This is a genomic window from Variovorax sp. Varisp46 (assembly GCF_059491885.1).
Genome location: NZ_CP168515.1, coordinates 2,455,189 through 2,509,002 on the forward strand (window position 1 = coordinate 2,455,189; position 53,814 = coordinate 2,509,002).

General features: G+C 64.8%; 56 protein-coding genes, 2 tRNA genes and 4 pseudogenes (2 of these 62 cut by a window edge). 31 read left to right on the top strand and 31 right to left on the bottom strand.

The genetic code is table 11. From position 1 onward, the window contains the following. The 4 genes in view from pstB to pstS are tightly spaced (at most 32 nt apart) and all read right to left on the bottom strand, a layout consistent with a single transcriptional unit that may run on beyond the window. Positions 1-116, bottom strand: the 5' portion of a protein-coding gene (gene pstB, locus ACEN9N_RS11615; protein WP_007836650.1) for a phosphate ABC transporter ATP-binding protein PstB. Its footprint begins 667 nt before the window's first position; only the first 116 of its 783 coding nucleotides appear in the window; it begins with the start codon at positions 114-116; its stop codon lies beyond the left edge, outside the window. A 17-nt stretch (positions 117-133) separates the two neighbouring features. Then, positions 134-1,018, bottom strand: a complete 885-nt coding sequence (pstA, locus tag ACEN9N_RS11620) for a phosphate ABC transporter permease PstA (protein ID WP_007836649.1) — start codon at positions 1,016-1,018, stop codon at positions 134-136. Then, positions 1,015-2,097 carry a phosphate ABC transporter permease subunit PstC gene (gene pstC, locus ACEN9N_RS11625; protein ID WP_007836648.1) on the bottom strand — a complete coding sequence of 361 codons (1,083 nt, stop codon included), beginning with the start codon at positions 2,095-2,097 and terminating at the stop codon, positions 1,015-1,017. Before pstC ends, pstA begins: the two co-directional genes overlap by 4 nt. Positions 2,098-2,129: 32 nt before the next feature. Then, positions 2,130-3,164 carry a phosphate ABC transporter substrate-binding protein PstS gene (gene pstS, locus ACEN9N_RS11630; protein ID WP_007836647.1) on the bottom strand — a complete coding sequence of 345 codons (1,035 nt, stop codon included), beginning with the start codon at positions 3,162-3,164 and terminating at the stop codon, positions 2,130-2,132. Positions 3,165-3,426: 262 nt separating this feature from the next. Between pstS and ACEN9N_RS11635 the strand changes: the two genes are divergently transcribed. After that, entirely contained in the window at positions 3,427-4,947 is a 1,521-nt protein-coding gene (locus tag ACEN9N_RS11635; RefSeq protein WP_007836646.1) for a Ppx/GppA phosphatase family protein, read from the top strand. A 6-nt stretch (positions 4,948-4,953) separates the two neighbouring features. Here the strand turns inward: ACEN9N_RS11635 and ACEN9N_RS11640 are convergent, their stop codons facing one another. From ACEN9N_RS11640 to ACEN9N_RS11655, 4 genes are all read right to left on the bottom strand, one after another. Next, positions 4,954-5,802 carry a hypothetical protein gene (locus ACEN9N_RS11640; protein ID WP_495656107.1) on the bottom strand — a complete coding sequence of 283 codons (849 nt, stop codon included), beginning with the start codon at positions 5,800-5,802 and terminating at the stop codon, positions 4,954-4,956. A 199-nt stretch (positions 5,803-6,001) separates the two neighbouring features. After that, on the bottom strand, positions 6,002-6,463 hold the full coding sequence (locus tag ACEN9N_RS11645) for a SixA phosphatase family protein (protein ID WP_413313111.1): 462 nt from the start codon (positions 6,461-6,463) through the stop codon (positions 6,002-6,004). A gap of 19 nt (positions 6,464-6,482) precedes the next feature. Beyond that, entirely contained in the window at positions 6,483-8,621 is a 2,139-nt protein-coding gene (gene ppk1 / locus ACEN9N_RS11650; protein WP_495656108.1) for a polyphosphate kinase 1, read from the bottom strand. Between the two features lie 146 nt (positions 8,622-8,767). Further along, entirely contained in the window at positions 8,768-9,646 is an 879-nt protein-coding gene (locus ACEN9N_RS11655; RefSeq protein WP_007836639.1) for a GNAT family N-acetyltransferase, read from the bottom strand. Positions 9,647-9,784: 138 nt separating this feature from the next. Here ACEN9N_RS11655 and ACEN9N_RS11660 point away from each other — a divergent pair, with 138 nt between their 5' ends. The 3 genes from ACEN9N_RS11660 (at position 9,785) to ACEN9N_RS11670 (ending at position 12,399) form a co-directional block, all read left to right on the top strand. Continuing rightward, positions 9,785-11,464, top strand: a complete 1,680-nt coding sequence (locus tag ACEN9N_RS11660) for an FAD-dependent oxidoreductase (RefSeq protein ID WP_413313109.1) — start codon at positions 9,785-9,787, stop codon at positions 11,462-11,464. A 108-nt stretch (positions 11,465-11,572) separates the two neighbouring features. Beyond that, positions 11,573-12,277 (top strand): glutathione binding-like protein, encoded by a 705-nt coding sequence (locus ACEN9N_RS11665; protein WP_007836635.1) that lies wholly within the window; start codon positions 11,573-11,575, stop codon positions 12,275-12,277. Between the two features lie 45 nt (positions 12,278-12,322). Beyond that, positions 12,323-12,399: transfer RNA gene (locus tag ACEN9N_RS11670), tRNA-Pro, on the top strand. Between the two features lie 111 nt (positions 12,400-12,510). Here ACEN9N_RS11670 and ACEN9N_RS11675 read toward each other — a convergent pair. After that, positions 12,511-13,464: a porin family protein gene (locus ACEN9N_RS11675; RefSeq protein ID WP_413313195.1), complete on the bottom strand. Its 954-nt coding sequence runs from the start codon at positions 13,462-13,464 to the stop codon at positions 12,511-12,513. Continuing rightward, the gene (locus ACEN9N_RS11680; protein ID WP_495656109.1) at positions 13,464-14,798 is read right to left on the bottom strand and encodes a glycosyltransferase family 2 protein; all 1,335 of its coding nucleotides are present in this window, start codon (positions 14,796-14,798) and stop codon (positions 13,464-13,466) included. Before ACEN9N_RS11680 ends, ACEN9N_RS11675 begins: the two co-directional genes overlap by 1 nt. Before the next feature lie 281 nt (positions 14,799-15,079). On the opposite strand from ACEN9N_RS11680, the gene ACEN9N_RS11685 reads away from it, so the two are divergent. The 3 genes and pseudogenes from ACEN9N_RS11685 to ACEN9N_RS11695 form a co-directional block, all read left to right on the top strand. After that, positions 15,080-15,156: transfer RNA gene (locus tag ACEN9N_RS11685), tRNA-Arg, on the top strand. A gap of 232 nt (positions 15,157-15,388) precedes the next feature. Then, a pseudogene (locus ACEN9N_RS11690) lies at positions 15,389-15,652 on the top strand (transposase); the annotation flags it as partial. A 73-nt stretch (positions 15,653-15,725) separates the two neighbouring features. Continuing rightward, positions 15,726-15,881: pseudogene (locus ACEN9N_RS11695) on the top strand (IS30 family transposase); the annotation flags it as partial. A gap of 85 nt (positions 15,882-15,966) precedes the next feature. On the opposite strand, the gene ACEN9N_RS11700 reads toward ACEN9N_RS11695, so the two are convergent. The 4 genes and pseudogenes from ACEN9N_RS11700 to ACEN9N_RS11715 all read right to left on the bottom strand — a co-directional run bounded on the left by ACEN9N_RS11700 (position 15,967) and on the right by ACEN9N_RS11715 (position 19,563). Then, complete coding sequence (locus ACEN9N_RS11700; protein WP_495656110.1) at positions 15,967-16,419, bottom strand: hypothetical protein; 453 nt, start codon at positions 16,417-16,419, stop codon at positions 15,967-15,969. A gap of 212 nt (positions 16,420-16,631) precedes the next feature. After that, positions 16,632-17,288: pseudogene (locus ACEN9N_RS11705) on the bottom strand (type II restriction endonuclease); the annotation flags it as partial. A gap of 188 nt (positions 17,289-17,476) precedes the next feature. Beyond that, on the bottom strand, positions 17,477-18,883 hold the full coding sequence (locus ACEN9N_RS11710; RefSeq protein WP_495656111.1) for a heavy metal sensor histidine kinase: 1,407 nt from the start codon (positions 18,881-18,883) through the stop codon (positions 17,477-17,479). Beyond that, entirely contained in the window at positions 18,880-19,563 is a 684-nt protein-coding gene (locus ACEN9N_RS11715; RefSeq protein WP_495656374.1) for a heavy metal response regulator transcription factor, read from the bottom strand. The genes ACEN9N_RS11710 and ACEN9N_RS11715 overlap by 4 nt, the downstream gene beginning before the upstream one ends. Positions 19,564-19,753: 190 nt before the next feature. Here ACEN9N_RS11715 and ACEN9N_RS11720 point away from each other — a divergent pair, with 190 nt between their 5' ends. The 10 genes from ACEN9N_RS11720 to ACEN9N_RS11765 all read left to right on the top strand — a co-directional run bounded on the left by ACEN9N_RS11720 (position 19,754) and on the right by ACEN9N_RS11765 (position 26,773). Beyond that, a complete protein-coding gene (locus ACEN9N_RS11720) occupies positions 19,754-20,041 on the top strand; it encodes a hypothetical protein (protein WP_007828410.1) in 288 nt (95 codons plus the stop codon). Between the two features lie 58 nt (positions 20,042-20,099). After that, on the top strand, positions 20,100-20,534 hold the full coding sequence (locus tag ACEN9N_RS11725) for a hypothetical protein (RefSeq protein WP_007828408.1): 435 nt from the start codon (positions 20,100-20,102) through the stop codon (positions 20,532-20,534). A gap of 116 nt (positions 20,535-20,650) precedes the next feature. After that, positions 20,651-21,022 carry a hypothetical protein gene (locus tag ACEN9N_RS11730; RefSeq protein WP_157632097.1) on the top strand — a complete coding sequence of 124 codons (372 nt, stop codon included), beginning with the start codon at positions 20,651-20,653 and terminating at the stop codon, positions 21,020-21,022. Next, positions 21,019-22,443: a TolC family protein gene (locus tag ACEN9N_RS11735; protein WP_413331441.1), complete on the top strand. Its 1,425-nt coding sequence runs from the start codon at positions 21,019-21,021 to the stop codon at positions 22,441-22,443. Before ACEN9N_RS11730 ends, ACEN9N_RS11735 begins: the two co-directional genes overlap by 4 nt. Before the next feature lie 31 nt (positions 22,444-22,474). Next, complete coding sequence (locus ACEN9N_RS11740; RefSeq protein ID WP_007828403.1) at positions 22,475-23,890, top strand: multicopper oxidase family protein; 1,416 nt, start codon at positions 22,475-22,477, stop codon at positions 23,888-23,890. A gap of 47 nt (positions 23,891-23,937) precedes the next feature. Beyond that, positions 23,938-24,429: a cupredoxin domain-containing protein gene (locus ACEN9N_RS11745; RefSeq protein WP_495656112.1), complete on the top strand. Its 492-nt coding sequence runs from the start codon at positions 23,938-23,940 to the stop codon at positions 24,427-24,429. A 74-nt stretch (positions 24,430-24,503) separates the two neighbouring features. Continuing rightward, positions 24,504-24,872, top strand: a complete 369-nt coding sequence (locus ACEN9N_RS11750) for a copper-binding protein (RefSeq protein ID WP_495656113.1) — start codon at positions 24,504-24,506, stop codon at positions 24,870-24,872. Positions 24,873-24,998: 126 nt separating this feature from the next. Then, positions 24,999-25,319 carry a hypothetical protein gene (locus ACEN9N_RS11755; RefSeq protein ID WP_478180264.1) on the top strand — a complete coding sequence of 107 codons (321 nt, stop codon included), beginning with the start codon at positions 24,999-25,001 and terminating at the stop codon, positions 25,317-25,319. Between the two features lie 63 nt (positions 25,320-25,382). Next, positions 25,383-26,042, top strand: coding sequence for a c-type cytochrome (locus ACEN9N_RS11760; RefSeq protein ID WP_495656114.1), 660 nt, complete (start codon positions 25,383-25,385; stop codon positions 26,040-26,042). A gap of 539 nt (positions 26,043-26,581) precedes the next feature. Further along, entirely contained in the window at positions 26,582-26,773 is a 192-nt protein-coding gene (locus tag ACEN9N_RS11765; RefSeq protein WP_007828393.1) for a heavy-metal-associated domain-containing protein, read from the top strand. 43 nt (positions 26,774-26,816) lie between these two features. Here ACEN9N_RS11765 and ACEN9N_RS11770 read toward each other — a convergent pair whose 3' ends face one another. Continuing rightward, the gene (locus ACEN9N_RS11770) at positions 26,817-27,752 is read right to left on the bottom strand and encodes a LysR substrate-binding domain-containing protein (protein WP_495656115.1); all 936 of its coding nucleotides are present in this window, start codon (positions 27,750-27,752) and stop codon (positions 26,817-26,819) included. A gap of 96 nt (positions 27,753-27,848) precedes the next feature. On the opposite strand from ACEN9N_RS11770, the gene ACEN9N_RS11775 reads away from it, so the two are divergent. From ACEN9N_RS11775 to ACEN9N_RS11805, 7 genes and pseudogenes are all read left to right on the top strand, one after another. Further along, positions 27,849-28,301 (top strand): hypothetical protein, encoded by a 453-nt coding sequence (locus tag ACEN9N_RS11775; RefSeq protein WP_495656116.1) that lies wholly within the window; start codon positions 27,849-27,851, stop codon positions 28,299-28,301. Between the two features lie 33 nt (positions 28,302-28,334). Then, the gene (locus ACEN9N_RS11780; RefSeq protein ID WP_495656117.1) at positions 28,335-29,504 is read left to right on the top strand and encodes a trans-sulfuration enzyme family protein; all 1,170 of its coding nucleotides are present in this window, start codon (positions 28,335-28,337) and stop codon (positions 29,502-29,504) included. A gap of 22 nt (positions 29,505-29,526) precedes the next feature. Further along, positions 29,527-30,453, top strand: coding sequence for a transporter substrate-binding domain-containing protein (locus ACEN9N_RS11785; protein ID WP_495656118.1), 927 nt, complete (start codon positions 29,527-29,529; stop codon positions 30,451-30,453). 59 nt (positions 30,454-30,512) lie between these two features. Further along, positions 30,513-31,250, top strand: coding sequence for an amino acid ABC transporter permease (locus tag ACEN9N_RS11790; protein WP_007828383.1), 738 nt, complete (start codon positions 30,513-30,515; stop codon positions 31,248-31,250). Next, on the top strand, positions 31,250-31,939 hold the full coding sequence (locus ACEN9N_RS11795) for an amino acid ABC transporter permease (RefSeq protein ID WP_495656119.1): 690 nt from the start codon (positions 31,250-31,252) through the stop codon (positions 31,937-31,939). Before ACEN9N_RS11790 ends, ACEN9N_RS11795 begins: the two co-directional genes overlap by 1 nt. Before the next feature lie 9 nt (positions 31,940-31,948). After that, positions 31,949-32,166, top strand: a pseudogene (locus tag ACEN9N_RS11800) (amino acid ABC transporter ATP-binding protein); the annotation flags it as partial. 50 nt (positions 32,167-32,216) lie between these two features. Next, entirely contained in the window at positions 32,217-32,717 is a 501-nt protein-coding gene (locus ACEN9N_RS11805) for a cupredoxin domain-containing protein (protein WP_495656120.1), read from the top strand. A gap of 34 nt (positions 32,718-32,751) precedes the next feature. Here the strand turns inward: ACEN9N_RS11805 and ACEN9N_RS11810 are convergent, their stop codons facing one another. The 5 genes from ACEN9N_RS11810 to ACEN9N_RS11830 form a co-directional block, all read right to left on the bottom strand. After that, on the bottom strand, positions 32,752-34,965 hold the full coding sequence (locus ACEN9N_RS11810; protein ID WP_495656121.1) for a copper-transporting P-type ATPase: 2,214 nt from the start codon (positions 34,963-34,965) through the stop codon (positions 32,752-32,754). Between the two features lie 153 nt (positions 34,966-35,118). After that, positions 35,119-35,250, bottom strand: coding sequence for a hypothetical protein (locus ACEN9N_RS11815; RefSeq protein WP_413313072.1), 132 nt, complete (start codon positions 35,248-35,250; stop codon positions 35,119-35,121). 121 nt (positions 35,251-35,371) lie between these two features. Beyond that, positions 35,372-36,046, bottom strand: a complete 675-nt coding sequence (locus ACEN9N_RS11820) for a methyltransferase family protein (protein ID WP_495656122.1) — start codon at positions 36,044-36,046, stop codon at positions 35,372-35,374. Continuing rightward, a complete protein-coding gene (locus tag ACEN9N_RS11825; RefSeq protein ID WP_495656123.1) occupies positions 36,027-36,263 on the bottom strand; it encodes a DUF2933 domain-containing protein in 237 nt (78 codons plus the stop codon). Before ACEN9N_RS11825 ends, ACEN9N_RS11820 begins: the two co-directional genes overlap by 20 nt. A 24-nt stretch (positions 36,264-36,287) precedes the next feature. Further along, entirely contained in the window at positions 36,288-36,701 is a 414-nt protein-coding gene (locus ACEN9N_RS11830) for a hypothetical protein (protein WP_495656124.1), read from the bottom strand. Between the two features lie 129 nt (positions 36,702-36,830). Between ACEN9N_RS11830 and ACEN9N_RS11835 the strand changes: the two genes are divergently transcribed. Beyond that, positions 36,831-37,133: a DUF5676 family membrane protein gene (locus tag ACEN9N_RS11835; protein ID WP_495656125.1), complete on the top strand. Its 303-nt coding sequence runs from the start codon at positions 36,831-36,833 to the stop codon at positions 37,131-37,133. Between the two features lie 6 nt (positions 37,134-37,139). Here ACEN9N_RS11835 and ACEN9N_RS11840 read toward each other — a convergent pair whose 3' ends face one another. The 3 genes from ACEN9N_RS11840 to ACEN9N_RS11850 form a co-directional block, all read right to left on the bottom strand. Further along, positions 37,140-37,355: a hypothetical protein gene (locus ACEN9N_RS11840; protein ID WP_495656126.1), complete on the bottom strand. Its 216-nt coding sequence runs from the start codon at positions 37,353-37,355 to the stop codon at positions 37,140-37,142. Positions 37,356-37,756: 401 nt separating this feature from the next. Beyond that, on the bottom strand, positions 37,757-39,292 hold the full coding sequence (locus ACEN9N_RS11845; RefSeq protein ID WP_495656375.1) for a diguanylate cyclase: 1,536 nt from the start codon (positions 39,290-39,292) through the stop codon (positions 37,757-37,759). Positions 39,293-39,483: 191 nt separating this feature from the next. Then, positions 39,484-39,741 (bottom strand): hypothetical protein, encoded by a 258-nt coding sequence (locus ACEN9N_RS11850; protein WP_495656127.1) that lies wholly within the window; start codon positions 39,739-39,741, stop codon positions 39,484-39,486. 270 nt (positions 39,742-40,011) lie between these two features. On the opposite strand from ACEN9N_RS11850, the gene ACEN9N_RS11855 reads away from it, so the two are divergent. Both ACEN9N_RS11855 and ACEN9N_RS11860 read left to right on the top strand, forming a co-directional pair. Further along, positions 40,012-40,317, top strand: a complete 306-nt coding sequence (locus tag ACEN9N_RS11855; RefSeq protein WP_495656128.1) for a hypothetical protein — start codon at positions 40,012-40,014, stop codon at positions 40,315-40,317. A 110-nt stretch (positions 40,318-40,427) separates the two neighbouring features. Continuing rightward, positions 40,428-41,585: a DSD1 family PLP-dependent enzyme gene (locus tag ACEN9N_RS11860; RefSeq protein ID WP_495656129.1), complete on the top strand. Its 1,158-nt coding sequence runs from the start codon at positions 40,428-40,430 to the stop codon at positions 41,583-41,585. Between the two features lie 27 nt (positions 41,586-41,612). Here the strand turns inward: ACEN9N_RS11860 and ACEN9N_RS11865 are convergent, their stop codons facing one another. Continuing rightward, a complete protein-coding gene (locus tag ACEN9N_RS11865; protein WP_007828349.1) occupies positions 41,613-41,927 on the bottom strand; it encodes a hypothetical protein in 315 nt (104 codons plus the stop codon). 368 nt (positions 41,928-42,295) lie between these two features. Continuing rightward, positions 42,296-43,123, bottom strand: a complete 828-nt coding sequence (locus ACEN9N_RS11870; RefSeq protein WP_478180272.1) for a crotonase/enoyl-CoA hydratase family protein — start codon at positions 43,121-43,123, stop codon at positions 42,296-42,298. Positions 43,124-43,213: 90 nt separating this feature from the next. Between ACEN9N_RS11870 and ACEN9N_RS11875 the strand changes: the two genes are divergently transcribed. Continuing rightward, positions 43,214-45,082 carry a PhoX family protein gene (locus ACEN9N_RS11875; RefSeq protein WP_413313057.1) on the top strand — a complete coding sequence of 623 codons (1,869 nt, stop codon included), beginning with the start codon at positions 43,214-43,216 and terminating at the stop codon, positions 45,080-45,082. A 26-nt stretch (positions 45,083-45,108) separates the two neighbouring features. Next, positions 45,109-45,507: a DUF488 domain-containing protein gene (locus ACEN9N_RS11880; protein ID WP_007828345.1), complete on the top strand. Its 399-nt coding sequence runs from the start codon at positions 45,109-45,111 to the stop codon at positions 45,505-45,507. Between the two features lie 30 nt (positions 45,508-45,537). On the opposite strand, the gene ACEN9N_RS11885 is transcribed toward ACEN9N_RS11880, so the two are convergent. Then, positions 45,538-46,440: an SDR family oxidoreductase gene (locus tag ACEN9N_RS11885; RefSeq protein WP_007828343.1), complete on the bottom strand. Its 903-nt coding sequence runs from the start codon at positions 46,438-46,440 to the stop codon at positions 45,538-45,540. A 149-nt stretch (positions 46,441-46,589) separates the two neighbouring features. On the opposite strand from ACEN9N_RS11885, the gene ACEN9N_RS11890 reads away from it, so the two are divergent. Continuing rightward, positions 46,590-47,471 (top strand): CoA transferase, encoded by an 882-nt coding sequence (locus tag ACEN9N_RS11890; protein WP_495656130.1) that lies wholly within the window; start codon positions 46,590-46,592, stop codon positions 47,469-47,471. A 1-nt stretch (position 47,472) separates the two neighbouring features. Here the strand turns inward: ACEN9N_RS11890 and ACEN9N_RS11895 are convergent, their stop codons facing one another. Beyond that, positions 47,473-48,375 (bottom strand): hypothetical protein, encoded by a 903-nt coding sequence (locus ACEN9N_RS11895; RefSeq protein WP_413313055.1) that lies wholly within the window; start codon positions 48,373-48,375, stop codon positions 47,473-47,475. A 64-nt stretch (positions 48,376-48,439) separates the two neighbouring features. Continuing rightward, on the bottom strand, positions 48,440-50,821 hold the full coding sequence (locus tag ACEN9N_RS11900) for a YgiQ family radical SAM protein (RefSeq protein WP_495656131.1): 2,382 nt from the start codon (positions 50,819-50,821) through the stop codon (positions 48,440-48,442). A gap of 147 nt (positions 50,822-50,968) precedes the next feature. Here ACEN9N_RS11900 and ACEN9N_RS11905 point away from each other — a divergent pair, with 147 nt between their 5' ends. Further along, a complete protein-coding gene (locus ACEN9N_RS11905) occupies positions 50,969-51,919 on the top strand; it encodes a bifunctional helix-turn-helix transcriptional regulator/GNAT family N-acetyltransferase (RefSeq protein WP_495656132.1) in 951 nt (316 codons plus the stop codon). Positions 51,920-52,024: 105 nt separating this feature from the next. On the opposite strand, the gene ACEN9N_RS11910 is transcribed toward ACEN9N_RS11905, so the two are convergent. The 3 genes from ACEN9N_RS11910 to ACEN9N_RS11920 all read right to left on the bottom strand — a co-directional run. Next, a complete protein-coding gene (locus ACEN9N_RS11910; protein ID WP_413313050.1) occupies positions 52,025-52,807 on the bottom strand; it encodes a 3-hydroxybutyrate dehydrogenase in 783 nt (260 codons plus the stop codon). Between the two features lie 46 nt (positions 52,808-52,853). Continuing rightward, complete coding sequence (locus ACEN9N_RS11915) at positions 52,854-53,603, bottom strand: acetoacetate decarboxylase (protein WP_413313049.1); 750 nt, start codon at positions 53,601-53,603, stop codon at positions 52,854-52,856. Between the two features lie 77 nt (positions 53,604-53,680). After that, a protein-coding gene (locus ACEN9N_RS11920; RefSeq protein WP_495656133.1) for a patatin-like phospholipase family protein crosses the window boundary here: on the bottom strand, positions 53,681-53,814 show its 3' end. 997 nt of this gene lie beyond the right edge of the window; 134 of the gene's 1,131 nt are visible here — the last part of the coding sequence; the start codon falls outside the window, past its right edge; it ends in the stop codon at positions 53,681-53,683.

Genomic DNA, 53,814 nt, shown 5'->3' on the forward strand with positions numbered 1-53,814 from the left:
TTCTCGGGAATCTCGAGGTTGATGCCCTTGAGCGCGTGGAACTTGCCGTAGTAGAAGTTCAGGTCCTTGACCGAGATCTTCGAGCGCGACGGTTGTTGTGCGACGGTGTTTGGCATGTTGTCTTCTTCTGGATTCAGTGTTTGGTGCGCGTCAGGACCCGCGCCAGGATGTTGAGGGCGAGCACGGCAATCGTGATCAGGAACACGCCGGCCCATGCCAGCTGTTGCCAGTTCTCGTACGGGCTCATCGCGAACTTGAAGATCGTGACCGGCAGGCTGGCCATCGGCTGGCTCACGTCGGCGGTCCAGAACTGGTTGTTCAGAGCGGTGAAGAGCAGCGGCGCGGTTTCGCCCGCGATGCGCGCCACAGCAAGCAGCACGCCCGTGACCACACCGGCGCGTGCAGCGCGCAGCGTGATGCTCAGGATGACCTTCCACTTCGGCGTTCCCAGCGCGTAGGCCGCTTCGCGCAGGCCCGGCGGCACCAGCTGCAGCATGTTCTCGGTGGTGCGGATGACCACCGGGATCACGATCAGTGCAAGCGCCAGCGCACCGGCCAGGCCCGAGAAGGTCTTGAAATAGGCCACCACCACGGCATAGACGAACAGGCCGATCACGATCGACGGCGCCGACAGCAGGATGTCGTTGACGAAACGCGTGACGGATGCGAGCCAGCCCTTGGGGTTGTACTCGGCCAGGTAGATGCCGGCCATGATGCCGATGGGCGTGCCCACGAAGGTGGCCAGCGCCACCATCACGAACGAACCGAAGATCGCGTTCGCGATGCCGCCCACCTCGTTCGGCGGCGGCGTCATCTCGGTGAAGGTGGCGATGGCCAGGCCGCCCACGCCCTGGCGCAGCGTTTCCCAGAGGATCCACACCAGCCAGAACACACCGAAAGCCATCGCAGCGAGCGACAGCGTGAGCGCGATCTTGTTGACGCGGTTGCGCGAAGCGAACCGGGCCTGGCGCGTTTCGGCAAGCGCCTTGGCGTTCAAGAGGTTTTGAGCGGTACTCACGATTTGGTTCCTTCGCTCTTCTTCATCTTGGCCAGCAGCATCTTGGAGAGCGACAGCACGACGAAGGTGATGAAGAACAGCACGAGGCCGAGGTACATCAGAGCAGCCTGGTGCAGGCCCGCGCCGGCTTCGGCGAATTCGTTGGCCAGTGCCGAGGTGATGCTGTTCGCAGCCTCGAACACCGACAGCGAGTTGAGTTGGTTCATGTTGCCGATCACGAACGTGACCGCCATCGTTTCACCCAGCGCCCGGCCCAGGCCGAGCATGATGCCGCCGATGACGCCGGCCTTGGTGTAGGGCAGCACCACCTTGGAGACGACTTCCCAAGTGGTCGAGCCGAGACCGTAGGCCGACTCCTTCAGCAGCGGCGGCGTGACCTCGAACACGTCGCGCATCACCGAGGCGATGAACGGAATGATCATGATCGCCAGGATGATGCCGGCCGACAGAATGCCGATGCCCACCGGCGGGCCGGAGACCAGTGTGCCGAGGTAAGGCACGCCGCCCAGCAGCTTCTGCAGCGGCTGCTGCACCCAGGTGGAAAGGATCGGCCCGAACACCAGCAGGCCCCACATGCCGTACACGATGGAGGGCACCGCCGCCAGCAGTTCGATGGCCGTGCCCAGCGGGCGCTTGAGCCAGCTGGGCGAAAGTTCGGTGAGGAAGAGCGCAATGCCGAAGCTCACGGGCACCGCGATCACCAGCGCGATGATCGAGGTGGCCAGCGTGCCGTAGATCATGACCAGGCCGCCGTACTCGTCCTTGACCGGGTCCCACACGCTGCTCGTGAGGAAGCCGAGGCCGTACTTCGAAATGGCGGGCCAGGCGCCGGCGATCAGCGACAGCAGGATGCCGATGAGCATCGCGAGCGTCAGCAGCGCGGCGCCCTTGGCGGCCCAGCCGAACAGCCGGTCGGCCATCGGGCCGGAGCGCGCTGCCTTCACGGGCGGCGGAGGGGCGGTGGCACGACCGCGCTCGGCCGCGAGGTCGAGGGAGGTGGCAGCGGCGGGAAAGGTGGATGACACAGGTCGCTCCGGCAAAGACGAAAGCGGCGCGTCCTGGAGCGAGGGTTTGCTCATGGACACGCCGTTCTTCTGGACTGATGGGTGGATTACTTGAACGCGACGGCCTTGCCCGACGCATCCTTCACTTCACCCCATGCCTTGGCGATGCTCGCCTTCACGGCGTCGGGCATCGGCACGTAGTCGAGGTCGTCGGCCGTCTTGTCGCCGCTCTTGTAGGCCCAGTCGAAGAACTTGAGCACGGTAGTGGCGTTGGCGGGCTTGTCCTGCACCTTGTGCATCAGGATGAAGGTGGCACCGGTGATGGGCCATGCATCCTTGCCGGCCTGGTTGGTCAGCACCTGGTAGAAGCTCTTGTTCCAGTCGGCGCCGGCGGCGGCGGCCTTGAAGGCCGAGTCGTCGGGCGACACGAAGGTGCCGGCGGCGTTCTGCAGTTGGGCGTACGTCATCTTGTTCTGCTTGACGTAGGCGTACTCGACGTAGCCGATCGAGTTGGGCAGGCGGTTCACGAAGGCTGCGACGCCTTCATTGCCCTTGCCGCCCGCGCCGGTGGGCCAGTTCACGGCCGTGCCTTCGCCGACCTTGCTCTTCCACTCGGCGTTGACCTTGCTCAGGTAGTTGGTGAACAGGAAGCTGGTGCCCGAGCCGTCGGCGCGGCGAACCGGGGCGATGGCGGCGTCGGGCAGGTTCAGCGAACCGTTCAGCGCCTTGATGGCGGGGTCGTTCCACTTGGTGACCTTGCCGAGGTAGATGTCGCCCAAGACCTGGCCGTTGAGCTTCAGCTCACCGGGCTTGATGCCGGGAATGTTGACCACGGGGATCACGCCGCCGATGACGGTGGGGAACTGCATCAGGCCCTTGGCCTGCAGTTCGTCGTCCTTCAGGGGAGCGTCCGAAGCGCCGAAATCGACGGTCTTGGCTTCGATCTGCTTGATGCCGGCGCCCGAGCCGACCGACTGGTAGTTGATCTTGACGCCGGTGGCCTTGTTGAAGTCGGACGCCCACTTGGCGTACAGCGGTGCCGGGAAGCTGGCGCCGGCGCCGGTCACGTCCTGGGCGAAGGCGGAAATGGAGAACACCGCGGCCACCAGGCCGGCTGTTGCAAATTTGAACGTCGTTTTCATGAAGCTTCCTTTAGAAGTAAGAAGTAGTCCCTTTTTTGGGCTTGAACGGACTCTAGAAAGCTTGTGTGACATCGGTGTGACACCCCTCTGTCGAGGGAAAATGCCTTCGTTTCCCCCGCGATCCATGTGACGCTGTCACGCAACCGTCATGGTCCGCGCCTAGCCTTGCGAACCTCGCTGTCGCGCGAATCTGGAGGCTGCGCGCTCTGTCACGGCGCTACGATCAAACACAACAAGACACCCGCCTTCTTCTCGGAACCACATGCAAAACGGCACCCGCCTCGCAGCAGTCGACCTGGGCTCGAACAGCTTCAGGCTCGAAATCGGACAGGTCGATCACGGCCAGATCCACCGCACCGAATACCTCAAGGAGACCGTGCGCCAGGGCAACGGACTGGACAGCGCGCGCAACCTCACCACCGAAGCCATGCAGCGCGGCTGGGACGCCCTCGCTCGCTTCGGCGAGCGGCTGGCCGGCTTCAAGCGCTCGCAGGTGCGAGCCGTAGCCACGCAAACGCTGCGCGAAGCACGCAACCGCGAAGAGTTCCTGCTGCGTGCACGCACCATCCTGGGCTTCGGCATCGACGTGATCCCGGGCCGGGAAGAGGCCCGCCTCATCTATCAGGGCGTGGCGCACATGCTCCCGCACACCGACGCATCCGAGCGCGAGCGCCGGCTGGTGGTCGACATCGGCGGGCGCTCCACCGAAATGATCATCGGCCACGCGCTCGAGGCCGAACTGGTCGAGTCGTACCGCGTCGGCAGCGTCGCCTGGTCGATGAAGCACTTCGCCGAGGGCCAGTTCACGCCCGCAGCCTTCCGCGCCGCCGAAGTGGCCGCCAAGGCCGTGCTCGACGACGCGCTCGGCAGCTACACCCGCGACCAGTGGGACGTGGCCTACGGCGCCTCGGGCACCATCGGCGCGGTCGGCGACGTGCTCGCTGCCGCGGGCGCCGAATCGGGCCTGGTCACCCGCGAAGGCCTCGACTGGCTGCTCGACCGCTTGCTCAAGGCCGGCAGCGCCGACAAGCTGCGCATCGACGGCATGCGGGAAGACCGCAAGGCCGTCATCGGCGGCGGCGTGAGCGTGCTGCGCGCGGTGTTCGACCTGCTCGGCATCGAGGAGATGAAGGTGGCGCAGGGTGCATTGCGCCACGGCGTGCTCTACGAGTTGCTGGAACGCGACGAGAGCGTGGCCGACATGCGCACGGCCACCGTGGCCCGTCTGGCCAGCCGGTTTTCGGTCGATGCGGCCCAGGCCAAGCGCGTGGGCGAAACGGCCGCGTCGCTGTTCGTGCAGCTCTCCCCCGCCGCGCGCGGCGGCAGCACGTCGAGCCGCGCCGGCCGCGCATTGCGCAAACTGGGCTGGGCGGCGCAGCTGCACGAGATCGGCACGCTGGTCTCGCACAGCGACTATCACAAGCACGGCGCCTACATCCTCGACAACACCGACGCGCCCGGCTTCGCGGTGAACGAGATGCACGCGCTCGGCCAGCTGGTGCTTGGCCAGCGCGGCAAGCTGCGCAAGCTCGAAATCGCGCTGGACGACGAGACCTTCGTCATGCAGCTGCTGTCGCTTCGGCTCGCGATCATCCTGTGCCATGCACGCCGCGATCCCGATCCGCTCGCGCTGCATCTCGCGGCATTGGGCGCCAGGGCTTTCACGATTGCCTGCGCGCCCGACTGGGCCGAGGCCTATCCGCAGTCCGCACACCTCCTGCGCGAGGAAGTGCAGGCCTGGCAGAAGACCAGCACCTGGCGCGTGGAACTCAGCGGGGCCTGAGCCGCTTTACTTGGGGTCGGGGCCAATCGTCCGACCGGCTGCCACATGGGCCATGCGAGGCTCGTCGTCCCCGAACATGCCGGCATAGGCAGGCTGAACGACCTGGGCAAGCCCTTGCCTCAGCCCTTCCCGGGCAACCGCGGGGTCATTGAGCAGGCCGTCATACCGGAAGTAGGTCGGCTGACTCAAATCGGAGGTATGGCTTGCCTGGTAGAGGACAGCCTGATGCTCGTCTCTCAGCAACTGCTCGACCGCCACGATGGGCTTGAAGCTCGAAGTCGCATCGGATGCCCCATAGGCAGTCGTGATCCGCAGGATCAACGTGCTGTAGCCGGGGGTCGGCTGGAGTTCCGGCACCTGCATCTCGGGGAGCTTTCCAGTCGCGCGCATGAAAGGCGTCAGCTTCACCTCGCGGCCGCCGTCCCGCAGGCGCGCCGCCAGCCGCTCTGCGAAATAGCTGTTGAGCCCCATGGGCACACCGCTGTTCCTCACCGCGGCCGTGAACTCCTTGCTGCGCCGGTCCGTGCGGTCGGCCGTCGTCATCCGGCTGTTGGTATCGATGCCAAGTGCCAGCAGCGCGCCGATGGGCCCCAGGAACCCGGCAAAGCTCGTCAGCCCCGAACCACCGCCATCCACGACGATCAGTTCGTCCTCCTGGTTGTAGATGATTTCGACCTTCGCCACCGACCGGGCGGCATCGCGGCTGACCTGCAGCGCAGGCAGGGGTTTGTCCGTCGCGCACCCTGACACAAGGGCTGCGGCAACAAGCAAGGGAGTCAGCATTTTCAACGACATGCCTGCGCTTTCCCGCAGCAGGTTCGTGAAGCTTCTTGGCGAGAGGTTGAGCAGTTTCATGCGTGTTCCCCAGTGAGGTGGCCGACTGGCAATGGCCTTTCCCCTCATCGGGGTCAAGCGAACTGCCGTGGAGTCACTGTAGAAATTGCGCCGCTTGCGCACATGAGCGGTGCGCCCCTTTTCCAGGGAGACAAGCGCCCCGCCCCACCCGGTCTGCAACCATGACAAAGCGCCTGCCCGGAAGCGGCAGGCCGGGGGGCTAGATGAGCTCGGGCGACTGCACCGTGACGACGACGGTCTGCACGTCGCCGTCGCGCTCGCGCGTGCGGATCCACCACAGCGCGCCCTTGCGCACCGGACAGCTGTCCTGCTTGAGGCCGAGCAGGAGCGAGATGGCCTGCCCCACCGAGGGCTGGTGGCCGATCATCAGCACCACCGATTTGCCGTTGGGCCAGCCGGCCGCACCGAGCAGCGCCTCGGGCGTGGTGTCGGGCGCGAGTTCCGAACGCAGCTTGTACTTGCGGCCCAGGGCCAGCGCGGTCTGCTCGCAGCGCCGCGCGGGGCTGCAGATGATGCGCGTGCCGTCGGGCAACTGGCGGTCCAGCCAGCCGGCCATCCGCTTGGCCTGCTTCTCACCGCGCGGGGTGAGCGAGCGCTGCATGTCGTCGCAACCCTCGGTCCAGTCCTCGGCTTCGGCGTGGCGCCAGAAGATCAAGTCCATGGTCATGGTCTTTCGTGCGTCAGTTGGTGGATGCATCGCGCAGATGCCCTCGTGAAGCATAGCGGTTCATGAGCGCAGCCTGCGCACCATGAGCCTCGATGGCGCGCGCCGCGCCGTCCTCGCCCGGATGCGTGTCGTGGTCGACGCGCGCGTAAATGCCGTCTGCGCCCAGGTCCCAGGCATCGCGCCCGTCGTGCAGATAGGCCACCAGGCATTCGTCGATCAGCCGCTGGCGCAGCGCGGGGTCCGTCACGGGCCAAGCGAGTTCGATACGCCGCATCATGTTGCGGTTCATCCAGTCGGCACTCGACAGGTACAGCGACTCGTCCTCGCCGTTGCGGAAATAGAAGACCCGCGAATGCTCCAGGAAGCGCCCGATCACCGAGCGCACGCGGATGTTGTCGGTCAGCCCCGGCACCTGCGCGGGCAGCGTGCACGCACCGCGCACGATCAGGTCGATCTTCACGCCCTTCTGTCCCGCGCGGATCAGCGAGGCGATGATCTCCTCGTCGGTCAGCGCGTTCATCTTGGCGACGATGCGCGTGGGGTGGCCCGCCGCAGCGGCCATGCCCAGCGCATCGATCTGCGCCGTGATGTTCTTGTGCAGGTCGAACGGCGCCAGCCACATGCGGTTGAGTCTGGGCAGCCGGCTCTGGCTGGCCATGTGCACGAAGACCGCTTCCATGTCGGCCGTCAGCAGCGCGTCGGCCGTGAGGTGGCTGATGTCGGTGTAGAGCCTGGCCGTGCGCGGGTTGTAGTTGCCCGTGGACAGATGGCCGTAGCGGCGCATCTGCTTGCCCTCGCGCCGCGTCACCAGCAGCATCTTGGCGTGGGTCTTCAGGCCGACCACGCCGTACACCACCTGCGCGCCGATCGACTCGAGCATCTCGGCCCAGTTGATGTTGGCCTCTTCGTCGAAGCGTGCCTTCAGCTCCACCACCACCGTGACTTCCTTGCCGCGGCGCACCGCTTCGCGCAACAGGTCCATCAGTTCGGAATCGGTACCCGTGCGATAGATGGTCTGCTTGATCGCCAGTACATGCGGATCGAGCACCGCTTCGCGAAGGAACGCAAGCACACCCTCGAAGCTCTCGAAGGGCTGGTGGATCAGGACGTCGCCGCGCTGCAGTCGCTCGAAGAACGACTGCGCCGGCGACAGCGTGACCGGGTACGACGCCGGGTATGGCGGAAACCGCAACTGCGGCTCCTCGAGCAAGTCAGCCAATTGCGTGAGCCGTGCCAGGTTGACCGGCCCGTGCACGCGGTACAGGGACTGCAGCGGCAGGTTGAACTGCGCCAGCAGAAAGCTCGCGAGCGACTCGGCGCAGCTCGCCGACACCTCCAGTCGCACGGCCTGCCCGTAGTGGCGATGCTGCAGCCCCTGGCGCAAGGCGGTGCGCAGGTTCTTCACGTCTTCCTCGTCCACTGCCAGGTCGGAATGCCGAGTGACGCGGAACTGCGAAAAATCGCCCACCTCCCGCCCCGGGAACATGCTGGCAAGGTGCGCACGCACCACGCTCGACAGCGCCACGAAGAGCGTCTTGCCGTCCGACACCTTGGCCGGCATCTTGATCAGGCGCGGCAGCACGCGAGGCACCTTCACGATCTGGATCGGGTTCTCGCGCCCGAACGCGTCCTTGCCACCCAGCCGCACGATGAAGTTGAGCGACTTGTTGGCCACCTGCGGAAACGGATGCGCCGGGTCGAGCCCGACCGGGATCAGCAGCGGGCGCACCTCGCGTTCGAAGTATTCGCCGACCCACTTGCGCTGAGCCGGATTGCGCTCGCCGTGCGAAATGATGTGGATGCCGTGCGTGGCAAAGGTCGGCATCAACTCGTCGTTGTACAGCGCGTACTGGCGCGCCACGAGCTTGTGTGCCGCTTCGGCCAGCCGCTCGAACGACTCGACGGTGTAGACGCCCTTGCGGTCGCCGGCGCTGCCCGCGATCAGGTGCGGCGCGGCGCGAACCTCGAAGAACTCATCGAGGTTGGAAGACACGATGCAAAGGTAGCGCAGCCGCTCGATCAGCGGCACCTCGGGCCGATGGGCCCAGTCGAGCACCCGTTCATTGAATGACAGGATGCTGTGGTCGCGGTCGAGCAGCGTGAACGTGGGCGCCGCGACGGCTGGCGACCGGTCTGCGGGGGCGAGTGACATGGGCACTGATTCTGGAGCAAGCGGCACGGGAGCACACGTAGGCGGAAATATGACAGTGTCGATGTCATTTGTGACGCTCTCATGACATTCTCGTGACGCCACCGCCGCCGTCTTGTGCCCATTGTGGGACGGGGCAGCCGCCGGCTTCATGCGCCCAGGAAATGCTTGCGGTAGCGCGCCGGCAAATCGTCGATGCGCATCAGCATCGGCAGGTCGGCCGCGTTGAAGTCCGGGTCCCAGGCCGGCGCGCCGAGCACCTTGGCGCCCAGCCGCAGGTAGCCCTTGATGAGCGCCGGCGGCTCCACGTCGAGCGTGCTGTCGAGACGCTCGACCGGCAGCGGCAGGCGGGGCTGCACCTGGTACTGGATCGGCGCCATGTGCTTGGCCGACACCTGGCGCCAGATGCTGGCCGCCGCGTCGCCGTTCGTGACACCGTTGTGTGACATCGGAATGCTCGCGCAGCCGATCATCGTGTCGAGCTTGTTGCGATGCATGAAGCCAGCCAGTGCACCCCACAGCGCGAGGATCACGCCGCCCTGGCGGTGGTCCGGATGCACGCAGCTGCGGCCCAGCTCGACCATGCGCTCGCGCAGGTCGCGCAGCCGGGTGAGGTCGAACTCGGTGTCGCTGTAGGTGCTGCCGACGCGGCGGGCCTGGGCCGGCGTGAGCACGCGGTAAGTACCGATGACCTGCTGCGTCAGCTCGTCGCGCACCAGCAGGTGTTCGCAGAAATCGTCGAACAGGTCGATGTCGTGGCCGGCCAGCGGCGAGGAGACCCGGGCGCCCATTTCGCCGACGAACACGTCGTAGCGCAGTCGCTGGGCGGCTCGCACGTCGTCCAGGTGACGGGCCCAGCCCACGGTGATGCCTTGCTTGGTATCGGCAACCGGCGGCAGGATGACAGCCGGCGCCTGGGGCACCGACGTGCGGGCAACGGCAGGCACACCGGTCGCGGGAGCGGGCCACAAGGCCGCGCGCAGCCCGATCTGTGAAAGCGGAAACGTCGGGTTGGGCAGTTCTTTCATGGGGAACCCTTTCTGCCGAGGGAGTCTCCGCACCTGCCATGAAGCGCGCGTGTCAGGAAGATTGCAGCCGCATGACGATGTTGCGCCGCGCCGCTTCGTCGTTTAATGCAGTGGATTCGCGACATGGAGTTTCCCCACATGGCCCTCGACGCAAACGGCACCGACAGCAACCGCCTTCACCAGACTTTTCCTGTCCTCAGTGACACCGAGATTGCGCGCATTGCGCGCTTCGGCACCGTGCAGCAGTTTGCGCGCGGCAGCCGGCTCTTCACCGCCGGGGAAACCGGTCCCGGCATGTTCGTGCTGCTCAAGGGCGTGGTGGCCGTCACGCAGCGCGACGGCCTTGGCCACGTCGTGCCCATCGTGCGGCAGGGGCCGGGCGAATTCCTGGCCGAAGTCGGCCAGTTGAGCGGCCGCCCCGCCCTGGTCGATGGCCATGCCGACGAAGACGTCGAGGCGCTGCTCGTCTCCCCCGCGCAGTTGCGCGCGTTGCTCGTGGCCGAAGCCGACCTGGGCGAGCGCATCACACGCGCGCTGATCCTGCGGCGCGTGGCGCTGATCGAGTCCGGCGCCAGCGGCCCGGTGCTGATAGGCCAGCCGCAGTCGCCCGACATGGCACGGCTGGAGAACTTTCTTCGCCGCAACGGCTATCCATATCACCTGGTCGACGCCGCCGAAGACCCCGACGCCGCCGCGCTGCTTGCGCAATACGGCGCCAGCAAGCTGCTGGCCGTGTGCCCCGACGGCTCGGTGCTGGTCAACCCGGCTGACGACGCGCTCGCGCGCTGCCTGGGCATGGTCGACACCGCCGAGCGCAACGAGCTGTTCGACGTGGCCGTCGTCGGTGCCGGGCCGGCAGGGCTCGCCACCGCCGTCTATGCGGCCTCCGAAGGCCTGCGCGTCATCGTGCTCGACTGCCGCGCCTTCGGCGGCCAGGCGGGCGCGAGCGCGCGCATCGAGAACTACCTGGGCTTCCCGACCGGCATCTCGGGGCAAGCGCTGGCGGGCCGGGCTTTCGTGCAGGCGCAGAAGTTCGGCGTCGAGATGCTGATTCCAGCCAAGGTGGTGTCGCTCGACTGTTCGCGCGACAACGCCCTCGACAGCCTGGCCGTTGCCCTGGCCGATGGCCGCACGATCCATGCGCGCACCGTCGTCATTGCCAGCGGCGCGCGCTACCGGCGTCCCGAAGTACCGCGTCTCGCCGAATTCGAAGGCCGCGGCATCTGGTACTGGGCCTCGGCCATCGAGGCGAAGATCTGCGCGCAGCAAGAGGTGGCGCTGGTGGGCGGCGGCAACTCGGCGGGACAGGCGGCGGTGTTCCTGTCGCGCCACGCGGCCAAGGTCAACGTGCTCGTGCGCGGCCCGTCGCTGGCCGCCAGCATGTCGCGCTACCTGATCGATCGCATCGAGGCCACACCCAACATCTCGCTGCAGCCCCACACCGAGCTCGTACGCCTGCACGGCGACTCCGACGAAGGCCTCACCGGAGCGACCTGGCGCTGTCACACCAGCGGTGCCGAACATGACTGCCCGGCGCGTAACATCTTCCTGTTCGTTGGCGCCGAGCCCGAAGCCTCGTGGCTCGAAGGCTGCGGGGTGGCCGTCGACAAACACGGCTTCGTGCTCACCGGCGCCGCCGCGAGCAGCGGCTTTCCGGCGCGGCCGGCCGCGGCGCTCGAATCGAGCGTGCCGGGCGTATTCGCCGTGGGCGACGTGCGATCGGGTTCGGTCAAGCGCGTGGGCGGCGCCATCGGCGAAGGCGCGGCCGCGGTCGCGCTGATCCATCAGCACCTGTCGCAGGCCTCGGCCGTGGCTTGAGGCGCGCATCCATCCGCCAAGCCAGGCCAAACACTTGCGCCCCGCACGCGTTCGAAAGGCCGCGTATATGCTGCCGGGCTCGCATCACATCACGGAGTGCAAGTAGATATGCCCGCATCACCCATCGAGGTCTATTCCTGGCCCACGCCGAACGGCCACAAGGTTCACGTCATGCTCGAGGAATGCGGCCTGCCGTACCACGCGCACCCCGTGAACATCGGCAAGGGAGATCAGTTCGCGCCCGAGTTCCTGCAGATCAGCCCGAACAACAAGATCCCCGCCATCACCGACCCCGACGGTCCCGATGGCAAGCCCATCTCGCTCTTCGAATCGGGCGCCATCCTCGTCTACCTTGCGGGCAAGACCGGCAAGTTTCTGCCCACCGGCGATCGCGAACGCTACGACGTGCTGCAGTGGCTCATGTTCCAGATGGGCGGCGTCGGCCCCATGCTCGGTCAGGCGCACCACTTCCGTCTGTACGCGCCCGAGAAGATCGCCTATGCCATCGACCGGTACAGCAACGAAGCCAAGCGCCTGTACGGCGTGATCGACAAGCAGTTGTCGAAAAACAGGTTCATTGCCGGCAAGAGCTATTCGATTGCCGACATTGCAATCTTTCCATGGCTTCGCAGTTGGGAGAACCAGGGCATCACCCTCACCGACTTTCCGCACCTGAAGGCCTGGTTCGACGGCATCGCCGCGCGCCCCGCCGTGCAGCGCGGCGTGAAAGTGCTGGCCGACCTGCGCCAGCCGATCACCGGCGACAAGGAGCGCGAGATTCTTTTTGGCAAGACGCAGTACGAGAAACGCTGAGAAGTCCGAGAAGAGTCAATATCCGGGCTAGAATCAAAGGCTTGTCGGGGTGTAGCGCAGCCTGGTAGCGCATCTGGTTTGGGACCAGAGGGTCGAAGGTTCGAATCCTTTCGCCCCGACCATAGAAAACGCAATGCGGACAGTCACTCAAGTGGCTGTCCGCATTTTCGTTTCTGCGTGATGGTGTCCCTGTATGCCGTCGGCAGTGTTCACTTCGGGTGCGGGCCTTGCGCTCAAAAAAGGACCACCCATTCGCCGCGCAGGTATCGGTAGTGGTAGCTGGGCCCCGAAAAGGTAGTGCTGCGGCTGTAGCCCGCGCCAAAACGAAATACCTGCGAGCCCCTGACCGGACTTTGAAGGCTCAGGTCGAACAATCTCGTTGGTTGATTCAAATCGTGATTGATCGTCTCATTGCCAAGCCCCGCCGTCAGGGAAGCCGTCCATCCCTGGAAGCGGTGCCGCCAGCCGATCGCCAGCATCGACTCGCTGTAGCTCTTCGGATTGAAATAGGCTCTGTCCACGTCCTCATGGGTGCTTCGGTACGTTCGATAGCGCGCCTGCAAGGTCAGCCCCAGATCGAGTGACGGCTGATAGATCAGCCGCAGGCGGGCATGGTCCCGTCGGTTGCCGTCCGAAAAATATTGCTGCCCCAGCAGTCCGACCAGAGTCAAATGGCTTCCCAGCCCCTGGTCCACGGCAACCCCGACAAACGAAAAATCGATCCCGCGGTCCAGGGACTTCGGAGTTTCCACCCAGTCGCGGGTTACGAGAAACTCCACCGCGGTACTCTTCGTGGGTGACATGCGGTAACTGCCGTCCAGTGTCAGCAGCGTGTGTCCTCCCTGCTGAAACAGGCCGGCCTCCAGGGCCCCTCCATCGCCAGTCCTGGATTCGATCGAACGGGCTAGAAATGAAATCTTCTTTCCGGCCCTTTGCCAGCTATTTTGCTTGTATTGGTAGTCGGAGAGACGAAAACCCAGGTAGCGATCGGCATTCTCGAAAGCGGGGAAGAATTCGGCCGACACCCTCCTCGATTGAAAATTGTCGCTGTCGCTGGTCAGGAAAAATTCCGTGCCAAAAGCCATGTCGCTTGGTTTTTCCTTGCCTTTTTCTTCGTCGGCTTTACAGGGTCCAGCCAGCACCACGGCCCCAGAGAGGACGGCAATGGAATATCTCAATGCCCCCATCATTTCGTCCCCCAGGCCTTGGGCTTTCTGAACAGCTCATCCAGATATCCGAGAATACTGGCGGGCTGCAGCAGCAGGCTGTACAAGAGCACATAAACGAAGAAGCCCTGGATATTTTTTCGCACGACCAAGCCCGTTTTTTTGAACATTCTGCGTTCGATTGAAAACATCAGAAGACTCAACGCGAATGCCGCCGGTATCAGCGCGAGCGTCATTACGCCCACAATCCAGTAATAACCGAAAAGCGCGAATATGATTCCTGGAATGAATCCGATGGTGTATGCCAGATCCAGCCATGGAAACACCAGGTTCCAATAAATGAAAAATGTCGACAACCTGGGTTTGAAGAGGATTCCCGGGTGCTTGACAAAGGCCTCGGTCATGCCGCGCGCCCATCGCTGGCGCTGCTTGACCAACTGCCTGATGGTGCTGGGCACATTGGTAAACAGGCACGCATCCTCACAGTGACCCACCCGGTACCCGGCTTTCAGCAGGGCCCACGTCAGCACGATGTCCTCTCCCACGCACTCAGGCCACCCTCCAACCTCGATCAGCGCGGCCCGGTCGTAAATGGAAAACGCACCCTGCGCAACCAATGTGCCTTGGAACAGCGATTGCACCCGCTTGATTGCTGCGATACCGTGAAAATAGTCCCATTCCTGGCAGCGGGTAATCCAATTTTGCCTCGAGTTCCGGACCAGGATCTTTCCTGCGACGGCCCGGGTATTGGGTGGATCGGCCCGGTAACGCTCGACAATACTGGCGAGGGCTCCTCGGTACAGAAAAGAGTCGGCATCCACGGTAACAACCAGGTCGTGCAAGACTTTCTTGAATCCGATATTCAGGGCCCGGGCTTTGCCTCCGTTTTTTTTCAGATCGACGAAGGTGAGCCAGGGGTATTGATCCTTGATTCGCTGAACAACAAGAGAAGTGTTGTCCGTGGATCCGTCATTGATCACGAGAACCTGCAGTTCGCCGGGATAATTTTGGCGCCCGATGCTGGCAAGCGTCTCCTCAATGGAGGCTTCCTCGTTGTAAGCGGCCACCAGAATTGAAATCGGGGGGTAGACAGACAGCGGGGAATGCGTCGGCCTCTTGTCGAGCAACAAGCTTATGGCCATGAAGGCATTCATGAAGCCCGGAATAATGGCGATTCCATATACCAGGAAAATGGCCAGCACGGTACCGAGGTAATTCTTCAAATCGGCCAGCCACGCCTCCGCAGCCCATATTGAAAATCCCATCCACGCGGTGGCACCAATTAACGCGATAAGGAATTTCCCCGAAACCGACAGGTAAAGCAATGGCAGTGCTTTTTGACCATCTTCGTTCATATCGCCCTTGATAGTTCCATGGAATGTAACGCTCAAGAAACGTGCTGAACAGTGTGTTCAACCCACTCGCGCAGCTTTGGCGCCACGCGGATTCGGTCAGGCCTTCCCTGACTACGAAATTAGACTTCCCCCCGAATCAAAACCGATTCGGCTCCCGCACGGCTTCGAACTACGGTCCCGCCCCGCAAGTCAAGGCGCGGAACTCGGTAGAATCCGCCGCTGCCGACTGAAGGTAAAGCATCTAAGTCGTTGATTTTCCGGGCTTGCCTCCAGCCCGGAATCTGCCCGTAGCTCAGTTGGATAGAGCACCTGCCTTCTAAGCAGGTTGTCGGGGGTTCGATCCCCTCCGGGCAGGCCATTTTGTTGCTCCACGTTCCCCCACAAAGTTTGTGACTGGAGGCGAACTCTGGCCATTTCGCTCGAATTGAGTAGATTTTTTCTCGGCCAATCTACCGTAGATCCCCAAGACCAGCGCTTGCCGTTCCGCTCACTAGTCGTCAGTTCGCACTTGTACGGGCTGTGCGGCAAGTGGGCAGCTGCCGGTTTCAAAGACACCTCGTTCAGGTGGAAGATGAAACCGGATGTGGTTCATGGAGAGAAGAAGAAGGACATTCAGCCGAGAGTTCAAGCTCGAGGCGGTCAAGCTGGTCACCGAGCGCGGGGTGACCGTGGCCCAGGCGGCCAAGGACCTGGATGTGCACGAGAACGTGCTGCGCAAATGGGTTCGCGAGTTGCGTGAGGCGCCGCAGGAGGCCTTCTCGGGCAATGGCAGGCAGACGGCCCAGGACGCCGAGTTGGCCAGGCTGCGCAAGGAAGTGGCCAAGCTCAAGATGGAGCGCGACATCTTGAAAAAAGCCGCGGCGGATTCAACCGGTCGTCGCAACACTTTCAATCATGGAGGTGTTTATGGGACGACCCGCGGGGTGGATGCACAAGTTAGCGGGGCGAGGTGCAATGCGCTCACCCGGTGCTCCTTCGCTTCGGCGAGAGGTAGAGCGGCGGTTCTGGGAGCAGATTGCCACCGGAATTACGAGTGCGAAGGCGGCCGAGGCCGTTGGCGTGTCGCAACCGGTGGGCACGCGTTGATTCTGTCATCGTGGCGGCATGCCATTGTTCATGTCGGACCCCATATCGGGAAGGTATCCGTTGTGTCTGGCGGCTCCGTACATCAGCGACGAGCGGTCGCCGCGGGTGCATCCGGCAGTTGACCCTGCTGGGTGAGACGTTCCACCGGTGTGCCGAATTCGGGCTGTTCACCGCGCAGGCGCGCGTACTCGGCAGCGGCTTGCCGATAGGCGGGGCGGGTTGTGTCTGCACCCGCTTCGCCGTTCGTGGCCGCGGCCAGACCCGAACGCATCCAGGCCAGGGTGTCGGCTTGAACCGTGGCACGGGTGTTGGAGGACACGCTCACGACAGCGCGCGGATTGCCCTCGGGGTAGCCCTGGTCCATCGAGCTCTGCAGCCAGCGCTGCGTGTCCAAGGCCACGGCTGCGCGGCTGGTGCTGGAGCTCAGCGGCGCCGGGCGGGGATCGCCTTCGGCATAGTTGCCGGCCAGCGCGGGGCTAGCCATCGCGCCGAGCAATGCGGCCAGCGTCAGGGAGGTCTTGAGGGAAGTCTTCATGTTCGATCCTTTGGCAATGAGAGGGTTGGCGATCCGGAAGTGAACAGCTCTGTGGCTTGCCTCTTTCCGATGCATCAACTCTAGGCCGCCGGTCGGCGAGTTACCGCACACGAAGATTACAGTTGCGTTATCCATCACCGCGTTAACGTCCGCGATGACGACACATCTTCAATGTGTCAAAGCAGATGAGAAATCGGTGGCCCAGCGCTTGTGCGCGGCGGCGCCGCGTGCCGGCCTGAGCCGATATCGAAGAGGAGGCCTGCCAGTGCGCCCATGTCGTTGGACAGCAACTGGCGGTGCTGGTCGTTCAGCCGAAGGCAGCCGTCGCGCATGGAAAGGTAATGGTCCCACTTGCCGAGCTTGACGTTGCTGCCGGTGACCGCGTTGTAGCCCTTCACGATCGCCGTGTTGAACGGCATCACGATCGTGGGATGAACGAAGTACAGCAAGTTCGCCACAGCCGGCCCAAGGCCTTTGATCTGATGCGCGTCGATCCGGCGGATGGCCTCGATCACCTCCTAGGCGTTATCGCAACAGTCGCACGCATGCAGCAGTCGGGCGAAGGCGCGCTGGTTGGCGGCGTTCTCATAGATGTCGGGGATGCGCAGCTTGGGCTTCCAGAGAAACGCGTGCTCGGCGCCCTTGAAGATCTGGCGCTGCTCTGCCACCGAACCCACGACCGTCTCGAGCGAAGAGCCGCAGAACGCGCTGCCGAAGGTGCCAGCATCAATGTCCTTGACCACCTAGGCCAGGCCACGGCGGATGGAACGGAAGTTCTTCAGCCGCTCTTCCCACAGAAACCACGAGTTGTAGGTGCTTAGTGGGTCGACCTTCCAGTGACCGATGAGAACTTCAAGACCAGGAGACATGAGCGCAGAAGGTTGAAGTGCGCAGGGCACGACGCCATTGATTGAAGCACGGCTCGATCTGGCCGGGTCAGTGTTTCGCGCAGGAATCTCTAGCAGTCGACTTACAGCCAAATCTAGCAACAGGCCGCATGAGGCAAAGGTGGCTCGCGCGTCGTCAGGGAGGAGAACGACGCGGTAAGCAAGGCGTATCAGCCTTCCGGCGTCATGGAAAAGCTGATCTCGGTGACGCCGGATCGGGATGTGGCGCGGGTCTGGCCTCCATGCATTCGCGCGATCGCGGCCACTATTGCCAGGCCGAGTCCGTGGTGCTCCGACGAATCGGTGCGAGACCGTTCCGCCCGAAAGAAGCGCTTGAAAAGATTAGGCAACACATCAGCGGAGACCGGCTCGCCCCGGTTGGCAACCTTGATCCAGGCGCCATCGGGTTGCATGTCGATAGCAACCGCGATCGTGGAGCCGGGCGTCGCATACCGGCTAGCGTTGCTCAGCAGGTTCGACAATGCCCGACGCACCAGTGCGGCGTCGACGCCAATAGTCGCATCGCCGCTGACATGCACCTTCAGTCCGACGTCTTCCAGCGTGGCCTCATGAAAGTCCAGCACCGTGCGCACCTGGTCGGCCAGGCTGACCGGGGCCGAGCGGCGTGCAACCGCCCCACGGTCCGCGTGGGACAAAAAGAGCATGTCGATCACGATCGCAGAGACGCGCCTTGCTTCTTCGAGTGCCGACAGCAGGGCATCGCGTAGTTCCTCGACCGATCTGGGCCGCGCCAGTTCCACCTCCACCATCCCGATCAGGTTGGCCAGCGGCGTGCGCAGTTCGTGCGCGACATCCGCGTTGAACGATTCCAGCTGCTGATAGGCCTGTTCGGCCCGGTCGAGCACTGCGTTGAACTGCGCGACCCAAGGGGTGATTTCGGAGGCATACGGGGAGGGATCGATACGCCGTCCGGGGTGTGCCGGTCCCGTGGCTGCGGTCTGCCGAATCAGCTTCTTCAAGGGTTTCAGGCCCCGGCGCACCAGCAGCGCACCGGTCAGGGCGATCATTGCGGACCCCAGCACGACCGCGCCGACCAGCGTCCAGGCAAGCCGACTCAGGAGCCGGGAGTCTTCCTGGATGTCGATGCCGAGCTGCAGTTGCATGGTGGCCTCACCCGGCTGTGCCGGATGCTCTTCTGTCGGCTTCCACAGCCAGCGCGCGGATGCCCGGGTGGGCGTGGTCGAGTAGATGGTCTCGTCGCCGCGGCGAAGCACCAGGCTGATCTCGGCATGCGTGAGGAAGAAATCGTCCAGCTTGTGACGCAACCCGTCCGTCCCTGTATCGCCCCGCGACTCCTGGATCAGATGCCTGATCAGTTCGGACTGGCGCTCGAACTCGCTGGCCTGCTTGACTTGAAAGCTCCACGCCGTGACGGCGTAGATCGCCACGCAGACGAGGCTGAGGCCGATCAAGGCCTGCGCCGCAAACCAGCGAGACAGCGCGGCCTGGATGGAGCCTGTGCTCTCGGTGTTGGAGGCCGCATCGGTTGCCGCCGACTTGACAGCCACGGGGTCGGCTACGGCGCTGGACTCTCCGATGGTTTCGATGGCGTTCACGATCCGCTGCCCTGCCGGCTCTCCAGCACATACCCCATGCCGCGCACCGTGTGCAGCAACTTCTCTTCGAAAGGATCGTCGATCTTGCTGCGCAGCCGCCGGATGGCCACTTCCACCAGGTTGGTGTCGCTGTCGAAATTCATGTCCCACACCTGCTCAGCCAACTGCGTGCGCGACAGCACGTTGCCCTGGCGGCGCATGAGCAGGGTCAACAGCGCGAACTCCTTGGCGGTCAACTCGAGCCGATGTCCGTTGCGCGAGGCCTTGCGCGCAACCACATCGAGGCGCAGGTCCTTGAGCACGTAGTTCGACACCTCGTGCAACTTGCCGCGACGCAGGAGGGCCTGCATTCGGGCGAGCAATTCGGAGAAGGCGAACGGCTTGGCAAGATAGTCGTCCGCACCGCTTTGGAGTCCGCGCACCCGATCGGTTACTTCGTCACGCGCTGTCAGCATCAGCACCGGCATCGATCTGGATTTGCGCACTGCATCCAGCACCGCAAAGCCGTCGATGCCAGGAAGCATCACGTCGAGAACCAGAAGGTCGTAGTCCCCATCGAGCGCAAGGCTGCGTCCCTCGATACCGGTGCGCGCGAGGTCGACCACGAAGCCGCTCTCGGTGAGTCCCTTCACGAGGTAATCGCCGAGCTTGTGTTCGTCTTCGATGACCAGTATGCGCATCGCCAAATGGTACGGCGCGAGGTCTCGTGCGTGGATTACTTCTTTGTAATCCAAGTGATGGGTGATTGGCGGACTGGCTTCCTAGAGTGCTTGCATGCCGGTCGACAGGCTGGCACCGCCGGCTCGGTTGTCGATCCAGGCGAGTTCAGTGCAGCTCACGAAATTGAGCCAACCGTTGAAGGAGACCATCATGAAGAACCGTCAAATCCTTTCGTTCGCACTCGCCGCAGGCGTGGGCGGCGCGTTCGTCGCACCGCTCGCGGCCTACGCGGAAGGTTCCTCTCACTTCGCGCCGAACGAAGCCGGCGTGGTCTACCACCCGGCCGAGGCCGGCGCCGCCAAGACCGATGCCCAGGTGGCGGCCGAACTGGAAGCCGCGCAGAAGCAGCCCAACTGGGACGCCGCGGCAAGGCTCGGTGCGCCCCTGCCAGCGCCCAAGGCCGACACGAGCAAGGCTCGTGCGCAGGCGCAACCCTGAGGGTTGTGCGCAGAACTGGATATACGCACGGGCCACCTGACACACCGCTCCAACCAGAATGCTGCGCATGTATCGGGTTCGCCTGTTCGTTCTCTGGATCGTGATGTTCGCCGTGCCCTTTCAGGGGTACGCGGCGGCAGCCATGGTCTTTTGCGGACCCGGACATGCCGGTGCGATGGCCGACATGTCTGTCGAGCTGTCCGGGGGGCATGACCATGCCCGGTCTCCGCATGCCGACGGGCGCAGCGACCATCACCACGAGGCGGCACAGGCCGCCAAGCCACCGGCGAAAGACGGCACCGACAAGACCGCAAGTGCGGAGCCTGACACGATGCACAAGTGCGGCACGTGCGGCGCGTGCCATGCCACGGCGCTGACCAGCACGTTGGACCTGGCCGTCTTCCACGATCTTCCGCACGCCGATCTGGTGGAGCCGGCCATCACGATGGTCACGCTCGCGCCGCGCGTACTCGACAAGCCTCCTCGCGCCTAACGCGTTCGTGCGCCTGTGACTCGCGTCACGGGCCGCCGCGGACGCTCATGCATCGCCTGCGTCATGCCCTTTCGGGCAGCTCGCACGCAATCCGTTCATGAACTTGCGAGAACCCCATGTTCCATTCATCGTCAGCCCGTTGGCTGGCTGTTTTCCCCGCTATGGTGGCACTGGCCGCCGTGGCCCAGCCTGCGCCCACGCCACCTCCCGCACCTACATCTGCTGGCTCGGCCGCGACCGCGGCACCGCCGCCAGTCCTGACCTTTAAATCCGCGCTCGAAGGCTATCAATCCTTTGCTGACGAAAAGCCCATCCCCTGGAAGGAGGCCAACGAGACGGTCTACCGCCGCGGTGGCTGGCAAGCCTACGCCAAGGAGGCGTCGGGCACCGGCACGGCTGAGGCCGAATCGCCCAAGGGCGCAGCCGCTGCACCTGCCACGCAGCCAGGCCATTCCATGCCTATGCCTGCGAAGAAGGAGAAGCCATGAAGCGCGCCTTGCGTTTGACGGCCATCGCCGTCGCAGCCGCATTTCTGGCCGGGTGCGCCTCGGTCGATATCGACGACGCCCTGAAGGACACGAACACCAATGCCAAGCAGTTCACCGGCGGCAAGCTCGAACTCAGCCGGACCCAGGAGCAGCGTGATCGCCGCTCTGCGTTGACGCAGGAACTGCTGGCCAAGCCGCTGTCGCAGAACGATGCGGTGCAACTCGCCCTGGCCAACAGTCCCTCCGTCCAGGCCCTGATTGCCCAGAGCTGGGGCGACATTGCTGCCGCAAACCAGAGCAGCCGGCTGCCCAACCCGATCTTCACGTTCGAGCGCATGCGCCTGAACAGCGAACTCGAGCTCGGACGTCTGTTGTCCTTCGGGCTGGTGGACCTCATCTTGCTGCCGCAGCGCTTGTCGATCTCGAAGAGCCAGGCCAACCAGGCCAATGTCCAGCTGACAGGCGCCGTGGTCGACCAGGTCACCCAGGTCAGACAGACCTGGGTCCGTGCCGTCGCCGCACAGCAATCGTTGCAGTACGCGGAGCAGGTCAACAAGTCAGCCCAGGCCAGCGCCGAGCTCGCACGCCGGATGCAGCTCATCGGCAACTTCAGCAAGCTCCAGCGCGCGCGCCAGCAGGTGTTCCATGCAGACGCAACCACTCAGCTCGCCTCCGCGCAGCACGCCATGACGGCCGCGCGCGAGGAACTGATCCGTGTCCTGGGACTGGACGATGCCCAGGCCGCCAAGCTGACCTTGCCCGAGCGTTTGCCCGACCTGCCGAAGGCACCTCGCGAGGCGAAGGAAGTCGCAGCCACTGCGACGGAGCAGCGTCTCGATGTCCAGCTCGCCCGCGCCCAGCTGGATGTGGCAGGCAAGTCGCAGGGCATCAACCTGCTGTCGACCTTCATCGACGTCGAAGTGGGTGGTCGTCGCGACACAGTGTTCGACAACGCGGAGGGCACCAAGAGCACCCGGCGTGGCTTCGAGCTCGACATCCGGTTGCCGCTGTTCGACTGGGGTTCTGCGCAACGCGATGCATTGAACGCTCAGTCCCTGGCCGCGGCCAACCGATATGACGCCACCGTGCGCGGCGCTTCTTCGCAGTTGCGCGAAGGCTACTCGGCCTACCGCACGGCCTACGACATCGCGCGGCACTACCGCGACGAGATCGTGCCGCTGCGCCAGGCCATGGCCGACGAAAACGTGCTTCGCTACAACGGCATGCTGATCGGCGTCTTCGAACTGCTGGCCGAAGCGCGCGACCAGATCTCCAGCGTGACCAACGCCATCAACGCCCAGCAGCAGTTCTGGCTGGCCGACGCCGCCCTCGCGGCTTCCGTGATGGGCAAGCCCACGTCCATGGGCGCCGCGACGGCCAGCTCGGGTGGCGAAGGCGCCTCCACTGGCGCCGCCCACTAGTGCCCCCGGGCTCATCAACGATTTGAACGACATGACCAACAGACGCAATTTCCTGAGCGGTGCCGGTGCCATCACGGGCGCCATTGCAACCGCGAGCGTGAGCAAGGTGGCCATGGCCGCCTTGCCCGAGCCTGTGCTCCAGACGACGCCCAACACCATGCCTCCGCTGATGCCCTCGAGCGGACGCCCCTACAACCCCGTGGTCACGCTCAACGGCTGGACCCTGCCCTGGCGCATGAACAATGGCGTGAAGGAGTTCCACCTGGTGGCCGAGCCCGTGGTGCGCGAGATGGCGCCGGGCTTCAAGGCCAATCTGTGGGGCTACAACGGCCAGTCGCCCGGCCCCACCATCGAAGTGGTGGAAGGCGACCGGGTGCGGATCTTCGTGACCAACAAGCTGCCCGAGCACACCAGCGTGCACTGGCACGGCCAGCGCCTGCCCAACGGCATGGATGGGGTCGCAGGCCTGAACCAGCCGCCGATCCGTCCGGGCAAGACCTTCGTCTACGAATTCGTGGCGCGCCGTCCCGGCACCTTCATGTACCACCCGCACGCGGACGAGATGACGCAGATGGCGATGGGAATGATGGGTTTCTGGGTGACGCATCCGAAGGCCGAGCATCCGCTGATCGAGAAGGTCGACCGCGACTTCGTGTTCCTGCTCAACGCCTACGACGTGGAGCCCGGCAGCGCCACGCCCAAGATCATGACGATGCTGGACTTCAACCTGTGGTCCTGGAACAGCCGGATCTTCCCCGGTATCGACTCGCTCAACGTCAGGCTCAACGACAAGGTGCGCATCCGCATCGGCAACCTGACGATGACAAACCACCCGATCCACCTGCATGGGCACGAGTTCCTGGTCACGGGCACCGATGGGGGACCGACACCCAAGAGTTCCAGGCAGTACGAGGTGACCACGGACGTGGCGGTCGGCCAGATGCGCCAGATCGATTTCCTGGCCGACGAAGAAGGCGACTGGGCCTTCCATTGCCACAAGAGCCATCACACGATGAACGCCATGGGCCACGACGTGCCGACCATGATCGGCCTGGACCACAAGGACGTCGCCAAGCAGATCTCGAACCTGGTGCCGGACTACATGGTCATGGGCGAGCGCGGCATGGCGGACATGGCCGAGATGGAAATGCCGATCCCGGACAACACCGCGCGAATGATGACGGGCGAAGGCCCGTTCGGCTCGGTCGAGATGGGCGGCATGTTCAGTGTGGTCAAGGTGCGCAAAAACCAGAAGGCCGGTGACTACTCCAATCCCGGCTGGTTCAAGCACCCCAAAGGCACGGTCGCCTACGAACTGGACGGCCCGCCGCCGGAAACCCCGCGCCAGCGCGGCGCCGGCGCAGCCGCGATGCCCGCTCGGAACATGCCCGCCAAGAACATCGAAGTTCAGATCCGCAAGCCCGCCAGCGGTCATTCCGGCCACTGACATTTTTTCCACTCCCCTCAAACCTTCCAACCTCTCAAAGGAAAACCATGAAACACACCTTCCGCAACACCACTCTCGCTGCACTGCTCGCACTGGCCGCCGCCGGCGCTTCGGCGTCGGGCACCCATGCCGGTGGCCACGGCCACGATGCCGACGAGGCGATCGGCAAGCCCGGCGTGGCCACCAAGGCGACGCGCACCATCAACGTCGACATGACCGACAGCATGCGCTTCACGCCGGCCAACATCAGCGTCAAGCAAGGTGAGACCGTGCGCTTTGTCATCAAGAACTCCGGCCAGCTCAAGCACGAACTCGTGATCGGGACGGAGAAGGAGCTCAAGGAGCACTACGAAGTCATGAAGAAGAACCCGGAGATGGAGCACTCCGATCCGAACATGGTGACGCTGGCCGCGGGCAGGAGCGGCGAGATCGTCTGGCAGTTCACCCAGGCCGGAAAGGTCGACTTCGCTTGCCTGCAGCCGGGCCACTACGACGCCGGCATGAAGGGCGCCGTGAACGTGACCAAGACCGGGAAGTAAGCGCCAAACGCCCGCCGCGGGCCTCTATCGGGACGCGGCGGGCTTCAATTTCATTCATATCCAAGGAGATTCTCATGTCGAACATTCGCATCGCACTCTTGGCATTCGTTGCCGCACTCTCGTTCGCTGGCACGGCCAGCGCGCAATCTTCCAAGTCCGACATGCCGGGCATGTCCGAGAAGGCACCGGCCGCCGGCGCAGCGGATGCTGCCGCGGCGTCGGATCTCACCGAAGGCGAGATCCGCAAGGTGGACAAGGACAACAAGAAGCTCACGATCAAGCACGGCCCGCTCAAGAACCTGGACATGCCTGACATGACGATGGTGTTCGGGGTCAAGGACGACGCCATGCTCGACAAGGTCGAGACCGGCGTCAAGGTCCGCTTCCAGGCGGAAAAGATCGACGGAAAGATCATGGTCACGAAGATCGAATCAGCTCGCTGAGCGCATCTTCACCAGGCGCTGTGCAGGAATGACATCTGGCTCGACGCAGGTTCCCTGCACTGTTTCGAGGACGCACGCCCGAACGATCTGCTCCACCGGTGCGAAAGACTGCCACGGCATATCCTGTTGAACAAGTCGCGCCTCTGCGATGGTGAGGACTACGTGACGACCCAGAATATTGGGGCCGGCTGCTTCTCACCGATGCACGTCTACAACCGTGGCAGCTTCATCGAAGAGATTGAATTGCAGGAAGACGGCCGGCGCCGACGAACTTGCCGGACAGCGCTTCGCGATCCTGGTCGATCGCTCCACGGGCAGCGCCACGCGCACGTCGTGATGCTGAATCCGGCGACATCCGCCGAGTTGGGCGACATCGTTTCGGCCAACGTCGACAGGTGCGGCACAGCCATTCGCGTGTTGTCGCATGCACAAGTGCCACCCGGCTGACTCGGCCTGCGCACGATCTCCGGCCATCTTTGCAGCCAGCCTCCCCCCAAACCTGAGCACCCCATGAAATTGTTCGCGCCTCTTTTGCTAGCCGCTCTGGGCGGATTGTCCTCCGGCTTTTCTTTCGCGGCCGATCCTGCCCTGCCAGCGCCGATCGACAGAGTCTCCGCCAAATCGGCAAAACCCGACATTGCGAACGGCGAAGTCGTCTTCAATGGCAAGTCATGCGCCGCGTGCCACAGCGGGGATGGAAACTCGGCTATCCCCGCCAATCCCAAGCTGGCCCAGCAGCATCCTGAGTACCTGCTCAAGCAACTGCAGGAGTTCAAATCCGGCAAGAGAAAAAGCGCAGTCATGAGCGGCATGGCGGCGACGCTCTCCGAGCAGGAAATGCGCGACGTCGCCTGGTTCCTGGGCTCCAAGCCCATCAAGCCGGGGTTTGCGAAGGACAAGGATCTGGTGGCGTTGGGCGAGAAGATCTATCGCGGCGGCGTCGGGGACCGCAGTGTGCCGGCCTGCGCGGGCTGTCACAGCCCCAACGGGGCGGGCATCCCGATCCAGTACCCCCGACTGGGCGGACAACACGCCGAATACATCGCCGCGCAGCTGACCGCGTTTCGCGATGGAGGGCGACTCAACAGCGTGCCCATGAGCGGCGTTGCAGCGAAGCTCAACGATCGCGAGATCAAGGCTGTGTCCGATTACATCGCGGGGCTTCATTGAATGACGCCATGCGTCCAGAGCTGCCCTCGCCTCAGGAGGTAGGCATGTATGTGACGGGACGATGGGTTTCAACCAATGTTGTCGGCACGATGTTCGTCGCCTGGCTCGTTGGAGTTGTCATCTTCGTGGCCGCCATCGTGTGGCAGCGCCGGAAGCATCGAAAGAGAGACCCCGCTGGCGACAAACACCAGGGCTCAACTCGCTTGAGTGGTTCGAGGAAAGCCAAGCGCCGTCGGCGGGGCGTTCGATGACCGCCGAATCCTGGTAGCGCGAGCGTCTGACAGACATCGCGTCCGCCGCCGGCCAGTCTTAGAGGCCCGGCGGCGTCCTTGTCCGTATGCATTCAGCCCCCCTTGCGTCTGCCTCGCAGAGACAAGTCTCGAGGACGCTGACCAACTGTTCCTGCGATTCGCTTCGCCCGGCCTCTTGAAAAGCCTGAATGCAAGAAACCACGCCGTTGAAGGATTTGATGCCAGTCACTTGACCTTCACACGATGTCAAGCCTGAAACTGGAACCACTTTCAATCAAGGAGTCTCTCATGCAAGAGTTCGTCATCCAGTCAATGTCCTGCGGTGGCTGCGCGAGCCGGATCGCCCAGGCCGTCAAGAATCTGGACGCCGCAGCGAAGATCGAAGTCGACCTGCCGACCAAGACGGTACGCGTCGACAGCGCCGAAGACCGCGCATCTGTGATCGCGGCCCTGACGGAAGCCGGCTACCCGCCGAAGTGATCCGCCACGCACGGGACATCGGCCTCAATCGGCTGTAGTGGCGCTATGCGGCGCGGGGTTTGAGGAGATTCGCGAGGGCCTTCTGGTCTTCGGCCAACTGGATGCGCATGAGCTGAAGCACTCGCAGGGCGAGGCCGGACAGCGGCTGCCCAGGGGGAAGCACCAACACCCCCGCGAAGGAGACTTCCAGGGACAGCGGACGGATGGCCAGACCGCGTTGAGCGTATTCCATTGCGGTGACCGGATTGACGAACCCGATGCCCATCCCGCTCAAGGCCATCTCGCACACGCTCGCCGCGTAGGGGGTCTCGACCAGCACGCTCAACCCGACGTTGCACTCCGCCAAGGCGCGTTCCAGACGTCGCCGGGATGCGTCCTCGGGGTTGAGTGCAAGGAATGGCTCTTCCGCGAGCTGATGCGGCTGGATGGCCCTGGCCTTGGTCAGGCGGTGCTTCGCATGCATTACCACTACACCCGGGAAGCGCGCGAACTCGGAGTGCTCCAGGCCTGTCGTCGGCATCTCGTCGGCCATCAGCCCGAAGTCGACCTGCCGCCCCAGCACGGCCTCGTGCACCTCCCGCGAGCTGAGCACCTGCAGCGAAATCTGCGGCCGGGCGTCGCTGTCGCGGCGCTCGGCCACCAGCCGGGACAGAACCCGCGGGACGAAGGTCAGGCCGAAGGCCGGATAGACCGCCATGCGCAGCGTGTTGACGCCAAAGCGCTTGAGGCTGCGCATGCGGTGCTCGATGCTGCTGAGACCCACGAAGACGCGCTCGACCTCGACCAGCAAGGCATGCGCTTCGGGCGTGGGCTGCAGCCGACCCCGCAGCCTGCGAAACAGCGGGAATCCCGCCGCTTCCTCGAGCCTGCGCAACGACTGGCTGATGGCGGGCTGCGTGACGCCCAGGAGCGCGGCCGCCTTGCTCGCGGAGCCAACGGACATCACGGAACGGAACACCTCGATCTCTCGGAGCAACATATAACAACCGCTTATGGAGAAAGAATTTCGAGCGCGAATCAGATTATCCCTGTCGTCCTAGAGTTGGCGTCTTCAGCCACCTTCCGGAGAAGCGACATGAAACTTCAAACAGTTCTTGCAATGACCGTCCTCGCATGTGCCGCACCTGCGTGGGCGCACGATTTTTCCGGCGACATCGCCAGGTTCCAGACCATCGCCGCCACCAAAAATCCCGATAGTCAGCAGGCGCTGGCCGCGAAGCTCGCGCTGGAGCGTGCGCAGGGCGAGATGGAGCAGTCGGACGTGAAGATGGTGTTGCGCATCCGCTCGATGACCAACGCCGGCCTGCGCGCCATCGGCGAACAACCGGCCTTCCTCACCAGCGAGTACAAGCGCCTGGAGGCGGCACTGGCCAATCCGAAGACCAACGACCCGGCCAAGATCGCCGCGGCCAAGGAAACCTTCGCCCGTCTGTCGGTGGAGATGAAGGTCTACACCGATCTCGAGAACATGGCCGTCGACCAGATGAAGCAGGCGCTGCAGCTCATCGAATCCGCACCTGTCAACTGATCGCACGTCCAACGAACAGCCCCGTCTTCCATCGTGAACTCTTCCATCCCCAATCTTGGCACCTCTCCTCGCGGTGCATTCGCCAGCCTGGTCCCGCCGGTGTGGCGTGCCTCCACCGTCGTCTTCGATTCACTCGACGATTTCGTGAATCGCCGCACCCGTCTGCCGGATGGCTTCAGCTACGGCACCACGGGCACGCCGACGCAGCGCGCCCTGGAGACACGCATCGCCGAACTGGACGGCGCCGCACATTGCGTCGTCTTTCCCTCCGGGCAGGCGGCGATCTGCAGCGCGCTCCTGGCGTTGCTCAAGAAGGGTGATCACCTGCTGATGACCGACGCCGCCTACGGCCTGGCCAAGTCCTTCGCCGTCGAGCGGCTGCAAGCGCTCGGCATCGAGGTCGAGTTCTATCCGCCGCGGATCGGTGCGGACATCGAACGCCTGGTGCGTCCGAACACGCGCCTCATCTGGCTGGAGTCCCCCGGCACGGTGACGATGGAAGTGGAAGACGTGCCGGCGATCACCGCCGTGGCGCGTGCCCGTGGCGTACTGACCGCCATCGACAACACCTGGGCCAGTCCGCTGGGATTCGCGGCCTTGGCACGTGGTGTCGACCTGTGCATTCACGCCTGCACCAAGTACATGGGCGGCCATTCGGACGTGTTGATGGGCAGCATCGCGACCAACGACGAAGGCCTGTACAAGTCCTTGCGCGGACTCCAGTCGCAGATGGGACTGGCCGTGAGCCCGGAGGACTGCTTCCTGGTTGCCCGAGGTCTGGACACGATGCAGGTGCGCATGGAGCGCCAGGCGACCAGCGCTCAGTTGATCGCCGAGCGGCTCGCAGCGCATCGCCTGGTGCGCCGGATGCTCTTTCCCGCGCTGCCCGGCGCGCCGGACCATGCGCTCTGGGCGCGTGACTTCAAGCAGTCCGGCTGCGTGTTGTCGCTGCAGCTGCTGGACGGCCCCTACGACGCTTACCGGGCGCTGTTCGGGAATCTGAAGCTGATCTCCATCGGCGCCAGCTGGGGAGGTGTGCGCAGCATCGCTGCTTTCTATCCGGCGGAAGAGCTGGCCAAGCGCAATTTCTGCGACGTCCAAGGCCCTGTCATCCGTCTGTCGATCGGCCTGGACGATCCCCAAGCGCTGCTTGACGAGTTGCAAGGCGCCTTGCGCGCCTGCGAAACGAGTTTCAACCTCTGATTCACGCCATCTGGAGCCCGCGATGACCCTCAAGCCGACCTTTCACACTGCGTTGATTCGCTCCTTTCTCGCCGTAACAGGCCTCGCGCTGTGCGCCGGTGTCGCCGCGCAAACCGCGCCGCCGCTGGAGGGCACGCTCAAGAAGATCAAGGACACCGGGACGATCACGGTGGCCACGCGAGGCGCTTCCATCCCGTTCAACTACCTGGATGACAACAACAAGCAGGCGGGCTTTGCCTGGGAGATCGCGCAGCGCGTGGTCGACCAGGCGAAGAAGGACCTCAAGCTTGCGAAATTGGACGTCAAGGCCCTGGAAGTCACGCCGCAGACGCGCATTCCGCTGGTGGCCAACCAGACCGTCGATCTGGAGTGCAGCTCGACGACGAACAACGCGGAGCGGCAGAACCAGGTGTCGTTCTCGACGACGTTCTTCGTCGTTGGCGCACGGCTGCTGGTGCGCAAGAATTCCGGCATCAAGCACTGGTCCGACCTTGTCGGCAAGAACGTCGTGGTCAGTGCGGGCACCACCGCGGAACGCATGCTGCGGCAGCTCAACGAGAAGAACAAGTGGGGCATCAACATCGTCCTGGCCAAGGACATCAACGAGAACTTCCTGACCGTGGAGACGGGGCGCGCAGTGGCAGCGACGCAGGACGACATCATTCTCTTCAGCAACATCGCTCGCGCCAGGAACCCGGCGGATTGGGAAGTGGTCGGTGTGCCGCAGCAAAAGGAAGCCTATGGCTGCATGCTGCGCAAGGGAGACGTCGCCTTCAAGAAGCTCGTCGACGGCGTGATCACCGGAATGATGCGCTCCGGCGAATTCGCCTCGCTGTACGAGAAGTACTTCCTGAAGCCCATCGCGGTGAAGGGCAGCGTGACGGTCAACTTCCCGATGTCGCCCGACATGCAGGAACTCCTGCGTCACCCGAACGACCAGCCGCTGTAAGGCGCCGAACGCCACAAGTTCGACCACCGCTTCACGAACCGTCTCCAAGCACTTTCAAGATGCACTACACCTGGGATTGGCTGATCTTCTTCAAACCCTCGGTCACGGGTGAAGGCATGTACGGCCTGATGCTGCTGCGCGGGTTGCTGTGGACGGTCGTGTTGTCGTTGCTGGCCTGGACGCTGGCGCTGGGCATCGGCCTTTTCGCCGGCGTGGCCCGGACCTTGCCGAGCCGCACGGCGCGATACCTGTCCACGGTTTACATCCACTGCTTTCGCAACACACCGCTGCTGGTGCAGCTTTTTCTCTGGTACTTCGTGGTGCCGGAGCTGCTGCCCGTCGAATGGGGCAATGCACTCAAGCAGATGAACCCGACCACGAACCAGTTCCTCACCGTGCTGGTAGGCCTGACGCTGTACACCGCCGCGAAGGCCGCCGAGCAGGTGCGCGCGGGCATCGAGTCGGTGCCGCGCAGCCAGAAACAGGCTGCCATGGCGCTCGGACTGGGCACCACGGCGGCCTATCGCCACGTGATCCTGCCGCAGGCCTTGCGCACCGTCATTCCTCCGCTGACCTCGGACTTCCTGAACGTGTTCAAGAACTCGGCCGTCGCGCTCACCATCGGCCTCATGGAGCTGACCGGGCAGACGCGCCAGTTCAGTGAGTTCAGCGCGCATCCCTTCGAGGCCTTCATTGCGTCGACGTTGATCTACGTGGCCATCACTTATGGCGTGATCGTGCTGATGCGCCACGTCGAGCGCCGCACGCGGGTGCCTGGCCTGCTGGGAGCCGCGTGATGGGCTACGACTTCGACTGGGCCTCTCTGCAGCGCGCCTGGCCCTATCTGATGCAGGGCCTGCAGATGACCGCCTTCCTGGTGGTGGTCTCGATGGCGGCCGGCGTCGCGCTGGGGACCTTGCTGGCCATCACCCGGATCTTCGCGCCGCGTCTGATCGCGGCGCTGGTGGCCGGGTATGTGAACCTGTTCCGCTCGATCCCGCTGATCCTCACGATCCTGTGGATCTACTTCCTGATGCCCGTCCTGCTGCGGGCCGTGACCGGAGATGCGAACCTCGGCGTCGGGCCGATCTATGCTGCGCTCGTGGCGTTCGTGCTCGCGGAGTCGGCCTACTACTGCGAGATCATTCGCGCCGGGATCGGCAGCGTGCACGCGGGCCAGATGCAGGCGGCGCAGTCGCTCGGCATGTCGCCGTGGCAGGCCCTGCGCCACGTGATCCTGCCGCAGGCGTTTCGCAACATGACGCCCTCGCTCATCAACCAGACCATCGCCCTGCTCAAGGACACCTCGCTGGTCTACGTGATCAGCCTGAACGACTTCCTCGGGGCGGCCAGCAAGGTGGGACAACGCGACGGGCGCGTGGTCGAGATCTACATTCTGGTCGCTGTCGTCTATCTGGTGCTGTGCACGGCAGGCGCCTGGTGGGTCACCTGGCTGCAGCGGCGCAAGGCCGCGGCTGTGATCTGAATGAACTCCATGATCGAAATCAACGACATCTCCAAGTGGTACGGCCAGTTCGCGGTGCTCACGGAATGCAGCACCCACGTTCGCGAAGGTGAGGTGGTCGGGTCGGCATGGTGTTCCAGCGCTTCGAACTCTTTCCGCATCTGAGCGTGACGGAGAACCTCGTGCTGGCGCAAGTCCAGGTACTCAAGCGCTCGCGTGCGGAAGCGGTCGAGCGGGGACTGCGCATAAAAACCACCGCCCCTTCACAGACAAGCCCATCACCTACCAAAGGAAACACATGAAATCGATCAAGACACTGGTGCTCGCCAGCACCCTGGCGTTCTCGGGCCTGGCCCTCGCACATGGCGACGAGGATCACAGTGCGTCGAGCGGACCGGTACGCAAGGAGCAAAAAGAATGGGGCATCGCGGGCGATGCGAGTGCGGCCAGGCGAACGCTGGAATTCAAGATGAATGACAGCATGCGCTTCACACCCAATCGCATCGAGGTCAAGCAGGGCGAGACCGTCAAGCTCGCCATCCACAATGAAGGAAAAGCCATGCACGAGTTCGTGATCGGCACGAAGAAGGAGCTCGACGACCATGCCGCACTCATGATGAAGTTCCCGGGCATGGCGCATTCCGAGCCCTACATGGCGCATGTCGCTCCAGGCAAGACCGGCGAGATTGTCTGGACCTTCAATCGTGCGGGAGAATTTGATTTCGCCTGCCTCATCGCGGGGCGCTATCAAGCAGGCATGGTCGGCAAGGTCAAAGTGGCGGCCGCCGCAGGATCTTGAGGGCGACGCCGGGGACACGCCGTGGTGAGAAACGCTACTCCACCTTCAACGTCCGCAGTCGGAGCGCGTTGCCGATCACGCTGACCGACGACAGAGCCATCGCCGCAGCGGCAACGACCGGCGACAGGAGCATGCCGAAGAAGGGGTAGAGCACCCCGGCCGCAAGCGGGATGCCGGCCACGTTGTAGGCGAACGAGAGGAACAGGTTCTGGCGGATGTTGCGCATGACGGCGTGCGACAGCGCCCTCGCGCGAACGATGCCCATCAGGTCGCCCTTGAGCAGCGTGATGCCAGCGCTTTCCATCGCCACGTCGGTGCCGGTGCCCATCGCGATGCCGACCGTGGCGGCGGCAAGCGCTGGCGAGTCGTTGACGCCGTCGCCGCCCATGGCCACGACCCGGCCCTCTTTCATCAGGCGCTGCACGACCGCGACCTTGTCCTCGGGGAACACCTCGGCAACGACTTCGTCGATGCCCAACTGTTTGCCCACAGCTTCTGCCGTTGTCTTGCCATCGCCCGTGAGCATGACGATGCGAATACCTGCAGCCTTCAGCAGCTGAAGCGCCTGGGGCGTCGTGGCCTTGATGGGGTCGGCGATTGCGACGAAGCCGGCGAGCTTGCCATTGACGCCGACGAAGATGACGGTGGCCGCCTTGGCGCGCTGCTCTTCCGCAGCCTGGTTCAATGGCGCCGATTCGATGCCGCTCTCGGTCAGGAACTTCGCGCTGCCCGAGACCACCTGCTGTCCGTCGACCGTGCCGACCACACCCTTGCCGACGGGCGAGTCGAAGTCCGTGACGGCGGACAGGTTCAACTTTCCCTCCTGCGCCGCGTTCACGATGGCCAGGGCCAACGGGTGTTCACTGGCCCGCTCGACGCTCGCGAGCTTCTGCAGCACGTCGTCCTTGCTGAAGCCCTCGGTCGGTTCGACGTGGACCACTTTCGGCCGACCCTCGGTCAGCGTCCCGGTCTTGTCGAGCACCAGCGTGTCGACTTTTTCCATGCGCTCGAGTGCTTCCGCATCGCGGACAAGCACGCCGTGCTGCGCGCCCTTGCCGACCCCGACCATGATGGACATCGGCGTGGCCAGGCCCAGCGCACACGGACAGGCAATGATGAGAACGGCGACCGCCGTGATGAGGGCGTAGCTGAACGCCGGCGGGGGGCCCCACGCCAGCCAGACGCCGAACGTGATGACCGCGATCAGGATGACGATCGGCACGAACCAGCCCGCGACCTGGTCGGCCATGCGCTGGATGGGCGCACGGCTGCGCTGGGCCGCCGCCACCATGTGAACGATTTGCGAGAGCAGCGTATCCGCGCCGACCTTCTCGGCGCGCATCACGAAGCCCCCGGTCTGGTTGAGCGTTCCGGCAGTCACCTTGGAGCCGACCGCTTTTGCTACGGGAATGGGTTCGCCCGTGACCATCGACTCATCGACGTTGCCCTTGCCGTCGGTGAGTTCGCCGTCGACCGGGACCTTCTCGCCAGGTCGCACGCGCAGGAGGTCACCGACCTGGATGGCATCGACCTGAACGGTTTCGTCCGAACCATCGGCCTTCACCTTGATCGCGGTCTTCGGCGCAAGCCCGAGCAGGGCCTTGATGGCCCCGGACGTCTTCTCGCGCGCTCGAAGCTCGAGCACCTGGCCCAGCAGCACCAACACCGTGATCACTGCCGCAGCCTCGAAGTAGACCTGAACGGCACCGCCTTGCAGCCGAAGTTCAGCCGGAAACAGCCCGGGCGCGACGGTCCCGACGATGCTGTAGATCCAGGCCGCTCCGGTGCCCAACGCGATGAGCGAGAACATGTTCAGGCTTCGGTTCCTCACCGATGCCACAGCACGCACGAAGAAGGGCCAACCTGCCCACAGCACGACCGGTGTTCCCAGCAGCAGTTGCACCCAGTTCGAGGGCTGCTGAGCGATGAGGTGGTGGATATCGAAGAGGTGTCCGCCCATCTCCAGGGCAAAGACCGGCACCGCGAGCGCCATGCCGACCCAAAACCGCTTCGTCATGTCCCGCAGCTCGGGGCTCTCGCCCTGCTCTGCCGTCGCCAGCACCGGCTCGAGCGTCATCCCGCAAATCGGGCAGTTGCCCGGACCCATCTGACGCACCTGAGGGTGCATCGGGCAGGTGTACTCGACCTGACCCTGGTCGCCCTCGGCCGCCGGCTTGGCGGCAGCGTGCGCATGGGCGTGGTGGCCGTGGCCATGGTGGGCATCGTCCATCACGGTGCCGTCTGGCATGACGTGCTGGCCTTCGTGAGGTCGTCCGTCCGGCACCGGTTTTGTCGGGGGCGGGCGGATGGGGTCATGGGTCGTTACGTTGCTGGGTCGCATCGCGCTCTCCTGTTGTTGTGGCTAGTTTCAACCTTCCCATGGTTGGAAGGTCAAGAGGCGCTACCGAAATGCCAATACCGAGGCAATCCAGAGGCCGCCACCGGCCAGAAATGCCCAGCACAACCAGAACAGCAACCGCTCCCACCAGGCCGGTGGACTTTCGCGGCCTTCGAGCCGGTACTTCAGTGTCATCCCTGCTCCATGGACCAGCAGACCCACGCCGAGCAATGGGACGGCGCAGGGCCGAATGGCTTCTGGGGCAATGAGCGCCAGACCTGCGCCCAAAACCATGGCGCCGAGACTGGAAGCGAGCTCAGCGCCCCGTGTGGCTGTTGACCGGCCGGGCACGGTCGTCTGTCGAGAAGTGCGGGATGAACCGGGGCGTGGCAGCCGCGTAATCGCGCCATGCATCGCCGAACGCAGCTTCCGAGTCGCGCTCCTCGGAGATGGCCAACCGCACATACATCACTGCGAGCACCGGGAACATCGCCAGCGTCAGGAGTGTCGGCCATTGCAGCAGGAAGCCGAACATGATGAGCACGAAGCCGATGTATTGCGGATGGCGCACCCGTCGGTACGGTCCCGCGGTCGCAAGCGCATGACGCCGCTGGGCATGATAGAGCACGTACCAGGCCTTCGAGAGCAGCATGAAACCAGCGAAGAGCACGACGATGCTCAGGATGTGGAGTACACCGAGGTGCGGATTGCCATGCCGACCGGTCAGCAGCCACCATAGGTGACCGGCGTCGTGACCGAACAGGTTGACACCCGGAAACTTCGAGCCCAGCCAGCCCGACAGCAGGTAGATGGTCAGCGGGAAGCCGTACATCTCCGCGAACAGCGCGACGATGAACCCGGAGTAGGCGCCGAAGCTGCGCCAGTCGCGCAGGGTCGTCGGCTTGAAGAAGCTGTAGGCGAACCCGACGAAGATGGCCGAGTTGAGAACCACCAGGCCCCACAGGCCGTAGTCATTTTCTGGGGTGTTCATCGTCAGCCTTTCTCGAGTGGCTGCCGTGGTGGTGGCCATGGTGCATGAAGATGTGCATCAGCGGGCACGCCAGCAGAAGTGCGAACGGCAAGACGCCCAATACATGGGCGCGGTGTTCGGTGAACAGAAGGAAACCGCCGACTGCCGCGACGACGAGCAGCACAACGCCCCCGCGTGAGCGCCAGAACGGGGGTGGTTCGTAGTTCATATCGTCCATGGCCTTGCTCCTCGCGGTCGACGGCTACTTGGTCGCTGGCGGCTTCATCCCGTCGCGGTCCATCATCATCTGCATCATCATTTCCATCATGTCCATGCGCTTGCCCATCATCTCGGGAGACATGCGCGCGCCGCCTTTGCCGTCGGGAGCGTGCATTTGGCCCATCATCGCCATGCCGTCCTGCATGGCCTTCATGTGTTCGCCCATCAACGCCTGGCGTTCGTCCGGCGTCTTCGCGTCCATCATCTTTTGGTGCATCGCCTGCATGGACTTCATCTGCATCTCCATCTGCGCAGGTGGTACTTTGGGCGCCTTCGACGTTCCAGACGTTGGCGCTACCGCGTTCGCAGGGTGATGGGCACCATGGTCCTGCGTGGATTGAGCCAGTGCGCCGCTCGAAAGCGCCGCTGCGATGGTGAGAAGAAAAATTGAGCGCATAGAGGGCCTCCGGCTTGTTAACCAAGTTTCGGGACACCCAGCGCTCCGCAGCTTGCGCTAGGTCAAGGCAGAAGGCTCGCGGCGCGCCTGGATTGGCTGAGAGGCATCTCCAACCTCCAAGGAGAATTCATGAACCACACGTCGCCTTCGATTCAGGAAAGCGGCGCACCGTCGACAGCGCTTCGCACAGGAGTGGCGCTGGCCACCAGCGTCGCGGTTTTCTATGCCCTGTGTACCCTGGCCTGGGTCGCTGCACCCGGCCCGTTTCTGCGCTTCATGAACAGCCTGTTCCGTGGCATGGACTTCTCCGTCCTCAGTCGGCGCGCGCCCTTTTCGGTGCGCGGCTTTGTCGAAGCCTTGCTCGTGATGAGCCTGTGGGCGTTCCTGGCGGGCTCCTTCTTTGGATGGCTGCGCCCGCGTCTCGGCGCGTAGGCACTTTCAAAGCCCGTCGCTCCGGGATGAAAACGAGCGCGCGAACGGAATCGTGGGCCTGCCGATGCCTTGGTCAGGCAGTTTCGCCGTCAGTACGGGTGAACTGTGGCTCTGGACCACACCGGCGACATGCTTCACACCCAGGGCAGCGACGACGCCCGCCGCAACCATCGTGATCGCCAGGCCGGTGCTGAAGCAGAGCATGAGGGACGCTTTGGCCAAACTTCGTGCTTCCTCGGTGGAGGAGATTGCGTCAAGTCACAGCCTCCATTGGGATCACCGAGCGCTTGTCCTGCTGATCCCGCGGCAACGTCGGGTCGGGTCGGGTCGGGTCGGGCTTGTACATGCGCGCCATCAAAGCTGCGCGTCGGCGTTCATGGTGAGCATCGCGAAGCTGCCCATACCCCGCCGGCATGCCGGGAGGTCGGACGCGCGACTGCATACCACTGCGGCGCAGGAGCCAGACGTTTTGCCACTCTCCGATGCCGGGGCAGGAACGCATGCAAGCCCCACCGCTGCGGGAGGGCACGTAGGCACCGGTTCGCAAGCGACCGGCCGTTGTCGCCATCAGGGTTGGCTTGGGTCCGTTCCAATGCGACGGGCTCCTTCAAGCTGTGTCCCCTTCAGGCCGCCTTTCGCATCGTCGTGCAAACGCGGTTCCGCCCCCCCATCTTGGCCTCGTACAGCGCCTTGTCGGCTGCCTGGATCAACGCCTTCGGCGGCCCCTTGGTGATTGCGGGGCTGAGCGCATCCACGCCGGCACTCAGCGTCACGAACCCGTCTGGCGTACCGGCGTGCACGATTTCCAGGCCACGAACTGCACTGCGGATTCTTTCCGCCAGGATGACGGCGCCAGCCACATCGGTATGCGGCAACAACACCGCGAGTTCTTCTCCGCCATAGCGGGCCGCGAGATCTCCCGGACGGCGCGAAGCGAGGCTGGCGATCGTGCGACTGATCGTCTGCAGGCACTCGTCGCCGGCCGCATGTCCATAGATGTCGTTGTACTGCTTGAAGCAATCGACATCGATCATGATGAGCGCCAGGGTGCTCGCATCGCGCATGGCCCGGCTGAATTCGCTGTCGAGCGTCACGTCGAACTGGCGGCGATTTGCCAACCCGGTAAGGCCGTCCTCCATGGCGAGCGTATTCAAGGTCTTGTTGAGCGTTTCCAGCGCGTCGCGCGCCCGCCGCAGTTCGGCCTCGCTCTTGTTTCGCAGTTCCATCTGCTTCACCAGCCGCCATCCGACGAAGCCGACGATCGACGTCATGAGAATGATGCCCGCCGTATGCCAGAGCGTGTCCTGCCACCATGCGGCCAGGATCTCATCCTTCGAAAGTGCTGCAGTAACGAACAGCGGATAGTTGTCGAGACGCCGAAAGCTGTTCAGGCGCGTGACGCCGTCCTGCGCTGATAAGACTTCGGTCGTTCCTACCGGACCTTGTGCAAGGTATGCGCGGAAGAGCCCGGTCTCCCGCATGTTCCGTCCGACCACGTCCGCGCTGTACGGCCGGCGAATCATCATGGTCCCGGTTTCGAGGACCAGCCCGATCGCGCCGGCACGGCCTATGTCGAGGCTGTCGTAGAACTTCATGAAGAAGTCGATATCGATCGACGCAAGCACCACGCCGGCGAAGCTGCCATCCGCATTGTTGATGCGCCGGGAAACGGGAACGAGCAGCTTTCCGTTGGTTCGGCTTTGCACCGGAATGCCGATGTGCGGCCCCCGCTCTTCGTGCTCTCGATGAAATAGAAAGTACTCCCGGCTCGCATTGTTCAGGTTCGGGTTCTGCGACGACGTCTGCCTGGAGTTTGCGACCCAGTTTCCATCCTTGTCGTAGATGTGAATCGCATCGAGCTGAGGGAGTTCGGCCACCTGCATGGCAAGCACCTTGCGAAGCCGTTCGACGGCCGCCGGCTCCGTGCCGTCGTGTTCGATGCGCTCGACGATGCCGACCAGCGCCGTATCGGCCTGCTTGATCGTGTCTTCCGCCTGCTGTGCCATTGCACGCGCGAGATTCGACGCCGCGACGCCCATCTGCTGGAGCAGGACCGTGCGCGCGTGCCAGCTGTTCCAGCAGTCGAGCACCACGAGGGTGAGGCAAACCACGGCCACGAAAGCCGTCGTCCGGAAGGTGATGGATGGCCGGCGAAACACTATGTGTCTTCGGAGCAATGACGTCTGGAGCTCATACCCGACTTTGGCACATCCTTGGCTGAATTGGCCACCATCATCAGCCATTGGGCCCCGTCCGGGCAGGCAAGCAGGGACCGCCAGCAGCTGATCGCGCAGCCAAGATAGCCTTGCCGCAGACAAAAATCTCCGGGATTAACCCTCGCCAGGGCTCGTCAGAGTGCCCTCTCTGCGCCCTCTGGAATCAATGGCGACAAAGGCTCGATAGCCTCGCCCGTCTCCACGTAGTTGAGCTCGATCGGGTGGACGACGGCTGCTGCGGCCTCGCCGTCGAATTTCACCAGCAGGTACTCGCCGCTCGCGCCGGAGATGATCCCGAAACGGCCATTGAGCTCAACCCTGCTGCCGCGCCGCGCCGGCACCTTGAAGCGCATTCGAATGTAGGGAAGACCTACGCGGAAATACTCGACCATGTGAACTCCCGTCTTGTTGTCGGTTCGACGGGGAAGCACGCTGCAGGCCCGTGCGGACCTGCGCAAACTCCCTGGCAGTCATCTCACCGCCACCCCTTGGGAGGGCGTGTCAGCCAAGGCCGATCCTCGATGACAGCCGCCGGATGTTCAGATGATGGAGCGCTCAAATGACAAGCCGAAGATGCCGCTGGGAACGGCATCGCTGGAACACTACACCCCTTCGCGCAACAGGCCTTCGCAGCTTGATGCGGAATCGGCGATGCTCAGGGCATGCCCACTGCAAATTCACGGCCGCCACCGCGCTTCGGATGGCGCGTCGCCGCGCTGATCTACACGGTCACCGGCGTCACGTGTGTCCTGGCCTGCGCCGCCGTGCCCGAGAGCGAGGCGGGCCTGCTCGCCGCCGTCTTGGGCGGGCTGCCATGGTCGATGAGCTTGCTGACGCTGGATCTGTCGCCCGGCGTGGCGAACACGGCGCTGATGCTGCTGGCCGGCAGTTGGACGATCAATGCCGCGCTGCTCTGGTGGCTGGCGCTGCGCCGGCCAACGCACCACGGACCATCGCATCCGGCGTAGGGACATTTCCGTCTCCGGCGTCCTGCGCCAGGCAGGCATTCAGTGCGATCATTCGCGCGCGAAATGCTGGCTCATTTTTCTCGCCCCCTCCCCTTCAAAGGCTTTTCCCGATGCCCCAAGACCTGCTGCAAGTCAACGCGCCTCTGATCGGCGTTCCCGGCGGCCGCCACCTGCTCGACACGCCCGCCCTGCTGATCGACCTGCCCGCAATGACGCGCAACATCGAACGCATGGCCGCCTTCGCCAAGGCGCGCGGCATCAACCTGCGACCGCATGTGAAGACGCACAAGTCGGTCGAGATCGCGCGGCGGCAGGTTGCGGCGGGTGCCATCGGCGTGAGCTGCGTCACGCTGGGCGAGGCGGAGGTGATGGTCCAGGGCGGCATTCCGGGCGTGCTCATCACCTCGCCCGCCGTCACGCCGAGCAAGATCTCGCGGCTCATCAAGCTGGCGCAGCGTGCGCGCCCGGGCGACGTGATGGTGGTGGTCGACAACCCGCAGAACCTGGCCGACCTGGCGCGTGCGGCGAGCGAACTCACGCACCCGCTCGACGTGCTGGTGGACTACGGCGCGGGCTACAACCGCACCGGCGCAGCCACGCAGGCGAAGGTGCTCGAACTCGCGGCACTGGTGGCCGCCGAGCCGCGCCTGCGGCTGCGCGGGCTGCAGTCTTATGCGGGCAACCTGCAGCACATCGTGTCGCGCGAGGAGCGCAGCACGGCGGCGGCCGGCCTGCGCGAAACGGTGGCGGACATCGTCGCGGCGGCGAAGCGGCAGGGCCTGCACTTCGACATCGTGACCGGTGCAGGCACCGGCACGCACGATCTCGATTCGCAGGAGAACGCGTTCACCGAACTGCAGGCGGGCTCGTACGTGTTCATGGATGCCGAGTACACGCAGGTGCTCGCCAACGACGGGCAACCGTCGCCCTTCGAGGTTTCGCTGTTCGTGCAGACGGCAGTGGTCAGCACGAATGCGACCGGCTGGGTGACGGTGGACGGCGGCACCAAGTGCTTCTCGACCGACAGCGGCGTGCCGCTGGTGGCCAAAGGCGCCGACGCCGCGAGCCGCTATGCCTTCTTCGGCGACGAGCACGGCAAGTTGATACCGCCCCAGGGCTCGCAGGCGCAGCGGCCCGCGCTGGGTGCGCGCGTGGAGTTCGTCACGCCGCATTGCGACCCGACGGTCAACCTGCATGACGCGTATCACGTGGTCGAAGGCGGCACGCTTGTCGCCATCTGGCCGGTGGACGCGCGCGGCAGGCGATAGGCGTCCTGGGGGCCGACCGCAGCGGCGTCAGACGCGCGGAAGCGCCGCAAGGAAGGTGGACACGACGATCGCGGCGGCGCGGTCGAGCTGCAGGATGTCTCCCACATCGAAAGCGTGCGGCGCTGTGCGTCCACTCGAACCGAGTGGCTTGCGGATCTCGACAAGAACTTCAGCCGCCAATTCGCGGTCGCTGCGCGGCCCGCCGTCGGGATGCATCACCCATTTATCGACTTGATCGAATGGAATGCTGCGGAAGACCCCCACGATGGGGATGTACTTGTAGCGATCCTCGCCCACCAGGATGGGCACGCTGAGGTTGCAAAAAAACGTGGTCGTCGACATGCAGGATCGCCGTCGCTAAGCAAAGCGTTCAATTGTTAATTAGTGCGCTGTCAACAACCACCCTCTGCGTAGCCATCAGAGGGGAAGACGTGACCTTCTGCACACAAACTACCTCCATTCTCTCTTCTCCTCCCCTTAAAACAACTACTTTATTCTTACACAAGGGCGCCGAAAAAAGCACTCGTGTGTTTTCGGCGGTTTGAACGCGACCTAAGAGGGTCGCCCACGGGCAGCGGCAGGCGCGAAAGCTGGGGGATACGAGGTTGCGCGAAGTTCGGCACCCTCCGGGCCGGGGGATTACCCGGCCGCCCGGACGTGGGACGGCGCAGCGACCAGCCCCTGCATCAGGGCCGCAGGCCAGATGTGGATCAGGCCGGAATACTGAATCGCGGCATGCGCCGCTCGATGTTGGCCTTGACGGCCTCAAGCTGGTTCGGGCTGCCGATCAGGGCCTTCTGCTCGACCGATTCGGCCACCAGCAGTTCGGCTGCGCTCTGCGAGGCCGACGCATTGAGCAGCCGCTTGCCGGCACGGATCGCATCGGGGCTCTTGCCTGCGATCTCGTGCGCCATCTGCAGCGCCTCGGCCAGCGGATCGACCGCAATGCGGGTGGCGAAGCCGATCCGAAGAGCCTCCTCGCCGGAGAAGACGCGGCCCGTGAAGGTGAGTTCGCGCACCACGTCGCTGCGGGCGAGCTCACGCATCAGCACCATGCCGGCCATGTCGGGCACCAGGCCCCACTTGATTTCCATCACCGAGAGCCTGGTGTCGGGCGCCACGATGCGGATGTCCGCGCCCAGCGCCACCTGCAGCCCACCGCCGAAGGCCACGCCATGCACGGCTGCAATGACCGGCACCGGCACCTCGCGCCAGACCATCGCCACCTGCTGCGCGGCGTTCGAGATGCCATGCGTGCGCGCCAGCAGGTCGGCGCCGGCCGCGCCCTCGCCCAGCACATCGGAGCCCGGGCCCTGCTGCATGCGCTCGAAAGACGCCATGTCCAGTCCCGCGCAGAAGGCCTTGCCGCGGCCCGAGATCACCACGGCCCGCACTGCCTTGTCGTCACGCAGCGCCTCGCCGGCCTCGATGAGTGCATCGAACATCGCGGGGTCGAGCGCGTTCATCTTGTCGGCGCGCGCGAGCTGCAGTTCCACCACGCCGTCGGCGTGGCGGGTCGTTTCGATGCGGTCGGTCATTCGATGTCTCCGGAATGGGTCCTGCGCCAGTATCGCCGGGCCTGGCACTCGGCGATGATGGCGCCTGTCGCCTGCACAACACCCTCTGCCATGTCTCTGGACCGCCGCCACTTTCTCATTCAATCGGGTTCGGCCGCCGCCGTGGTGGCGCTGTTCGGCCAGGGCTGTGCCGCCCCTTCCCCGTCCGCGCCCCATGGCGACGTGCTGGGCTTCGCCGGCGTGCCGGCTTCCTTGCACGACGGCGTCGTGGTGCCGCCCGGGTACGAGTGGCAACTGCTCTACCCCTGGGGCACGCCCACCGGCATCGCGGGGCGGATGCCGGCCTTCGCGCCCGATGCCGGGAACAGTGCCGACGACCAGGCGGTGCAGGCCGGCATGCACCATGACGGCATGCACTTCTTCGCGCTCGACGCGAGCGGCGAGCGCGGCCTGCTGGTGATGAACCACGAATACACCGACGAGCAGCTGCTGCATACCGACGGCGTGAAGGTATGGACCGCCGAGAAGGTGCGCAAGTCGCTGCACGCGATGGGGGTCTCGGTGATCGAGATCCGGCGCAGCGCACAGGGTTGGCAGCAGGTGCAGCCCTCACCCTTCGCGCGCCGCGTGCACGGCAACACGCCGATGCGCATCACTGGTCCGGCCGCAGGAACGCCGCTGATGCGCACCGCCGCCAACCCGGCGGGCGATGCGGTGTCCGGCACTTTTGCCAACTGCGCCATGGGCGTCACGCCGTGGGGCACGTACCTCACGTGCGAGGAAAACTTCCATGGCTACTTCGGCGGGCCGAAGGAGGCCGCCCAGGACGCGACGGCTGCCCAGCGCCGCTACGGCACGGTGGCCGGCTCGCAATGGGTGGAGTACTGGCGCTACGACGAGCGCTTCGACCTGAGCCGGCATCCGAACGAGCCGCACCGCTTCGGCTGGGTGGTCGAGATCGATCCCTTCGACCCGGCCGCCGAGCCCATCAAGCGCACCGCGCTCGGCCGCAAGCGGCAGGAAAGCGCCACCTGCACGGTCGCCAAGGACGGCCGTCTGGTCGTCTACATGGGCGACGACTCGCGCTTCGAATACATCTACAAGTTCGTCAGCCGGGAGAAGGTGCGCCCCGGCACCGACGCCGCCGCACGCGCCGCCAACCGCCACCTGCTCGACGATGGCAGGCTCTACGTGGCGCGCTACGACACCGGCGGCCGCGGCCGCTGGCTCGAGCTTACGCACGGCCGCGATGGGCTCGATGCGGCGAACGGCTTCGCCGACCAGGCCGAGGTGCTGATCCACGCCCGGCTGGCAGGCGACGTCGTTGGTGGCACGAAGATGGACCGGCCCGAATGGATCGCGGTGCACCCCCAGTCGGGCGAGGTCTACGTGACCCTCACCAACAACAGCCAGCGCGGCGACGCCGGCAAGCCCGGGCCCGACGCAGCCAACCCACGCGCCAACAACCTGTTCGGCGGCATCCTGCGCTGGCGCGAAGACGGTGGCGACGCTGCCAGCACCGGCTTCGCCTGGGACCATTTCGCGCTCGCGGGCGATCCCGCGCAGTCCGGCAGCGGCGCGCGCTATCCATCGAACGAGGCCGACATGTTCGGCGCCCCCGACGGCCTGCACTTCGACAAGGGCGGCCTGCTGTGGATCCAGACCGATCTGAGCGGCCAGGTGCTGGGCAGGCCGCCCTACACCTCTCTGGGCAACAACCAGATGCTGTGCGCCGACCCGGCATCGGGGCGCATCAAGCGCTTTCTCACCGGACCAAACGGCTGCGAGATCACCGGCTGCGTGGTCACGCCCGACCGGCGCACGCTGTTCGTCAACATCCAGCATCCGGGCGAGGCGCGCGACGACGGCGACACGAAACCCAACAGCGCCTGGCCCGACGGCACGGAGCCGGGCAGCGCGCGGCCGCGCTCCGCGACGCTGGCGATTCGCCGGCGCGACGGCGGTATCGTCGGCACCTGAGACAAACAGAGAAAAGGGAAACCCCCATGAGCATCCGCATCGTCCGTCTCGGCACCCCGCGCGCGCCCGACGAGGGCCTGCGCGTAGGCACCGTGCGCCGTCCGCCGCGCGGCGTTCCGAAGACCGAGTTCGCATCGCAGGACTGGTACGACGTGTGGTACCCGAACCTCGCGCCCTCCGTCGAGACGATGAAGCAGGCGCAGGAAGCCCAGAAAGCCGACTCACCCGCGCAGTGGAACGCCTTCGTGCGCAAGTTCAAGGCCGAGATGGCCGAGCCCGACGCGAGCCGCAGCCTCGACCTGCTGGCCGCGCTGTCTCACAGCACTTCGCTTTCGGTGGGCTGCTACTGCGAGGACGAATCGCACTGCCACCGCTCCGTGCTGCGCAGCCTGCTGGCCGAACGCGGCGCGGACATCGCGGACTGAGCGGGTCGACGCACACCCGCGAGCGAGGCTTCAGCGCTGCGCCTTGTCCTTCTGGTTCTGCGCCTCGATGCGTTCGCGCGCGGCCTGCCAGTCGGCGTCGCTCCACTGGCGCAGCTCGTAGAAGTTGCCACCGGTGGCCAGCGCGTTGCCGCCGTCCATCATGATGCTCTGGCCCGTGAGCCAGTCGCACTGCCCGGGCGCCATCAGGAAGGACGCGAGGTTCTGCAGTTCGCTCATGCGGCCGGTGCGTGCCATCGGGTTGTGCTGCTTGCTGCGCGCGCCGGGCTCCTCGCCTGGGTTCAGGCGCTTGCTCATGCCTTCGGTCGGAATCTCGCCGGGGCCGACGGCGTTCAGGCGGATGCCATGCCGCGCCCACTCCACCGCAAGCGACTTGGTCATGACCTCGATGCCGGCCTTGCTCATGGCCGAGGGCACGACGTAGGGGCTGCCGTTGTCCACCCAGGTGACGATGATGCTCATCACGCTGCGGAAGGCATCGCCCGGCTTCCACTCGCCCGACTTGGCCTGCGCCACCCAGCGCTTGCCCACCGCCTGCGTCACGTAGAAGCTGCCGTGGAACACGATGTTGGCGATGGCGTCGAAGGCGCGCGGCGAGAGATTCTCGGTCGGCGAGACGAAGTTGCCCGCCGCGTTGTTGACGAGCCCCGTGAGGCCGCCACTCTGGAACAGGCTCTCGACCATCTCGTCGACCTGCTGCGCGATGCGGATGTCGACGCCGAAGGTGTCGATGCGCCTGTCCGGGAACTGCTGTCGCCACTCGGCCGCGGTCTCGTCGCAGACCGACTGGCGCCGGCCGCAGATGGCCACGTCGGCGCCCAGGCCCAGGAAGCGCTCGGCCATCGCACGGCCGAGGCCCGTGCCACCGCCGGTCACGAGGATGCGCCGGCCGCTCATGAGGGAAGCTTCAAACATGGTTCGTCTCCTTGTCATTGAGGCAGCGGCAAGGGAGGTGGCTGCCACTCGCGGATGCTACGCGCGAGACGCGGCGTCGGCTTGTGGGAAGTGGCTTCGGGTGCCGGGGTGAGAATGCGCGGAACGAGTTTCCCGGAGACAAGACGCCGATGCCGAGTTCCGCCAGCCCCGCCAACGACCATGCCGCGACGCTCGAGGGCGTGCGCGTCGTGAGCGTCGCGCTCAACCTCCCCGGCCCCGCCGCGCTGCTGCGCTGCCGTGAAATGGGCGCCACCTGCCTCAAGCTGGAGCCGCCGGGCGGCGATCCGATGGGGCTCTACAACCGGCCCGCGTATGCGGCGCTGCATGCGGGCATCGAGATCCGCACCGTCGATCTCAAGACCGAGGCCGGGCAGCAGCTGCTGCACGCTGAACTCGCGGCGACCGACGTGCTGCTCACCTCGTTCCGCCCTTCCGCGCTCGGCAAGCTCGGGCTCGACTGGGCCACGCTGCATGCGCGTCATCCGGCCCTGTCGCAGGTGGCCATTGTCGGCGCGCCGGGCGAGCGCGCCGAGGAACCGGGCCACGACCTGACCTACCTCGCCGAAAGTGGGCTCGTCACCGGCACCGAGCTGCCGCCGACGCTTTATGCCGACATGGGCGGCGCCCTGCTCGCAAGCGAGGCTATGCTGAAGGCCATGCTGCGGCGGTCCCGCAAGGCCGGCGGCGCGTATTTCGAGGTGGCGCTGAACGCCTCGGCCGACTGGCTCGCCCTGCCCCGCACCTGGGGCCTCACGCAGCCCTCGGGCATGGTCGGCGGCGCGCACGCCGGCTACCGCGTCTACCCCTGCGCCGACGGCCGCGTGGCCGTGGCCGCGCTGGAGCCGCATTTCGCGGCCCGGCTATGCGAGGCGGCTGCAATCGCTTCGCGCGACATGACTGCGCCGGCCACGCACGAGGCGCTGGCCGCGTGGCTCGCGACCCGCACGCGCGCCGAACTCGAAGCCATGAGCCGCACGCGCGACGTGCCGCTGCTCACGATGGCCAGCTGATTCAGCGCGCCGCGCCGTCGCGCTGCCGGTCTTCGCGCTTCAGTGCGAGATAGGTATCGAGGTCCACTTCGTGCAGCTGGCGCGGGTACTGCTCCACCGCTGCGAACCAGCGGCGCTGGCGGCGCTCGGCCTGGTCGGGGCCCGGCGCGGCGAGGTAGGCGTCGAGCGTAAGGAAGTAGCGCATCGCGTTGCGCTCCACCAGCCCGCGCAGGCCGCGGATGTATTCAGGCTGCCCTTCCGGCGTCTTGCCCACCACAGTGAAGCCGACCTTGTCGCTGCCGAAAGTCGCCAGGTAGGCCATGGTGCCCAGCCGCACCATCGCGTTGTGGTCGTAGCTGTAGCTGAAATGCAGGAAGCTCTTGCGCTCGTCGAGCGCCACGGCCTGCAGCGTGACACGGTAATTGCTGGTGCCCAGCGGGCCGCTCTCGGCCATGAGTTCGACCGACATGTACTCGGGCGTGGCGTTGGTGACCCGGTAGACGAACGGCAGCTCGAAGGCCTGGTCGATCGGCTTGTCGTAGCGACGCACCACATAGAGCGTGAGCATTTCGCTGCCTTGCGGGCCGCTGGCCGTGCGGCAGCGCCGGTTGTTGATGTGCAGGGTCAGCACGCCGCACCAGTGGGCCGATCCCTTGAGCGTGGCGCTGATCGCCGACAGCGGATGTTCGACCACCGCGTAGACGTCACCCTGCAGGCCGTCGGGCGTCTCCATGGAATCGAGCTGCACGGGGCGCCCGAAACTGCTGTGATCGAGCTTGTCGCTCATCCGCTGGTGCGTGGCACGCAGCGCCTGGGCAGAAGAGTTTTCAGGTGCGGCGGCAAGCGCCTGCAGCGAGGCCGCGAGCAGCAGCGCCCCGGCCAGGGTGCGCGTCCATGAAGCCCGCGGGGAGGGAGAACTGCTCATGGACCACACCATACAGCGGACTGTCCATCTTCGCTGTCGGTCGGACCGCGCCGGCGTTCTGAAATCAGCGCGGCTTGCGGATGCTGCCGCGCACCGGGCCAGCGGCTTTGCGCGAGGCCGGCCCAGAGCCGTTGTCGCGCGGCGGCAGGCCGGTGTGCTGCGTGAGGATGCGGCCCTTCGAGGGCTTCACCGGCGTCAGCTTGACCGGTGCGGCCGTCGAGTTCTTGCGCCGCGCACTGGTGTAACCGCCGTCGGTCAGCGGCTGCCAAGTCGGGATGAGGTGGTGCTTGCCATTGCCGATCAGGTCGGCGCGGCCCATGCTCTTGAGCGCCTCGCGCAGCAGCGGCCAGTTGTTGGCGTCGTGATACCGCAGGAAGGCCTTGTGCAGGCGGCGGCGCTTGTCGCCGCGCACGATGTCCACCGTCTCGCTCTCGCGCGTGATCTTGCGCAGCGGGTTCTTGTTGGTGTGGTACATCGTCGTCGCCGTGGCCATCGGGCTCGGGTAGAACGTTTGCACCTGGTCGGCGCGGAAGCCGTTCTTCTTGAGCCAGATCGCGAGGTTCATCATGTCCTCGTCGCTGGTGCCCGGGTGCGCGGCAATGAAGTACGGAATGAGGTACTGCTTCTTGCCAGCCTCGGCCGAGTACTTCTCGAACATCTGCTTGAACTTGTCGTAGCTGCCGATGCCGGGCTTCATCATCTTGGTGAGCGGGCCCTGTTCGGTGTGCTCGGGCGCGATCTTCAGGTAGCCGCCGACGTGGTGCTGCACCAGCTCCTTCACGTATTCGGGCGACTGCACGGCCAGGTCGTAGCGCAGGCCGGAGCCGATGAGGATCTTCTTGATGCCCTTGAGCGCACGCGCCCGGCGGTAGATCTTGATGAGCGGGTCGTGGTTGGTGTTGAGGTTCGGGCAGATGCCCGGATACACGCAGCTGGGCTTGCGGCAGGCCGACTCGATCTCGGGAGACTTGCAGCCGATGCGGTACATGTTGGCCGTGGGGCCGCCCAGGTCGGAGATGGTGCCGGTGAAGCCCTTGACCGAATCGCGGATGGCCTCGACCTCCTTGATGATCGAGTCTTCCGAACGGCTCTGGATGATGCGGCCTTCGTGCTCGGTGATCGAGCAGAAGGTGCAGCCGCCGAAGCAGCCGCGCATGATGTTCACGCTGAAGCGGATCATTTCCCACGCCGGGATCTTGGTCGCGCCATCGTGGCTGCCGTTCTCGTCGGCATAGCGCGGATGCGGGCTGCGCGCGTATGGCAGGTCGAACACGTGGTCCATCTCGGCCGTGGTGAGCGGAATGGGCGGCGGGTTGATCCACACGTCGCGCGCCGTGGCGCCCTCGCCGTGCGCCTGCACCAGCGCGCGGGCGTTGCCAGGGTTGGTCTCGAGGTGCAGCACGCGGTTGGCGTGGGCGTAGAGCACCGGGTCGCTGCGCACCTGCTCGTACGACGGCAGGCGGATCACCGAATGGTCGCGCGGCGGAACCTTGATTCTTGCCCGCATGGCCAGCGCCGGGTTGGGCACGAAGTTCAGCGGCTTGATGGCGGGGTTGACGACCGAACCGGCAGCGGAGCCGGCAGCTTCTGCCGCCTTGGCGACGGCTTCGGCCTCGTCTTCCTTCGCGCAGGTCGCGCCGTTGGCCTTGGCCTGGTCGGACACCATCAGGTACGGATTGACATGCGCTTCGACGCGGCCGGGTTCGTCGACGCTGGTGGAGTTGATCTCGAACCAGCCTTCCGGTGTTTCGCGCCGCACGAACGCGGTACCGCGCACGTCGGTGATCTGCTGCACCGGCTCCTTGGCGGCCAGGCGGTGCGCGATCTCGACGATGGCGCGCTCGGCGTTGCCGTACAGCAGCAGGTCGCACTTCGAATCGACGACGATCGAGCGGCGCACTTTGTCCGACCAGTAGTCGTAGTGCGCGATGCGGCGCAGCGAACCTTCGATGCCGCCGAGGATGATCGGCACGTCGTTCCAGGCTTCCTTGCAGCGCTGCGAATACACGATGGCCGCGCGGTCGGGGCGCGAGCCGCCGACGTCGCCGGGCGTGTAGGCGTCGTCGCTGCGGATCTTCCGGTCGGCCGTGTAGCGGTTGATCATCGAATCCATGTTGCCGGCGGTCACGCCGAAGAACAGATTCGGCTTGCCCAGCGCCTTGAAGGGCTCTGCGCTCTGCCAATCGGGCTGGGCGATGATGCCCACACGGAAACCCTGCGCCTCCAGCATGCGGCCGATCACCGACATGCCGAAGCTGGGATGGTCGACGTAGGCGTCGCCGGTGACCACGATGATGTCGCAGCTGTCCCAGCCGAGCGCTTCCATTTCCTTGCGCGAGGTCGGCAGGAACTTCGCCGTGCCGAAACGGGCGGCCCAGTACTTGCGGTAGCTGGTCAGCGGCTTGGCGGCACGTGCAAAAAGGGAGACGTCGACGGGGGCGTTCATCGGTGGGAGTTGACAGCGCCATGGCGGCGCCGTTGTGGGCAACCTTCAATTTTAGGGTTTTCCACCATGTCTGTCGCGACAAACATCCTGTGACCCGGTCGTCGCAAGGCCTTCAATTGATTGCTTGAGTCAAATAATTTTATGACAATGGCAATCATGTCCACCCCGTCTCCAACCGTCGATCCCGCCGCCGTCAAGGCAATCCGGCAGTTCAACCGCTTCTACACGCGCCGTATCGGCGCCCTCGATCCTTACCTCGGCAGCACCATGTCCTTGACCGACGTGCGCGTGCTGTACGAGCTGGCGCACCGTGAAACGGCCGTCGCCAGCGAGATCGGCCGCGACCTCGGGCTCGATGCGGGCTACATGAGCCGCATCCTGCGCCGCTTCGAGAACGAGGGCTGGCTTTCGCGCAAGCCGCATCCGCGCGATGCGCGGCAGAGCGTGTTGCGCCTGACCGACGCCGGCCACGCCGCATTCGCGCCGCTGCAGCAGAAATCGCGCGAAGAAGCCGCCGCCCTGCTCGCCCCGCTGGCGCCGGCCCAGCGCCAGCAGCTGGTGCAGGCGATGGGCACGATGCAAGCGCTGCTCGACTCCGAGGCGCCGCCCGCGAAGCTCCAGGCGGCCGTGCTGCGCGACCCGGCGCCCGGCGACATCGGCTGGGTGGTGCAGCAGCACGGCGAAATCTATGCGCGCGAGTACGGCTGGAACGGCGAGTTCGAGGCTCTGGTGGCCGGCATCGCGAGCGAGTTCCTGCTCAAGTTCCAGCCCGAGTGGGAGCGCTGCTGGATCGCCGAACTTAACGGCGAGCGCGTAGGCGCGATCTTCGTGGTGCGCAAGTCGGCCGCGGTGGCGCAGCTGCGCATGCTGATCCTGGCGCCCGCCGCGCGCGGGCTGGGCCTGGGCGGCAAGCTGGTGGACGAGTGCATCACCTTCGCGCGCCGCAAGGGCTACCGGAAGATGGTGCTGTGGACCAACAGCTGCCTGTCGGCCGCGCGCGGCATCTATGCGAAGCGCGGCTTCCAGCTCGCCAAGTCGGAGCCGCACGAGAGCTATGGCCAGCATCTCGTGGGCGAGACCTGGGAATTGAAGTTGTAGTGCCAGGAACACCGAGGAACCGGCTTTGCCGGGCCTCAGGTGTTGCCCCCGATAGGGGGTTGGCGAAGCGACACGAAGTGCGCGCAGCCTGGGGACGAGCAACAGTTACTGCATGAACCAGCCGTGGCTCACCACCAGCGACTGGCCGGTGAGCGCATTCGTCGGGAAGCCCGCGAACAGCAACGCCACGCGCGCCACGTCTTCCGTGGTCGTGAACTCGCCATCCACCGTTTCCTTCAGCATCACGTTCTTGATGACTTCCTGCTCGCTGATGCCCAGCGTCCTGGCCTGCTCGGGAATCTGCTTCTCCACCAGCGGCGTGCGCACGAAGCCCGGGCAGATCACGTTCGCGCGCACGCCGTGCTTGGCGCCTTCTTTCGCGACCGTCTTGGCCAGCCCGATGAGGCCGTGCTTGGCCGTCACGTAGGGCGCCTTCAGCAGAGAGGCTTCCTTCGAGTGCACCGAGCCCATGTAGATCACGCTGCCGCCGCGGCCCTGCGCGTACATGTGCTTCAGGCAGGCCTTGGTGGTGAGGAAGGCCCCGTCGAGGTGAATGGCGAGCATCTTCTTCCAGTCGGCGAAGCTGAACTCTTCCACCGGGTGAACGATCTGGATGCCGGCGTTGCTGATGAGGATGTCGATGCCGCCGAAGGCCGCAGCACCCTCTTCGACCGAGGCATTGACCTGGTCTTCGTTGGTCACGTCGACACCTACGCCGATGGCCTGTGCGCCCGTGGCCTTGAGCTCGGCCGCGGTAGCGTCGGCCGCTTCCTTGTTGAGGTCGGCAATGATGATCTTCGCGCCTTCCTGTGCGAACAGGATGGCAATTTCCTTGCCGATGCCGCTGGCCGAGCCGGTGATGTAGGCGACCTTGTCCTTGAGTTGCATGGTGAGTTCCTTGGATGAGGGTTGGGAGGGAAAGAGGCTGCGGGAGTCAGGCGAGATAGTCGTGTTCGACGGTGCCCAGCGCCAGCGTCATGTCGGCGATGTAGTGCACCGCGGATTCAACCTTGCGCACCGGCAGGTCGGCCACCGGCGCCAGTGCATGGGGATGCAGTTCGAGCGAAGCCGGGCCGGCCCACGCGCCGTGCAGCGTGACGTCGACCATGTGATAGCGCACCAGCTCGCAGATGCGGGCCGTGCCGTCGACGTGCGGAATGATCTTCAGCAGGAAGTTCGGCTGCGCGATGCCCGCGAGGATGGGCCCGGGCTCGAGCGTGCGGTGCTTGAAGCCCATCGTGGCCTTGGCCACGCGCACCTTGCCATAGTCGAGCGTGCCGACCACCACGTCGGTCTCATAGTCGAGCACCGGCGAGGCCAGCTTCTTCGGAAAACCCCACAGTTCGCGCCCGCCGGCAATCGGCGGATGGTCGTCGAGGTACATCGCGTGCACGTACGAGCCCTTCTCCACGCCCCTGGCGGTGCGCAGCTGCACAGGAATGACCTGGCCCGACTCGGTGTAGTCGCCAAAGCCGGTGGAGTCGGGCATGCGGATGAATTCGTACTTGACCAGCGGCTCGACCACTTCGAGCGGCTCGGGCACCACGGCGCGCAGAGCGTCCATGTCGGTGCTGTAGGTGACGACGAGAAATTCGCGCCGCGCGAACCGGTACGGGCCGGGCGGAAAAGCGGGACTGGTCAACGGCATCGCGAATGCCGTTCGTCGCACGTCTTCAATGTTCATGGACATTCCTCCTGTTGAAGTGGCAGCCAGTCTGGCGCCGGTTTCTTAGCCGCGGCTGAATCGAGGCACCTTCATCGTCATGTCGACAGGCCCGGCCGCTTGACGCGCCCCGCGCCATGTTCACCGAGGTCGAAGGTGGTCACGCCATTGACCGTGGCGTCGGCGCGCAGGGTCTCGGGGTGGGCCAGCGTGTTGCGCATGTCGCGCGCAC

Bases quoted from the DNA above. Each gene is read 5' to 3' on its own strand.
- pstC (WP_007836648.1), bottom strand. From the start codon at position 2,097: ATGAGCAAACCCTCGCTCCAGGACGCGCCGCTTTCGTCTTTGCCGGAG.
- pstS (WP_007836647.1), bottom strand. From the start codon at position 3,164: ATGAAAACGACGTTCAAATTTGCAACAGCCGGCCTGGTGGCCGCGGTG.
- ACEN9N_RS11635 (WP_007836646.1), top strand. From the start codon at position 3,427: ATGCAAAACGGCACCCGCCTCGCAGCAGTCGACCTGGGCTCGAACAGC.
- ACEN9N_RS11640 (WP_495656107.1), bottom strand. From the start codon at position 5,802: ATGAAACTGCTCAACCTCTCGCCAAGAAGCTTCACGAACCTGCTGCGG.
- ACEN9N_RS11645 (WP_413313111.1), bottom strand. From the start codon at position 6,463: ATGGACTTGATCTTCTGGCGCCACGCCGAAGCCGAGGACTGGACCGAG.
- ppk1 (WP_495656108.1), bottom strand. From the start codon at position 8,621: ATGTCACTCGCCCCCGCAGACCGGTCGCCAGCCGTCGCGGCGCCCACG.
- ACEN9N_RS11655 (WP_007836639.1), bottom strand. From the start codon at position 9,646: ATGAAAGAACTGCCCAACCCGACGTTTCCGCTTTCACAGATCGGGCTG.
- ACEN9N_RS11660 (WP_413313109.1), top strand. From the start codon at position 9,785: ATGGCCCTCGACGCAAACGGCACCGACAGCAACCGCCTTCACCAGACT.
- ACEN9N_RS11665 (WP_007836635.1), top strand. From the start codon at position 11,573: ATGCCCGCATCACCCATCGAGGTCTATTCCTGGCCCACGCCGAACGGC.
- ACEN9N_RS11675 (WP_413313195.1), bottom strand. From the start codon at position 13,464: ATGGGGGCATTGAGATATTCCATTGCCGTCCTCTCTGGGGCCGTGGTG.
- ACEN9N_RS11680 (WP_495656109.1), bottom strand. From the start codon at position 14,798: ATGAACGAAGATGGTCAAAAAGCACTGCCATTGCTTTACCTGTCGGTT.
- ACEN9N_RS11700 (WP_495656110.1), bottom strand. From the start codon at position 16,419: ATGAAGACTTCCCTCAAGACCTCCCTGACGCTGGCCGCATTGCTCGGC.
- ACEN9N_RS11715 (WP_495656374.1), bottom strand. From the start codon at position 19,563: ATGCGCATACTGGTCATCGAAGACGAACACAAGCTCGGCGATTACCTC.
- ACEN9N_RS11720 (WP_007828410.1), top strand. From the start codon at position 19,754: ATGAAGAACCGTCAAATCCTTTCGTTCGCACTCGCCGCAGGCGTGGGC.
- ACEN9N_RS11725 (WP_007828408.1), top strand. From the start codon at position 20,100: ATGCTGCGCATGTATCGGGTTCGCCTGTTCGTTCTCTGGATCGTGATG.
- ACEN9N_RS11730 (WP_157632097.1), top strand. From the start codon at position 20,651: ATGTTCCATTCATCGTCAGCCCGTTGGCTGGCTGTTTTCCCCGCTATG.
- ACEN9N_RS11735 (WP_413331441.1), top strand. From the start codon at position 21,019: ATGAAGCGCGCCTTGCGTTTGACGGCCATCGCCGTCGCAGCCGCATTT.
- ACEN9N_RS11740 (WP_007828403.1), top strand. From the start codon at position 22,475: ATGACCAACAGACGCAATTTCCTGAGCGGTGCCGGTGCCATCACGGGC.
- ACEN9N_RS11745 (WP_495656112.1), top strand. From the start codon at position 23,938: ATGAAACACACCTTCCGCAACACCACTCTCGCTGCACTGCTCGCACTG.
- ACEN9N_RS11750 (WP_495656113.1), top strand. From the start codon at position 24,504: ATGTCGAACATTCGCATCGCACTCTTGGCATTCGTTGCCGCACTCTCG.
- ACEN9N_RS11760 (WP_495656114.1), top strand. From the start codon at position 25,383: ATGAAATTGTTCGCGCCTCTTTTGCTAGCCGCTCTGGGCGGATTGTCC.
- ACEN9N_RS11765 (WP_007828393.1), top strand. From the start codon at position 26,582: ATGCAAGAGTTCGTCATCCAGTCAATGTCCTGCGGTGGCTGCGCGAGC.
- ACEN9N_RS11770 (WP_495656115.1), bottom strand. From the start codon at position 27,752: ATGTTGCTCCGAGAGATCGAGGTGTTCCGTTCCGTGATGTCCGTTGGC.
- ACEN9N_RS11775 (WP_495656116.1), top strand. From the start codon at position 27,849: ATGAAACTTCAAACAGTTCTTGCAATGACCGTCCTCGCATGTGCCGCA.
- ACEN9N_RS11785 (WP_495656118.1), top strand. From the start codon at position 29,527: ATGACCCTCAAGCCGACCTTTCACACTGCGTTGATTCGCTCCTTTCTC.
- ACEN9N_RS11790 (WP_007828383.1), top strand. From the start codon at position 30,513: ATGCACTACACCTGGGATTGGCTGATCTTCTTCAAACCCTCGGTCACG.
- ACEN9N_RS11795 (WP_495656119.1), top strand. From the start codon at position 31,250: ATGGGCTACGACTTCGACTGGGCCTCTCTGCAGCGCGCCTGGCCCTAT.
- ACEN9N_RS11805 (WP_495656120.1), top strand. From the start codon at position 32,217: ATGAAATCGATCAAGACACTGGTGCTCGCCAGCACCCTGGCGTTCTCG.
- ACEN9N_RS11810 (WP_495656121.1), bottom strand. From the start codon at position 34,965: ATGCCAGACGGCACCGTGATGGACGATGCCCACCATGGCCACGGCCAC.
- ACEN9N_RS11815 (WP_413313072.1), bottom strand. From the start codon at position 35,250: ATGACACTGAAGTACCGGCTCGAAGGCCGCGAAAGTCCACCGGCCTGG.
- ACEN9N_RS11820 (WP_495656122.1), bottom strand. From the start codon at position 36,046: ATGAACACCCCAGAAAATGACTACGGCCTGTGGGGCCTGGTGGTTCTC.
- ACEN9N_RS11825 (WP_495656123.1), bottom strand. From the start codon at position 36,263: ATGGACGATATGAACTACGAACCACCCCCGTTCTGGCGCTCACGCGGG.
- ACEN9N_RS11830 (WP_495656124.1), bottom strand. From the start codon at position 36,701: ATGCGCTCAATTTTTCTTCTCACCATCGCAGCGGCGCTTTCGAGCGGC.
- ACEN9N_RS11835 (WP_495656125.1), top strand. From the start codon at position 36,831: ATGAACCACACGTCGCCTTCGATTCAGGAAAGCGGCGCACCGTCGACA.
- ACEN9N_RS11850 (WP_495656127.1), bottom strand. From the start codon at position 39,741: ATGGTCGAGTATTTCCGCGTAGGTCTTCCCTACATTCGAATGCGCTTC.
- ACEN9N_RS11855 (WP_495656128.1), top strand. From the start codon at position 40,012: ATGCCCACTGCAAATTCACGGCCGCCACCGCGCTTCGGATGGCGCGTC.
- ACEN9N_RS11860 (WP_495656129.1), top strand. From the start codon at position 40,428: ATGCCCCAAGACCTGCTGCAAGTCAACGCGCCTCTGATCGGCGTTCCC.
- ACEN9N_RS11865 (WP_007828349.1), bottom strand. From the start codon at position 41,927: ATGTCGACGACCACGTTTTTTTGCAACCTCAGCGTGCCCATCCTGGTG.
- ACEN9N_RS11870 (WP_478180272.1), bottom strand. From the start codon at position 43,123: ATGACCGACCGCATCGAAACGACCCGCCACGCCGACGGCGTGGTGGAA.
- ACEN9N_RS11875 (WP_413313057.1), top strand. From the start codon at position 43,214: ATGTCTCTGGACCGCCGCCACTTTCTCATTCAATCGGGTTCGGCCGCC.
- ACEN9N_RS11880 (WP_007828345.1), top strand. From the start codon at position 45,109: ATGAGCATCCGCATCGTCCGTCTCGGCACCCCGCGCGCGCCCGACGAG.
- ACEN9N_RS11885 (WP_007828343.1), bottom strand. From the start codon at position 46,440: ATGTTTGAAGCTTCCCTCATGAGCGGCCGGCGCATCCTCGTGACCGGC.
- ACEN9N_RS11890 (WP_495656130.1), top strand. From the start codon at position 46,590: ATGCCGAGTTCCGCCAGCCCCGCCAACGACCATGCCGCGACGCTCGAG.
- ACEN9N_RS11895 (WP_413313055.1), bottom strand. From the start codon at position 48,375: ATGAGCAGTTCTCCCTCCCCGCGGGCTTCATGGACGCGCACCCTGGCC.
- ACEN9N_RS11900 (WP_495656131.1), bottom strand. From the start codon at position 50,821: ATGAACGCCCCCGTCGACGTCTCCCTTTTTGCACGTGCCGCCAAGCCG.
- ACEN9N_RS11905 (WP_495656132.1), top strand. From the start codon at position 50,969: ATGGCAATCATGTCCACCCCGTCTCCAACCGTCGATCCCGCCGCCGTC.
- ACEN9N_RS11910 (WP_413313050.1), bottom strand. From the start codon at position 52,807: ATGCAACTCAAGGACAAGGTCGCCTACATCACCGGCTCGGCCAGCGGC.
- ACEN9N_RS11915 (WP_413313049.1), bottom strand. From the start codon at position 53,603: ATGAACATTGAAGACGTGCGACGAACGGCATTCGCGATGCCGTTGACC.